Origin of the sequence: Salinivibrio sp. AR647, assembly GCF_001995415.1 — a bacterium.
GTDB lineage: Bacteria > Pseudomonadota > Gammaproteobacteria > Enterobacterales > Vibrionaceae > Salinivibrio > Salinivibrio costicola.
Map to the genome: position 1 here is coordinate 1 of NZ_MUFE01000006.1, position 57,671 is coordinate 57,671.

The following is a 57,671-nucleotide window of genomic DNA, read 5'->3' on the forward strand; positions in this document are numbered from 1 at the left end:
GAGCACCTATTTTGTTGGGCGGCGGCATCCCGCTTTTTGGTCAACTAAACGATCAAATAAAACTGGAAAACTCAGAGGCGATTGCTTTTGCAAACGACTTTGTTCAAGTAGTAAAGTACGAAGTAAATTACTTATAACAAGGTGCTGTTGCCGGATTGCATTTCCGCTAGCGCTACAACGCAACCGCAAAGCGCGGCGTTAAGCGTATAGGAGTCATTTTGAGTTACGGGTACAGATTAAATGTAGAACAGCTTCTACTCAAAAATGCAAATAAGAGTTGGTTAGAAGCTGCCAAAAATTTGGTTTCAGTCAGGCACTCTGATCCTGAGACTGCAAAAGACATTACGCTAATGAGTCCAGCGTTCGATGATGAGAAAACAATATCTTTATGTATCGAGTCTGTTTTAGGTTGGGCTATTGCAACTGAAGCATTTGTTAATCTAGCCTGGCAAAATATTCCTAGCACTTCAGGGTTAGATGAAAAGCAATTCAGAGGCACAGTAGATAAAATTAAGTATCTCTGTAAAACAAACGAGATAAATTATGGCTCTTTAAAATGGCGTGATGATCTTGTAGAGTTGTTTAAGTTGAGAGACTACCTAGTACATTACAAAGATCCCATTACATACATTGGTTTTTCTTTTGCTCCAAAATATCAACGAGACTTTTGTCGTAAAAATATGGAAAGATATCAATCATCTATAATGAGCCTAATGGAATTATTAGGCGGAAAGTTAGGTATGGATATCTCTTTTCTAGCTGGGGAGTTCGAGCTTTTCTATTACAGTGAATAACTTGAGAATACGCTTAACAAGCAAATCAACGCGGACTAATAAAGCTTGGCTTGGTTCGCTTCGCTCAAAATTATAGCCAAGCTTTATTAGCCTGTTATTTGGGCGTTAAGTTTCTAGAAAAGTGGTCGGGAAGAAAGGAGATGTAATGAAAAAGATGTTTTTAACTTCATCTTTCGTGGATGTGGCAGATTTATTCGTGGAGTTCGCCGATGAAAAATGTGCAGGAAAAACTGTTACATTCATACCTACGGCGAGTCTTGTCGAAGATGTTACATTTTATGTGGATGCTGGCAAAAAAGCTCTTGAAGAACGCGGGCTAATTGTTGACGAACTTGAAGTTTCAACGGCAACCAAAGAAAAAATAGATAGTACGCTCAAAAATAATGACTATATCTATGTTACTGGCGGTAATACCTTCTTTCTCCTTCAAGAGCTGCAAAGAACAGGCGCGGACACAGTTATATTTGAACAAGTAAATTCAGGGAAAATGTATATTGGTGAGTCTGCTGGTTCCATTGTGCTTTCACGCAATATTGAGTATGTAAAAGAAATGGATGATTTCACTGCCGCGCCGAACATTGGCACGTTTTCATCATTAGGAATGATTGATTTTTATCCGGTTCCTCACCATACAAACTTCCCATTCAAAGAGTCAGTCGAGAAAATCATTTCTAGTTATAAGGACGAAATAGATCTTTGCCCCATTAGCAACACACAAGCGATTGTCATACATGACAATAAATTTGAAGTCTGGGGTGAAAAAACTTAACAAGTTACTGCATTGGAAAAATAACTCGCTGACGCTCGTCATTTTCCGGTGAGTAAAGCGTTAAAAGTCATCGAGTATCGCATGAATAATTGGAAAGCATCATTTTTCGTCACTCTTACACTTCTGGTCGGTAGTAATCTGTTTTGGCTGTATTCCGCAATTGATGCTGGCATTACATATACATATCAGCAAGTAAGCCTAGATGATCTAAATGATGCCCATAGCTTTCTGGGTGATCTTGTTGTAAAAGGTGGCGATGCTGGCATTACATATACATATCAGCAAGTAAGCCTAGATGATCTAAATGATGCCCATAGCTTTCTGGGTGATCTTGTTGTAAAAGGTGGCAAGGATTATTCCCAAAAAGATATTCTGCATTTGGTGCGGCAGTCCTATCCAAATGCATTCATTGTCGAAGATGGCAACAAAATTATCGTAAACAATGTCACGTTCATCTTTGAAGGCGGCAAACTTAGCAAGGTGTACTAGCGTGGAAACTTTTAACAAGGCAAGTCAACCTGACAGCTTACACTCCGTTTGTTTTTATGCGGGAAAAGCATCGCATAGAAACAAACTCCATTACATCTGCAGTTGCTTGCGGCGTTAGATTTCTTGGGAGACGAAGTGGATTACGCAAACCGTGAATGGCGGTATTCATACCGTCGGCTCTTTGATATCTGCCCTGAGAAGAAACTTTCCAAGGTGGTAAGCCAAGTCCTGACACAATACTCGGGTTTGACGAAGGCGTGGGATGTCGAGGCAAACTCTACATGGGTTTGTCGTACATATCTTGCGACAAAGATGATTCTGAACGCTACCGTTCTAACCAATGCGCTCGAACACAGTGAGGAAACAGGCCTTAGGATTGCTAATCCTTACTACGAATACTATGCAGCGTTATCGTTGTTGCGAGCGGTTGTATACACATTGCCCACTGCTGAATGGTCTGATGGTGAACTTATTTCTATCTCTCATTCACGGGCTATCAATTTGGCTTTTGATTGGCTTGGAAAGTTTGATCAAGAGACGGCTAAGCGCCTAAAAGCACTTACACAGCAATTAAAAGCCCAGCGAGAGGTGATCTCATATCGTGCGCCAGCCAGTGGAGATTCGATTCTTGACGTCGAGTATGATCTTTATGAGCTGCTGATTATGCTTTCAGAGTTGGCGCAGTTCAATTCCGAGCTACTTGAACAATCAATTACCAAGAATGCCGACCCATCATCGTTTGTGGTCAAATCAGAGTACATTTCCCAGCTATCGGGATTTGAAATTAAAGGTTTCGCCTTTCACGATTCCGAAGATGCCTATCGACTTGGTTATCTAAAGCGGAAAATGCTACGACCCTTCAACTTGGCGGAAACGATGACCGAAGGCCAAACTGAGGACTTCATTGGCGCGTGGGACGCCGATGAGGAAGGGAAGTTCACGAATGGTAGTCCGTGTGATTGGCAGCAGATCTTTGATGTGCCGTAAGAAATCTAACCAGGCCAAGCACAGCGACAGCTTTTACGTTGCGGCTTCGCCTACACTTCAAAGCTGCGCGTGTTGGCGGCGTTAGGCATTCAGGAGATACCAATGGAATTCGATGTAGGGAAGTGGCTTGGTAAAATACTTTTTGAATCGGGAAACTTTGAAGTTCTATATGAATACTCTTCGAATGAAAAGCACTTGATGGAATATATTGGCAATAGAGAAATAATGGGCTCAAGAGGAACTGAAAAAATTTCAAACTTGCCAAGTTCGTATAAAGATTCGATTGTTGACTCACTCTCTTCATCTGTCAGAGGAGCGTTAGAGACAACGTCTAACAACATGAATGTAATTGCCGTGGCACTCCTAGAGGGAATGATGAAAGAGCTTGCTGTGAGTGTGTTTGTTAAACACCCAGTCAGAATGTATAAATATATTGGCGAGAATGAGGCTGGGTCGGTTTCCTTGAAGTTAATATTAAACGAAGAAACAAAAGAAGCACTGATATTGAATTTAGCTAACATGGCCGCTTCGACTCTTTTGAAAGGGCAGTTTTCTTCTAACATTAAAAACCTCGAAAAAATCACAAAGTCTACCGTACCAGAAAGTCTAAAAAAATGTCTTATAAAAGTAGTTCACCATCGAAATGAATTCGTTCATGAAAGCAAAGCTAAGACATTAACAGACTTAGATGTAAAAAAACCTTTGACGATGTATATGAGTTTTTAAAATGGATGGGAAAAGCAGCTTTAAGTCAGAATGTACCAGTTAATGACCCAGCTAATCTGGTTATTTCAGAACATGCCTAACAAGGTTGTCAACGCGGACAAAAATTGTTGGCTTTTACGCTTCGCTTAACATTTTAGTCAACAATTTTTGCCGGTTAAAACGGCATTATATTGGCATCAAAGTTAGGAGTCAAAATTGTTCGAAGAACTGTTAGAGCTTGTGGAAGAAAAACTCCGAGAAAATGGTAATGATCCTGATTACGAGTCAGTCATTGATTTGGCTGCGTCCGTATTAATTGAAGATACCAATGAGCAAGAAGAAACTAACGTTAAACGTGTTATGTCTGAACATGACGCTTTTATAAATAGAAATCGGGAAAGGTGGGCTTTAGGCTTCACGAAGCTGCATGCATTAAGAGAAACTTGCTTACAGGCTGGTATGAACTTTCAACAGCAATTCATAAAAATCCCTAAATATGAAACTGATGAATTGATTGGCGTTTTTATGCGTCAACATGCTCACGCATGTCGTATTGCTGGGGAAATAATCCACCTTTTAGAAGGTGGATATCCTGATGCTGCTCTGGCTCGTTGGCGTACTTTGTATGAAATGGTTGTTACGTGTCTAGTGATTAAGAAATGTGGACGTGAAGCAGCCATAGATTATATAAAACATGGAATGGTTCAAACTGCGGAAGGAATTGAAGAACACCGAAAAACGGCGGATGCAATGGGGCAAGAAACCTTTTCAGACGAAGAGGCAGAGCTTTACGCTGAGCTTAAACAAGCAATAACTAATGGTGATTCTGGGTGGCATTGGGCTAGAAAACACACTGGTTTTAAGCAAATTGGTAAATTACGTGAATTTGTAGAGCTCGATAAATGGTCTCATAATTATAAGCTAGCTAGCCGTAACGTTCATTCTGACTATTACGAAATGGCTTCCCTATACGCGATGCGAGAAGCGAAACAAGACATGTTGCTTTGTGGTCAATCTAATTCAGGGCTTACAGAACCTGCACACTTTACAGCAATTAGTCTTGCTCAAATTACTTCTGTCTTTTTGACTACCTATATTGAAGACGAAAATAGCGGGCTGGATTACAAGGACTCTGCTTTGTTCATGAAAGTGATAGACAATTATGTAAAAGAGGTTGGAGAGGCATTTTTAAACATCGAAAAACCAATATAACAAAGCAATTTAAGAGGGATTCACAACGCTTGGTATCTTTGCTTCTACTTCAAATTTAGTGTTTATGGCACAATGCTTTAGGTGTGGGTGGTAGCGTTGCTCACCCCTTAATTGGGCGTTATAAATCAAAAGGACATACAGTGGAAAAAAGAGATAGAGTTAGTGAGATTCTTCGGAAAAAAAGTGTTGCTGGTGACTATGGGAACAGCCTCGAAAAAATTTATTCTCGTTTAGATAATCTAAGTGACTTGGAGGTTATCTACTTGGTGCTCAAAGATGACGAGAGTGTAAATGATATCATTGAAAACCAAGGTATTCTAGAAGCTTATTCAGTTATGTTTGAAGGTGCTAAATATATACCTGTCGCCTTGGTTGCTTGTATAGAAAGCTATTTCAGAGTACAAGTGGCTAGGATTGTAGATTCCCATGAATTTTATAAAAACAGAGCTTCTCAACTACAAGTTAAACCAGACTTGAAGACTGCTATCGACCTAGAAGTAAATAAGCTGACGATTGGAGAGTTTATATCGCATTTAGTTAAACTCAATAATATCGACGACATAAATAAGACGATGACAACAATCATGGGTGATGATTTTCTCAAAAATGTTAGTGTTTGGAGAGAATGGTTCGATAATCAAGTTGATCTTTTTAACACATCACACAATGAAAAGTTTGGGTATATGCTTGCTAACTTAAAAAGGATTTTTGAACAACGTAACTTAATTTGTCATGAGTCATATTTTGCACCGGAAACAATAGAACAATTAATGCATACCAAAGATGTTGTTAATTTCATTGGAGCAGCCAATGGTTTTATTGATTCTCATATCAAAAACAAGAAGGCGAGTTGATTTATAACAATGCAAAGCAATTGACAAAATACATGTCACGAATTTTGGTTACAAAAACATAGCATAATGTATTTTGCAACTGTTCTTAGCGTTACATGTTATCGAAATAGTTCGGAATGGGTGCCAATTCGAGCCAGTTTGAGAGAGGTGTCATCGACTTTGTAAATCAAAACTAAATCCGGTTTTACGTGGCAATCTCGATAATTCTGCCAGTTTCCAGACAAAGAATGATCAACGTATTTTTCCGGTAGTGTTTCCCCGCGCTGTAATTGTTTAATGACATGACCGACTTCAACTACATCGGGAATCGAAAGTTTTGCTATTTTCTTGAAGTCCTTTTTAAATTGTCTTGAGTACTCGAGTTTAAGCATTGTCGGTCTTACCGATATTGAATTCTTCGAATAGCTCTTCAATATTGCTGGCGGTATTTGCCTTGCCGGACTCGAGCTCGGAGATGGCTGAGACTGTTGCTGCATTGGGTTGCTTGACTTTAAGCTCAAAGGGTATGCCGCCGTAATTAACGACCGCTTTGGCAAAAAGCTTTATTGCTTGAGAGGGGCTAAGTCCCATGTTCTCGCAAACGTGAGTAAACGCTAACTTGGTGTCGTGGTCAATTCGGGTGCTCAGCATTTCGTTTTTCATAACATCACCAAATGTGTGAATCTGTAATACAATGTGATACAAAGTATAGCAAAAGCATGTAACAATGCCAAGCAGGGCGACCCATTTTTCGTTGTGCCTGCGGCTTCACTACAAATGGGCACCTGTTGGCGGCGTTAAATTCTCAAGGAGCAAATATGAAATATTGGTCGGTTTTGTTGGCATTTCTTTTCTTCAGCGTCGCCGCGCAGGCCAGTATTGAGAAGGAAATCGCTAAATGTGCAGTTAAATCCGGTGATCTAGACCGTCTGTCTTGTTATGACAATTTGGCGAAACGGGAGGGATTGGCAGGTCCACAGGATGAGCCGACGAAAATATCAGGCAAGGGAAATTGGCAGGTATCGGTAAAGACTAACCCCGTTGATGACTCCAAGACAGTGGTTCTGGCGCTTAGAGCAGATAGTGGTAAGTCTAAATGGGGAAAGCCCGTTACTCTGATCGCCCGATGTAAGAGCAATACAACAGAGCTCTACATAAGTTGGAACGATTACCTCGGTAGAAATGCAGAAGTGCTCACTCGTGTTGGCTCCCAGGATGCGGTCACGAAAGATTGGAGCCTATCAACCAACAGCCAGGCGACGTTCCATCCTAGAGGCACAATTAGCTTCATCAAAAACATGATGGAGGCAGATAAACTGGTTGCGCAAATCACGCCCTACAATGAGAGCCCAGTTACCGCCATCTTTGACACGTCGGGACTCGAAAACGCAATCAAGCCGCTACGCGAAACCTGCAACTGGTGACTGGAAGAAATTTAACCAGTGCAGGCAAGGCGACGCCCACTACATTACGCTTTCGGCTCCATTTCGTGGGCGCGCATGCTGCAAGCGTTATGTGATCAATCTAGCATAGGAAAACTACTTTGCGGCAAGAGCTTAGAGATAAAATTGTAGAAGTATGCGATCACAAAATCGCTCAGAAAGGACCGGGGGTTGGCCTGTCGTTTTACGCTTTCTTCAAAAATAAGAATGACCAGCCGGAGGTGCTTATGGAGGCAGCGCGGTGGTGGATCGAAATCCATAAATTAGATCATTTTGAAAAGGCGACGAAAATAAGAGACATGGTGAATTCTGGTGTTTAGCCGTGTTTGCAAATCACATAACAAGTCGCATCAGTACGCGCCTTCGGCGCCGGACGCTCACTACGTTCGTGCCGCTGTGCTCGGGCGTTATGTGTGAGGGAAAAGAGGAATTTGATGCCAAGACCGTTTTTCAAAGACCTGAGCGATAGCGGTTTCCCTGAGAAATGGTTTTCGTTGGTGGGCAATACGTTAATCACTGCAGCCGCTATGGTTTTATGGCGGGAAGGCAGCATGATAGGAGGAATTATTGCAGCCATTAGCTATCTCTGTCTCGCTACACAGCTCACGCACGGTACGCGTACTCAAATTGAGTACTTAAAGAGGATTTATCTTTATCCAAATGCTGGCAAGTTTAGGGCTTGGCTTATAGAGAGCTTGTTCGTGCTTTTCAAGCTACAGGTTTTGTTCGCCCCTATAGGTCTTGTCTGGTGGGCCTATTCAGAGGGTAAAGTACCGCTCTAAGCCAACACCACATAACCAGGCCAATCACGGCGACGCCCACTACATTGCGGCTTCGCCTCCATTTCGTAGCCGCGCATGTTGGCGGGCGTTAAGCGTACAAAATTAGACGACTTGGAGGTAACGGTAGGTATTGAAGCGAGAGCAGTGATCTCGTTCGGATTGGAAGTGAATATTGAAATGAAAGCGAAAGCCATAATGGAGGTAGTCATGGAAAATCTGATCGTATTTACTACATGCGTTTGGTGTGGGGTGGCGTTTCTGTGGGCCTGGTGGGACACTTTCAATCCGAGCGAGAGATCAGTAATTGTGAATTGCCTTCCCGATCCAGGAGAAACGAGAGGAGGTTCGATTCCTTCTCCCCGCACCATAATTTACGTAGCGCGCTTTGTAGCAGTAGCGCTTAACAAGGCCAGTCACGGCGACGGATTTTTCTTTGCGGCTGCGCCTACATTACAATGCCGCGCGTGCTGGCGGCGTTATGTGTATTTCATCCACAGGCCATAGAAGGAGTTCTGATGACTGATCATTTCGGTTCTTGTCTGTGTGGTACCGTGAGCTTTGAGTTAACAGGTGATTTCGATAGCTTTTACCTGTGCCATTGTCAGCATTGCCAAAAAGATACAGGGTCGGCTCATGCGGCAAATCTATTCTCACAGTCAGCTAAATTGGCCTGGCGGTCGGGTGCAGATGCTGTGACGTCCTTTACGCTTCCAGGCACTCGTCATAAAAAAAGCTTTTGTAAGTTGTGTGGCTCAGCATTGCCAAGTACTCAGATCCCAGGATTGCTCGTCGTTCCGGCAGGATGCTTGGATACTGAAATCTCTATGGCGCCAACCGCGCATATCTTTTCATCCAGCAAAGCTGTTTGGGACGAGGGGTTAGGGGACGTGCCAAAGTTTGAGGGGCTGCCAGAGTGAGCTACCATCACATAACCAGTGGCTGTTGGCGGACGAACCTACGCTGCGCTCCGGCACGCCGCAAAGCCAAGCGTTATGTACCTAAGAGGTAACTGGAATTATGAGTGATTTTGTTCGTGAGGTTGGTGAAAACTGGAGTCAGATTGGTGATGGCGCTAGTATAAAACGTCAATCAGCTGGTGCGACGAACCATGTTTTTCGTATCCAATCCTCAGAGACTTATTATCTTAGAAAATACAGTGTTCGCAATGTTGCTAAGATCAAGTTAGAACATGAGCTGCTGAGAAAGTTATCGCAAAATTTGAATACTATAATTGCCCCTGTTTTAACGCGCGATCACCACTCCTTTTGTAAAATAGGTGATGAGTTTTATGCTCTATTTCCTGAAGCAAAAGGAACGTTAATCGAAAAAAGTGCGCTGTCTGCGTCTCATGCTTTTCAGTTGGGAAAAGCCCTTGCTGACCTGCATGTTCAACTCGCTTCTGTGGTTGGAAACGACTTTCCAACAATTGAGCTCTCTTGGGATAAAAGTGCTTGGGTCGATAGACTACAAAAAATAGTCGCCACTATTGAAGCCAATAGTGAGTTTGATACGAATAGCTCGGTGCTACGAAGAGTAAAGCAACAGCGTGATTATCTAGTTAGCTCGGAAGCTACGCACTCATATACCCCGTTAACAAGCAGGCAATTAATCCACGGCGACTATCATCATTTCAATGTCTTTTTTGATTCTAATTGCACAGTAAGCGATGTGATCGATTGGGATTTAGTGCAAAACATGCCTCCTGCTTATGAGTTGGCGAGAGCATGCATGTATATGTTCGATTTGGAGCTTCATAGGTCATTAGCTTTGTTAAAAGGCTATCTGTCTGTCAAGCCTTTATCACGATTAGAGCTTAACGATGGAGCAAAGGCGTGGGCTGTTTACGCTGACCACCATGTGTGGGCTTTGGAGGAAGTATTTTTAAAAAACAATACAGCAGCACAGAAGTTCATACCCAAAAGGGACTTTGTCCCTTTTATGGAGCAATGGTTCCAAATTGAAAGTGCCGTGTTTTGAGGCGGTACATAACAAACGAGTATGTCGTCAATCACTAAATTTTAGCGAGATTTTTATCCCACATCACGCCGTCTCTAAGCATCGAATTTAAGATCACTACCATCTTGCGCACACAGGCAATAATGGCGACTTTTTTCGGCTTTCCAGCGGCGACTAATCGGGTATACGTGGCTTTAAAAACAGGATTACATTGCATCGCAGACATCATCGCCATATACAACACGGTACGAACTTGAGCACGTCCATCTTGGATCACCCGTTTGCCTTTATATCGCCCACTTTCTTTTGTCACGGGTGCAACACCAATGAGAGATGCCGCTTGTTTGTTAGTTATATAGCCCAGCTCAGGGACGTTACTGATGATAGATGCTGCCGCAATGCTGCCAATGCCAGGCACGCTTTGTAAGAGCGTATTTTTAGTCTGATATTCAGGGCATGCTTTATCGCCCACTTTCTTTTGTCACGGGTGCAACACCAATGAGAGATGCCGCTTGTTTGTTAGTTATATAGCCCAGCTCAGGGACGTTACTGATGATAGATGCTGCCGCAATGCTGCCAATGCCAGGCACGCTTTGTAAGAGCGTATTTTTAGTCTGATATTCAGGGCATGCTTCAATCAACTTCACGAGTTTTTGCTCAATGTTGGTGATTTGATTTTTCATCGCAGTGAGCATGGGTTTGATGGTTGAATGCAAGGTTTTGGGCAGTATCTGCAAGCGGTTCTTTTCCATCGTTTGCATAGATAGGAGCTGGTTTCTCCTGATGACTAAATCACTCATTAGACGTATATTTTCCGCCTTGATAATGGTGATTTCAAGCTTAATGGCGTCGCCATAATGTGCGATTAACTCAGCATCTAAGCGGTCATTTTTCGCTCTGCGGCCAATGGCGCCGGCGAAGCGTTTAATGTGCACAGGGTTGGCGCGTACGATGGGTAAATTGGCTTCAATACACGCGAGCACAAAGGGCATTTCTAATCGGCCAGTGGCTTCAATGATGATGCGCTCAGGCTGATATGGCTTGATGATTTTCAATGCATCTTTAATGCCTTTATCAGTGTTTGGCACAGAGAAGAAGTGCGCAGTTGGTCTGACGTAGATGTCGAGTTGCGCTTTGCCGGTATCGACGCCGATGTAGATGTTTTGATTGGATGCAGTATTCATAATAAGCTAACTCTTGTTTGCGTAATACGGGTTCGAGACCCAGTCGAGTATTCGAGTTTGTTGCTTGGAGTTCTAAGGTGCGTTCATGTTTGTTATCGGTCTCTCGACAGAGGAGCCAGCGTTCAATCGAACTGCACATTAGAAAGCTTTAGTTGCAGCTAAAGCCTGGGTCTCACTTTACCCAAATACGAGTGAGATTATCCATACAAACTGTTTAAGAGTGATTCGCAACGCGTGGCATTTTCACTATGCGTTGGATTTAGTGTTTAAGGTGATATGCAGCAGCATCGGTATTGCGTTGCTCACACCTTAACAGGGCGTTAGGCTCATTAAACTCCATAGTAACAAGGAATATTCATGCTTGAAGAAATGATAAAGAAAGCTACTGGAGGAATCGATGGTTTAGTAGATGATCTTGTTAAATCGGCTTCAGACAAAGTAAAAGAAAAGATAAATGAAGCGTTCTCCATTCATAAACTTACCGCTCTAAAAGAAAACATTGGGAGAGTGGGAAGAGTAAAAACAATACTCGATCCAGACTCTATAGTGGATTTAGATAACATATTTTTCGAGGATGCGATTACATTTGAAGAATCAGGTAGAGTAAAAAATGTCAGCTTTTTCCCTTCAAAACAGATTTTAATAGAGGGTGGGCCCGGACAGGGTAAATCACTATATTTAAGATGGCTCTGCCTAAACGAAGGTGCGGGAAGCAACCACATACCTATATTTATTGAATTTCGAAATCTAACCTATCAAAAATCACTTAAGAAGGATCTCTTTCATTCAGTAAGAGATTTTGGGGTTGATTTAAGTGATGATCTATTTGACTTTCTTGCAAAATCGAAAAAAATCGTTTTTATTCTTGACGGGTTCGATGAAATACCAAACTCAGAAAGACTTAGGGTAGCACGCGAGCTAGAAACAATTGCAAGAACTTATCCAGATCTCCGAATTGTCATTTCTTCGAGGCCGGATTCCGGCATGGGAGCATCTGTATATTTTGAAAAGTACACCATAAAAAGACTTTCAAAAGAATATCAAAGAGATTTTGTTAACCACTTATATAAAAATGGCAGTCAGGCGGAGGCCATTAACACTATATTGGCATCTAACAACTTTCTCACTGAGGTAACGAACACTCCTCTTCTGTTGACGTTGTTTACGATAACTTACAACGCGAGGCAGTTTAAGCCGGACAGCTTGGCTGAATTTTACAGCCTGATATTTCCCACAATGCTTTATAGGCATGACAGGCTAAAAATAGGTTACGAGCGAGAAAGGAAGGCGGGTCTAACAGACTATCAAATGCAGAGAATATTTGAGGCATTGAGCTTTATTTCGCTAAAGAGCAATAGCACAAGATTTCCTTCTTCAAAATTTCGCCTCTTTCTTGATAACGCTGCGAAACTGGAACGAATAAACGAAAATCTAGAAGATTTGCTGATCGATGACATCTCCAGTATAACAGCGCTAATTATTAGGGATGGTTTCGATTACTATTCTTTTTCACATAAAAGTATACAAGAATATTTTTCAGCTGTTTTTCTATCTAGATTAAGCGACCAAAGAAAGGTAGCGTTTTACAAACTTGTCATTAATGATTTTGACGAGTATCGAAAGTGGCAAAACTCGTTGGCCTTCCTTAGTACAATAGACGAAAACGACTATAAAAAATACTTTCTTCTTCCCTTCAAGCGCAATGCCTTAAACCTTGATTCAAATAGAAAGGTAAAAATCGACTATAAATCTCTGCTGCGTATGATAGGAGTCGACACAAAAGCCGAGGTCAGTGAAGATGGCAAACTTGTCGAGGTATACTGGGGCGACACTTCGTATTCTGTTGTTTACGAAGAGTATTCTCGATTTACAAGAAGTATGATTTCGAAATACCTAAAGAGAAAGAGGGCGAATATCGCGAACTTTCTCAGCTTTTGTGAGACTGATGATTACGAAAATTATCTACATGAAAACGGCAACTTCATATTCTCTATAGATTCCTTTTTAAAAGGGGAAAAACTTACAAAGGAATCATGCAGCTATTTATCAGAGAAGTTTGAGTTCAGTCCCTTTAAAGCAGAGTTGGATGAGGCCGAAAAAGAACTTTTAGTATCGGAAGTAGCTGCAGATGACATTTTACAATTTTAGCCTAACAAACGCGTCAATTAGGACGCTCGCAAGTTCGCGCCTATTACGCGGGCGTTATGTGTTTTTTAGTTTTTAGTGAAAGGGGGCAGTGGTTGCATCTTGGAGTTATAATATTTGGGGTGGTGTTTATCTCATATATCCTTGTGACAGTGACGTATATTGGATATATAAATTATTTTGAGACATCTAGTAGTATGTTGTCGCACGCTTCATGGATTTGCGCAATTCTCGTTTTATTATGTCTATTGTGGAAAGCTAGCAGCAATCCAAGCCCGCTAGGGAGGGTGAAAAGCTTTTTAATCTTGTTTTCTGTCACTATCGCTATGGCGGCTATGTTTAGAGTCGGGCCAGTAGGAAATGTTGCCGTAGTATCTCATTTGCTTTCAGGTGAGAAAGTAGTTGTTGTGACTAACGTTACTCGTACGAATGATAGTTATTTCATTTATAAAGGATGTCGGGGAAAATTGGAGGCATTTAAAAACTCTATCCTGCGCGACGAAATTTTATGTGGAATTAAGTATGAGGACTGGGAAGAAATTAAGCCTCAAACGCCAATACTACTCGTTGGTAATAAGTCGTATTTTGGTATTAATTTCGAACAATACGCTATATTAACGAAAAACAGCCAGTTCAGGGAGTTAGAAAAAGAAATTGATTCTTTCGGTTTTGTAAATCTAGCTAGCTCAAAAGATAAGCTAAAGGTTAATATGAAAAGACTGACATATAGAAGTTTTGACTAAGTGCATAAAACACATAACAAATAAGAATAAGTGTCGCGCAGCCGACACTTTATTTGGGTGTTGAACAAGCCCGTTGCTTTTTAAGTAAATAGCTCGAATGCGCATAGGTGGGTGCTGCGTCTGGCACTTTTTTCAGCGCGAGCGCAGCCAAGAAGTGAGCAGATAAGACATCACATCAATACGTTACGTTAACGATGTGGTTTTTGTTGGTTTGCTCTCCTGTGTTTAAGTGAACGCCATTCTCCTTATTCTGTTCGCCTTTCGGCTACCTCGGTCGTGTCACGCCCACGCAGACCATGAGCCGCTCCCCGCATGTAGGACAACATCGTGTCGTATGCTGCTCAGGGGCCGCCTCAACGGGCAAGGTCTGGTGTGCCATGTGAAGCAACATACGTTGAATATGGTATCGCTTGTGTTTGGCGCTGCCATGCAATAAACCATAGTCACGCACGCGTTGTAGCCCTTTGGGTAAGACATGCTGAAGTATTAACATCAGAAACTGATTGGTAGGCAACGAGCGGGTCGCCGATTGATTTGTCTGGCTGTCGGTGTACCGGAAGGTCACTGATGGTCACTGATGTCGATGATATCTTTGTCGGGTGTGCGGATAAAGATACTGTTTATTGCCCTTGTGCCAGGGGGAGAATCGAAGAATGCGGCGATACGTCGAACGGCACGGGAATAAGCATCAATGGTAGCGGGGCGTTTGCTTTGAAGCGTTAAGTTGTCGAGGTGCTGTTGATAAAGGGCATCGAAGTGGCGTTGTTGTAGAGGGGGCATGGTGTTTCTCCTGTCTACTGCTGATTGGCAGAGTAGGAAGAAACATAGGCGTTATACGCCAAAGATTGGGTTCACATCTATACTCTTATGCAAGATTCTGATGATCTGGATGTTTTGGCTACCAATTTGTTGATAAAAAATAACATGGCTTCCTTGTGGAAATTTTCGGTAGCCATCTCTGATTTCATCACAAGTTTTACCAATATCAAGATTTTCAGCGAGTAGCCAAAATGATTCATCGAATTGTTTGAGGTAAATATTACGTTGCTCGCGGCCCCACCTGCGGGAGGTAAACAAGGCAATGTCTTTTAAATCAGACTTTGCCTTGTTGGTTAGTTGAAATGGTTTCATTTTCCCTCTTCGCTATCTAGTTCACTGATAAACGAATCGAGGTCATAATCAGCCATACCACTTTCTTCACCTTCAACGAGTAGTTGTCGTAAAGTGTTTATTTTCGTTTCTTGTGTTTCGAGTAAACGTAGACCGGAACGAATTACTTCACTTGCTGAGCCATAGCGTCCACTTTGGATTTGGTTACTGATGAAGCTATCAAAGTGTTCGCCGAGAGTGATGCTAGTATTTTTAGCCATTGCAATCTCCTAATACCAAATAATACCTAATTATGGTATTAATTTGAGGTAATCGCAAGTGGCGCACAACAAACGAGAATAGGTGTCGCGCAGCCAAGAAGTGGGCAGATAGGCTGTCACGCCCACGCAGACCATGAGCCGCTCCCCGCATGAAGGGATAACATCGTGTCGAATGCTGCTCAGAGGTCGCCTCAATGGGCCAGATCTGAACAACTATCCTGACATCGGGAGATTCAGTGCTGTCCATATTGTGGTGAGAAGTTAGAACGAGAACTTACCCAGCAAAAGCAACCTTACTATTACCATTTCGACGCCTGCTAATTAGGCTGTTGATCTATGTTTTTTTAGTACGTCGTCAATCACTCGTTTTTGGCGAGGTTTTTATCTCACATTACGCCGTCTCTGAGCATTGAACTTACGATCACCGTCATATTACCAACGGTGCAGGTTCATTCTTTTAATGCGATTTATTACGCAGTTTGGATCGCCTGCTATCGAAGAAGGACGATGAGGCTCAGTCAAGCCTGAAGTGATGACTTTGCCTTAAATGAACACAATTGATAGGGAATAGAGAGTAAACCTGATATGATCCATGTCTTCCAGTTTTCACGTTGATAGCACTGGATTTACCTAAGACTAGGAACTATTTTGACCAATAATGACATTTTACGCCGTGTACGCTATACATTTGATTTAAAAGATAATGTAACAACTGAGATCTTCGCTTTAGCCGATTATACAGTGACCAATGATCAAGTCAGTCGCTGGCTGAAAAAAGAAGACGATGAATATTTTGTTAAACTTAGCGATACAGAACTAGCGATATTTCTGAATGGCTTTATCAATCTTAAACGTGGTAAACGAGACGGTGAGCAGCCTAAGCCAGAGCAAAGGCTAAGTAATAATATCGTTTTTCAAAAATTACGCATTGCTTTGAACTTAAAAGCAGAAGATATTTTAGATATTCTGCAGCTTGCCGATTTTCGCTTAAGTAAGCATGAGCTCAGTGCCTTTTTCCGTAAACCGGATAATAAGCACTATAAAGAGTGCAAAGACCAAGTGCTGCGAAACTTCTTATCAGGCCTCCAGCGTCAGTTACGTCCAAGTAGTGACCAATTCGATGTGGAATAAGCGATAACACTGTCAAATAGCTTCCTCATCTGCGTGCCTAGCAGCATGAGGATGACTATTTACCAGAAACACGTATAAAAGGAATGTTTGTGTGAAAAGTAATTGTGTTCTATTTTTAACATTCACAGTAATGCTGCCATGTTTTAGTACTGTGGCTGCAGAGCTCCCCATTAAAAAGCAGAACCTAATGGGGCAGTGGACATGCTCGTTTACCATGCAAGGTGATAAAGTCTACAAAGAGCAATGGACATTAAAAGATAACAACGCGTTCTCACTACAAGGACGTGTTGAATATTTTCTTGGCGAAAAGAATGCGCACTTTTTATATGATGCGACAGGTGAATGGGAGTTAATCAACGAGACAATTAAGTTGGTTTACAATCCGTTTGAGTTTCAGAGCAAAGACAGCTTCAGTCAAGATTATATCTCCGATATTGAAACCGTATACATTACACCGGCATGGAATGGCACACGACGATTTCAGTACGACGTTGAGGCATTGTCAGCATCACGTATGCAAATCGGCGATGACTACGATAGCTGGCAATGTAAAAGAAACAAACGTGCGAATTAAACGGCTAAAACTACTTTGTTGATAACTCGCGCAACGTGCCAAACCGCGAATTAGGTAGAAAGATCAAGGATGCTAATGAATACAGAACAACAGGAATACTTAAACGCCTACCTTGCCACTTTAAGTGACGAAGAACGTCAGGCCGTGCCTGAAACCATTGCCGAGTACTTTTGCGCGGATGAATACAACGCCAATGAATGCGCTCGTTTGATTGACCAAGGCATTAAACGCGCATCGTGCAGCTTAAAAGCCTGCTATGAGATAGAAAACGAGCCCTACCCACAAGTGGGCCGTTTAACTGTGGTGCTTAACTGGGCGCAGCAGCCGGTTTGTATTATTAAAGTGACTGAAGTGAGCGAGTGCCCGTTTGATCAAGTGACTGCTGAATTTGCCGCTGCGGAAGGTGAAGGCGACAAGAGCTATGCGTGGTGGCGGCAGGCACATCTTACGTTTTTTGAGCAGGAAGGGCGAACACTCGGCGTGCCGTTTACAACCCAATCCCCTTTGGTGTTAGAGCGCTTTGAGAAAGTCTATCCGCTTGATAACCATGATACTGAGCAGGTAAGCGCATGATAAAACAAGTCGGTCAAACATCCATCCAACCCGAACACTTGGCCCGCTGTCACTGCGGGGCGGTTGTGTTAAGCGAATAACCACTAAACATGTTCTTTAAGTTGTACATGTCTGGTTTGTTGCTCTATACTTCTATGGTGTACGAATAGGAGTGATCCGATGAAAATTATTTCGTTTACTGAAGCGAGAAATGGCCTCAAAACGGTATTAGATGGAGTGGTTGATGACGCTGATACCGCTGTCATTACCCGACGTGATGCAGAGGATGCGGTGGTGATGTCGCTTGATTACTACAACAGCCTTATGGAAACCGTCCATCTGTTGCGCTCGCCCGCCAATGCTGAGCACCTAAATCGCTCCATTACTCAGTACAAGATGGGGAAAGCGATGGAGCACGCGTTAGTCGATGACGATGAGTAGTCGCTTACTTTGCTGGACGGATGATGCGTGGCGTGACTACGTTTACTGGCACAGTCAGGATAGAAAAACACTCAAGCGAATCAACAAGCTTATCCTCGATGTAAAACGAACGCCATTCGAGGGAATAGGTAAGCCCGAAGCACTAAAAGAAAATCTGACAGGCTTTTGGTCGCGGCGTATTGATGATACCAATCGGCTGGTTTACGCCGTGGATGATACGTCTATTACGATCCTATCTTGCCGGTATCACTATTAGTCACCTAGCGCCTGCGGTGCACAATGGCACAATGAAGGTACGAGGCGTCATGTTCACCATCCTCAATAAAAACTACTCCTTATAACGCCTCCGGATAGTGTGTTTTCAGTAATTCGTCGACCACCGCCAGGTTCTGACCGAGCTTTCTTAGTGCCAGCAGGCGTGTTTTGCTAAATTTAGCGTCTTTAGGTACCAAGCGCATGATGTAGGCCGCGCGTTTGCCGTGGTGCACGTCCTCTGATTTATGGAAAAAAGCATTACAAAACAGCAGCGCATCACCTGCATCTAACGCAGGGGTCACTTTGCCTTTCTCCATATAATCATACTCTTGCTGGGTGATTTGAAACGGTGGGTGCTCGGGAACCGACGGGTCGGCAATGCGCACCAGTGAGTGTAATTGGTTGGCTTCGCGAATCAGCGACAGACGCACTGCGCCTTCTTCCATCACAATAGATAACTGCCCTGAGCCGACTTCTTTCACAGGCGTCAGCGGGATCCATACCGTGAGCATATCCTCTGGCCGCTCCATAAAGCCAATCGAGTCAAAATCGGTATGAAAAGGAAAGCCTTGATCCTCAGGCGTTTTCTCCAAATATAAGTCAGCCAAAATACGATAGTCTGGCAGCAGCGCCTCAATGGTGTCGGCGATGTTGAGATCTGGGTCGCGGAATACCATGGGTCCATAGATCGCTTTTTTGTAGATGTCGGCATACCACGTTTGTCCATTGGGCATGGCGTCGAGTTTGGCAGCGAGAGCCGTTTGTGTCTCTTGGCTCAGTACGCCAGGGACTACTTTGCCGTGATGGGGAGAGAGGTTGTCGAGAAAGTCGGGGCGAGCTGGCATAGAAGCTCCTAGTGTAGATATGGGAATCGAATGCGTTGTGATCCCAAGTGTAGCAATTCAGTGAGTCAAACACATAAACTCCCTTCTATCTTAGAGCCTTGGTTCGTCAACACGGTCAATTTAGCGTAGGATGCCAGTAATCCAGTCACATGTAGCTGTTTATGACTATTGAAGTAACAAACGTGCCAACCTCCGATGTTACCTGCGCGACGTGTAAAGCGTGTTGCTGTCGCTTAGAGGTGATGCTGATTACCGATACCGGTGTACCGAGAGAGCATATTGAAATCGATGCTTGGGGCGGAGAGGTAATGAAACGGCTTGACGATGGTTGGTGCTCGGCGGTTGATCGAGACACGTTTATGTGCACGATTTATGAAAATCGGCCTTGGATTTGTCGAGAGTTTGAAATGGGCTCAGATGAATGCATCGATGAGCGTAAAAACATGTAACCACGATTCACCGTGAAAAAAGAGGGCCTGTTGAACAAACAGGCCCTCTTTTTTTATTTTTTGATCGCGCGAGGGCGGCCGTTCTCATCAATGGCAACATAGTTAAATGTTGCATGACTGACCTTATTACGATCACCAATTTCATCATGGCTGACGGGCTTAACCCATACCTCGAGTTCAATGGTTATCGACGTATTGCCGATACGTTGGCAGGTACCGTAGCAGCAGACCACATCGCCGACGCTCACCGGTGATTTAAAGGTAATGTCATTGACTGAGACAGTCACAACGCGACCGCCTGAGATTTCTTTCGCCAAAATGGCGCCGGCCAGATCGAGCTGAGACATAATCCAGCCACCAAAAATATCACCATTGGCGTTAGTGTCCGCAGGCATCGCTAATGTACGAAGCAGCAGTTGGCCGCGTGGGCAGTTGTTTTTATTGTCAGACATGGCTCTCTTCACATCTTATTGAAAAGGGGCAATGCGCCCCTTTTTTACAGTACAAGATAAGAATTGTGACCGCTAACACAGCATTCGGGCAAGTTTTTATTGGTCCGATAAGCGTTAAACCCAATCCCAGCCGAAGACCAACAGCATTAAAATGGGGCAAATAACACGCACATAGCCGGGCCAAATTTTCCAGAACCAGGTGTCGCCCAGTTCAGGACTGCCTTGCACCAACTCTTTTAATATTTCGTTGCGGTGCCATAGCCAACCGGCGACAAGCGCAAACAGTAGACCGAGAATTGGCTGTGCGTATTCGGTGGTCACGGTGACGACCAAGCCAAACAGCTCGCCAAAGTTGTAGACGATGATGGCCGAGGCGGCGGTGATCAGGCCTCCTATCCACCAGACCGCTTTTTCTCGTGATTGTTTCAGCTCTTCGGTCGCACAGGCGACAGGCACTTCAAGCATGGAAATCGCCGAGGTGAGTGCCGCAATCACCATGAGCAGGAAGAAGGCAAAACCGATGAATAAGCCAGCCGAGCCCATGGTGTCAAACATGGCCGGTAATACGCTAAATACCAGGGTGTCGCTGCTCAGCAATTCGCCCGCTTCACTGTATATCGCCACCCCATTGTGCTGTGCCACAAACATGGCGGGCATGATCAGTAGCCCCGCGGTAAAGGCAATGCCCGTATCGAGTAGCGCAACTTGCGCGGCCGTTTTAGGAATGCTGGCAGATTTGGATAAGTAAGAGCCGTAGACCATCATCACGCAGACACCGAGCGATAACGAGAAGAAGGCTTGCCCCATGGCACTCACAACCAGGCTAGGTGACAGGTGTGACATATCGGGGATCAGGTACATTTTTAAACCGTCGATCGCACCCGGTTGGAACAAAATGTACACCACCATGACCACGAACAACAAAAACAGGACGGGCATAAGGCGGGATGACCAACGTTCAATACCGTTAGCAATGCCATTGCGCACAACCAGGATGGTCGGCACCATAAAACACAGCATCAATACCAGATTTCGGGTATCGCTAAATGATTCTAACCAGGTTGCTGTTTCGGTAAAGCCCAATGCGGTGAGTAAAGGCGAGACCATAAACCCGACCAGCCAGCCAGCGACAATGGCATAGAAGCTCAGAATACCCGTCGCTCCCAGCATACCGACTAAGCCGAGCAGGCGGCCCAACCACTTGTGTCCGCCGGCAACCGACGACAAAGAGCGAACAGGGTTGGCATTACCGTAACGACCAATAGTGAGTTCTGCTATTAAAAGAGGGTACGCTAGGATAAAAACCATTAGCAGATAAATGAATAGAAAAACGGCGCCGCCGTTAGAGGCGGTTTGGGTAGGGAATCCCCAAATGTTGCCTAGCCCAATGGCTGAGCCTGCTGCCGCCAAAATAAACCCAATGCGGGATGAAAATTGTGCGCGTTGTGTGTTTGCCATACCTACTCGTTATCGTTTGCGATAATTAATTGATTTTTTTTAACGACACCTCAGGATGTCGTCGTTGATGAAACTGTCAAAGGTGTAAACTTTTTATTACGAACTTGGATGAGTGATTCCCAGCTCAAAGACTCGTAAGTAAAACAGTTTATGCGTAGAATTTGAAGATCTTGCCGTATGTAATGCCTAAAATAAGCATAATTTCCCCATATTCTTCCTGCTCGTGATGACTTCTTCGACAGTGATAAGCGCGATTCGCTACCTATAGTGAGTATCACAGTGACTTTCTCTGCTGCAATCACTGATTTAACAATCTAGTAACATTGCGATGAGTTGTCACAATAATATGAATGACTGCGCTAAGATAAGCGCCAATGATGTGCGTTAACTCACTGTCGAGTCTGATTGTGTCGTAACCTAAAGACAAGGCGTTGCTTGCACCCGCTCAAAACCTAGGCAGAATGGAAGAGCTAGCGGGTTAACCCTTTATTAATGACTATCAAGGTGTGCACTTGGGCATGGAAAAAGTCTACGAAATCCTTACCGTACTGTTGTTGTTACTGTACTGGCTAACAATTGCGGGTGTAACGATACGCGTGGTATTCAAGCGACGCGCACTGGGCGTGTCGATTGCTTGGCTGATGATTATCTATATTCTGCCGATTGTGGGGGTGATTGCGTACCTGCTTTTTGGAGAATTGAACTTGGGGAAAACCCGAGCCGTGCGGGCGAAAGCGATGTTTGAGCCTTATCGTCAGTGGCTGTTAAGTTTACAAGCGTGTCCCGCGCACCGTCCCCATCATATTAATGAGCAATCCCACCATGTGAACCGGCTCTGTCATGCTCGAATTGGTGTCCCTGAGCTCACGGGCAATCAATTGGCGTTGAAAACGGAACCGGCAGAGATCCTTAAATCTGTGGCACTCGACATTCGTCAGGCGCAAAAAAGTGTGGATATGGTGTTTTATATCTGGCACCCGGGCGGGCACGCTGATGAGGTGGCGCAGGCGGCGTGCGATAAAGCAAAACAGGGCATTCCAGTGCGGATCATGTTGGATTCTGCTGGGAGCAAAGCTTTTTTCCGTAGTAAATGGCCTCATGCGATGCGCGAGGCCGGGGTTGAGCTGATAGAAGCACTGGCGGTGAACCCGTTCAGGATGTTCTTTCGTCGCCTCGATATTCGCCAGCATCGTAAAGTGGTTATTATCGATAACCAACTGGCTTATACCGGCTCGATGAATATGGTCGATCCACGATTTTTCAAGCAAAATGCGGGTGTTGGTCAGTGGGTCGATGTGATGGTTCGCGTGTCGGGGCCGACGGTATCGGTGCTTAGCAGCGTATTTGCCTGGGACTGGGAAGTTGAAACCGGCATTCGTGACCTGCCCAGTGCGCCCGAATGCTTGATGATAGAAGATCATCAACATGCCAATCATGCCGTACAAGCGATTCCGTCAGGGCCTGGATTGCCTGAGGGAATGATCCAACAAGTGCTCACCTTGGCCATTCACCAAGCGGAAACCAGTATTACGATTACCACGCCTTATTTAGTCCCCAGTGAAGGCCTGATGGTCAGCCTGCAAACCGCGGCGCAACGCGGTGTGAAAGTGACGATCATTGTGCCGGAAAAAAATGATTCGCTGATGGTGGAGTGGGCGAGTCGCTCATTTTTTGAGGACTTGATGTCAGCGGGGATAAACATCTATCGCTTCAGCGGTGGCTTATTGCATACCAAGTCAGTGCTTGTCGATGAGCAGTACTGCTTAGTGGGAACGGTAAATCTTGATATGCGCAGCCTATGGTTAAACTTTGAATTGACTTTGACTGTCGATGACCCTGAATTTTGTGCTGCTATTAACCAATTACATCAGGATTATCTGGCTCAGTCTTCGCGCGTGAACCCTGAGAGCTGGCAACAAAGGCCGGTTTACCTCAAACCTATCGAGCAGTTTTTTTATATGTTTAGTCCGCTGTTGTAAAAAAAGCCCACCATGGCACGACTTGCCTGGTGGGCTTTTTGCTATCGGTACTGATGACGACAAGCGACTGAAAGCTACGAGGCGTGTGCTGTTGCCGCTTTCATGGCTCGGACAAACTCAGTAAGGGCGTTGAGCATAGTCGGCACGTCGTGCTGATGGGTTTCAATAATTTTCACCACCGCTGAGCCTGATATTGCACCGGCGGCTCCGGCCACAATGGCTGCCTTGACTTGCTCAGGGCTTGAAATACCAAACCCAAGTAGCGGGCGCGGTGCTTGATGATGAAGTAGGGTGCCTAGCAAGTGCTCGACCGGTGTGCCGGCTTTGGCTTCCGCACCTGTTACCCCGGCGCGCGATACCAAATAGGTATAGCCACGACCCAGCTCGGCCACTTTGGCGAGGGTTTTATCGTCCGCATTGGGTGGGGCAATAAAAATCGGATCGATACCGTGCGCTAGGGCGTGATCACGAAAGGGGGCAGATTCAGAAATCGGGGCATCGGCGATAAGCACCGAGTCGACGCCAACCTCAGCGCAGCGGGTGTAAAATGTTTCGATACCCCGAGCATAGACTAAGTTAGCGTACATTAATAACCCAATGGGAATCGTGGGGTGCTTGGCACGAATGGTCGCTAACATGTCAAAACAGGTATCGGGTGTAGTGCCGGCTGCCCGCGCTCGGATGGTGGCGTCTTGAATGGTCGGCCCATCAGCGAGCGGATCGGAAAATGGCATGCCGAGCTCTAGGGCATCCGCGCCACCTTCAATCAAGGCATCGACCACGGCGAGCGATTGCTCAGGATTCGGATCCCCCAAGGTCACAAAGGGAACAAAGGCGCCTTGCTGTTTGGCATCCAAGTTTGCAAACATTGATGAGTATCGCGTTGATGATGCCACCATTACAGCTCTCCTTTGCCTTCTAAAATCTCATAAACCGAAAAAATATCTTTGTCGCCTCGGCCCGATAAATTAACCACCAATATCTGCTCTTTATTGGGGTCGGCGGCGATCATTTTTTGCGCGTGTGCCAGGGCGTGGGCGGTTTCTAATGCGGGAATGATCCCCTCATTACGCGCCAGTGATTGAAAGGCTTCCAGCGCCTCGTCATCCGTGGCCGCCGGGTATTCAGCACGACCAATGGCGTTGAGGTGGGCATGTTGAGGTCCCACGGACGGGAAATCTAACCCCGCAGACACGGAATACGACTCTTCTACTTGGCCATATTCATCTTGCATTAATGGCGATTTCATCCCAAAGAAAATCCCGGGCTTGCCGTGTTTTAGGGGTGCGCCGTGCTGATCGGTATCGAGTCCTTTACCGGCCGGTTCCACGCCAATTAAGCGCACGTCTTTGTCTTCAATAAAATCAGCAAACATGCCAATGGCGTTTGAGCCGCCGCCGACACAGGCGATCACCGCATCGGGCAAGCGGCCTTCTGCGCGCAGGATTTGTTCGCGGGTTTCTTCACCAATAATGCGTTGAAACTCGCGCACAATGGTCGGGAAAGGATGAGGGCCGGCCGCGGTGCCGAGCAAGTAGTGCGCGGTATCATAGTTGGCAGACCAGTCGCGCATCGCCTCGTTACAGGCATCTTTGAGGGTCGAAGAGCCCGCGTGCACGGGGATCACCGTTGCGCCCATCAGCTTCATGCGAAACACATTGGGGCTTTGACGTTCAACATCCTTGGCACCCATATAAATGCGGCATTTTAGCCCCAACAGCGCACATGCGAGTGCGGTCGCTACGCCGTGTTGGCCGGCGCCGGTTTCGGCAATAATTTCTGATTTTCCCATGCGCTGAGCGAGCATCGCTTGGCCAAGCACTTGGTTGGTTTTGTGCGCGCCACCGTGGAGTAAATCTTCACGTTTGAGATAGAGTTTAGTCTTGGTGCCCTTGGTAAGATTACGGCATAACGTCAGTGCGGTGGGGCGTCCCGCGTATTCTTGCAATAGACGAATATAGTCGTCTTTAAAGGTGGGATCTTCTTGCGCATCAATAAACGCTTGCTCGAGTTGATCGAGCGCAGGCACCAAAATTTGTGGCACGTACTGGCCGCCAAATTCACCAAAGTAGGGGTTAAGCTTGCTCATAATAATCCTTTTACGTCTTTAATTTGGTGCCGAGGTGCGTCGTTCACCCCGGCGTAATCACTCATCTCTGGACAATTAATAACGGCGTAGGGCACGAAACGCCGCGTTAAGCTTGTGGGCGTCTTTCACACCGGGCGCATGTTCGACGCCGGAGTTAAAATCGAGCCCTAAGCAGCCTTGTGCAGCGGCCTTTGCGGCATTGTCGGGCGTCAAGCCACCCGCGATCATCACTTTGTCTTTGGCCGCTTTTGGGATCAGGTGCCAATCAAAGGTTCTGCCGGTGCCGCCAGATTGCTGACCGACTCGGCTGTCGATGAGGTGGCGGTCTGCGTCGACGCCGTCTAACGCTGGGGCGACATCAGACACACCGTGCGCTTTCCACATTTCACAGTGGGTCGGAAGCCTTTCGCGCAGGGCTTGTAAGTACGCAGCATCTTCATCGCCATGTAATTGCACCGCGTGTAGGTTGAGCTGATGGGCATGCGCTGCGACTGTCTCTATTGCGTGGTTTTGGAACACGCCCACATAGCGAAGCGGCGCGCCTTGCTGTACACGTTCGGCCACGGCTGGGGTTACCGCGCGCGGCGAGTGTTCAACAAAAATGAGCCCGCCATAAACCGCGCCCGCGTCATAGGCGGCGAGGGCATCATCGGCTGAGGTTAACCCGCACACTTTGTTATCGCCCAAGATCACTTTACGTAGCGCAAGCGTGAGATCGGGCTCTGCCATTAAGGCACTGCCAATCAAAAAGCCGTCGGCGTAATCGGCGAGGTCGCGCACATGGCGGTGGCTATGAATGCCACTTTCTGAAATCACGATCGCTTTTTCCCCCACTTGCGGCGCTAAGCGTTTGGTGCGATCGCGATCAATACTTAAATCGCGCAAATTACGGTTGTTAATGCCAATCACCACCGCCCCTAAGGCATTGGCCCGCGCCAGCTCGTCTTCGGTACTCACTTCGGTGAGCACCCCCAGCTTTAAAGACTCGGCTAAATCGGCTAGCTCACGGTATTCGGCGTCGTCGAGCACTGACAGCATCAACAAGATCGCATCGGCTTGATAATGACGCGCGAGGTAAATCTGATACGGGTCGATAATAAAGTCTTTACACAGCACCGGCGCATCAACTTGGTCACGCACGATGGGGAGAAAATCAAAACTGCCCTGAAAGTAGTCTTCATCGGTGAGTACCGAAATCGCCGTGGCGAATGGCTTGTATGCTTGCGCAATGGCTGCTGGATCAAAATCGTCTCGAATCACCCCTTTCGAGGGCGAGGCTTTTTTGCACTCCAAGATAAACTGCGAGCCCGGTGCGGCTAACGCAGCACGAAAATCACGATCGCTCGGCGTCAGTTGGTCGACAAAGCTTTCTAACGGCTGGGCTTTTTTGCGGGCGGCGATCCAGCGTTTTTTGTCATCGACAATGCGGCCTAAAATGGTGTCGTTGAGGGCTGACGTGGTCATACTGCGCTCCTTTGTGCTAACGCTTGCATGATGGTGTAAGGCTCGCCCGACGCCATCACGTCCAAAGCCTGTTGGGTATTTGCTTTCAAATCTTCTTGTCCGAATAAGCGTAGCAATAGGGCGACATTGACCGCTACCGCCGCTTGCTGGGCATCTGTGCCTTTACCTTGCAAAATCGCGCGGATCATCTCGCGGTTTTGCTCGGGCGTGCCCCCGGCAATGCTGTCCAGCGGGTATTGGGATACACCAAAGTCGCTGGGGGTCAGGGTATAATGCTCAATCTGCGTTGGCGTGATTTCTGCCACCGTCGTAGGGCCATGGATCGCCACTTCATCCAGGCCGTCACCGTGAACCACGGCCGCGCGCGTCATGTTGAGGTTTTGCATGGTTTGCGCAATTGGCGCCACCAGTGCTTGGTCGTACACGCCCATTAGCTCAATACTGGGCTTGGCTGGATTAATTAACGGTCCAAGCAGGTTAAAGATGGTGCGTGTTTTCATGGCTTGGCGCACGGGCATCGCATGGCGCACACCGGTATGGTATTGCGGGGCGAATAAAAAGCACACGCCAAGTGTATCCAGTGCCGCACGCGCTTGCTCGGCAGGCATGGCCAAATCAATCCCAAACGCGGCGAGTAGATCCGACGAGCCGGATTTGCTCGAGACCCCGCGATTGCCGTGCTTGGCGACTTTCACGCCACAGGCAGCGGCCACAAATGCGGCGGTGGTAGAAATATTAATGGTGTTCGCCCCATCGCCACCCGTGCCGACGATATCGGCAAACGGATAGCTGGGACGTGGAAAAGGCTCGGCGTTATCGGTGAGTGCCTTCGCGGCGCCGGCGATTTCTTCGGGGGTTTCCCCTTTAATCTTCAATGCGGTTAACGCGGCGGCTAATTGAGCAGGCTCGAGCTCGCCTTGAATAATGGCGCTAAATAGTTGTTCACTTTGCGTTTGGCTGAGCGACTGCTGTTGGTAGAGCGCTTCTAGTAGGTGATCCACGGTTGCTTGATCCATCACTGCATTTAACCTCGATGTGTCTGTCCTGACGTCCGTACTTATTGGTGCTGTACGTGTTGTATCTCTATTCGTTTCTTTATTTATTGGTTTGTTTAGCTATTAATCACGATTGCCTTGGTAAAATTCACTCGCCCAATCAATGGTGTGGGTGAGTAGCGCGGCCCCTTGCGCGGTTAAAATCGATTCGGGGTGGAATTGATAACCGACTACATAGTCGGTGTTGTTAACCACGGCCATCACTTTCTGATCTTTGCCATCAAAGGTTGTGGCGATGACATCCAAGTTGGCAGGGACATCAGTGGCAACCAGTGAGTGGTAACGGGCGACGGTTAATGGTGAGGCAAGTGGACCAAATACCGCATGTTGCTGGTGGTGCATGGCTGAGGCTTTGCCGTGCATAATGGTGCCGGCGCCTGCCACTGTGCCGCCGTAGGCTTCAACGATGGCTTGCTGGCCCAAACAAATCCCCAACATCGGCACGTGGCCGCGTAAGGCCTCAATCAATGCGGGCATGCAGCCGGCATCGGCGGGTGCACCCGGGCCGGGCGAGAGCACCAGTAGCGGCTGGGGCAGGGCACGAATGTGGCTGACAATGGCATCAGCATCTAAATGGTGCCGGAACACCGTGACCGGGTAACCCAATGCGCGAAATTGATCCACTAAGTTATAGGTAAAGGAGTCCATGTTATCGAGCAAGACAATGTCCATTTTCGGGGTGCTCATGGTTGGCCTCCTTGGTGAGCAGCTTGAATCGCATGGATCACGGCTTGCGCCTTGCCGCGGGTTTCGTCCGCTTCCGCTTGTGGGTCAGAATCAAACACCACGCCTGCGCCGGCTTGCACGGTAGCAAGGCCGTTTTCAACGTAGGCGGAGCGGATCACGATGCAGGTGTCCATGTCGCCTGAACCGGTAAAATATCCCACCGCACCGCCATAGCTACCGCGGCGGCAATGCTCGGTATCACGGATCAGTTGCATCGCTCTAAGTTTCGGTGCACCGGTGAGCGTGCCCATGTTCATACAGGCTTGGTAGGCATGCAGCGCGTCAAGATCGGGTTTAAGTTGACCCACCACCCGAGAGACTAAGTGCATGACGTGGCTGTAGCGGTCCACTTTGAGCAAATCGGCCACGTGACGGCTGCCGGGCGTGCTAATGCGTGCAACATCGTTACGGGCCAAATCGACCAGCATCATGTGCTCAGCATTTTCTTTTTCATCATTACGCAGCTCAAGTTCAATTCGGCTATCTAAGTCGTGATCAATGCTGCCTTGGGCCGTTTTTCCGCGTCGACGAGTACCGGCAATAGGGTAAATTTCGACTTGATTGGTCGTTTGGGTATATTTGAGTGCGCTTTCTGGTGAGGCACCAAATAAGCTGAATTCGCTATCGCGCAGATAAAACATATACGGGCTAGGATTGCCGTGTTTCAGCGCGCGATAGGCATTGAGCGGCGACGGGCACGCGAGTGTAAAACGGCGCGAGGGCACCACTTGAAACACATCTCCGGCGATCACGTGTTTTTTTAGCGCTTCAACTTGCTGACAAAAGTTTGAATCGGAGACTGAAACCGCGACCGAGTGTTCAGTCATCACGGGCGCGTCGGGAAGTGGCGCAGGCGATAAGCAGGCTTCTTTGATGCGTTGCAAGCGGCGCGATAAATCCACGTAGTGGGCACTTGCATTATCGCCACCAAACAAGGTGCCTTGTAAGCGTGCTTGTCGGTGTTGGTGATCAATCACCAGTAAGCTCTCGGCGACATAAAAGAGATAATCCGGACAGCTCTCGGTGCCGTCTACGCTGGACAGTGTTTCGGTACTGGCGACTAAGTCATAGGCAAATAAGCCGCCGATAAACAGCGCGTCGTCAGGCTGGTTCTCCAACGCGACGCTTTGTTTAACGACGCGCAGCGCATCAAACACCGACGCTTGGCGCAGACGGGCGTCTTCATCCAGCAGGGTACCATTGTCGTTAGGATGGCGGAATGTCAGTGTCAGTGCCGGCTGATTGTTACGCTCAGTGCTTTCTGCCTCACAAGGTAACGCTTGCAGCGCCGCACTTTGCCTGATGCTGTCGAGCAAATGGGCGCCATTATGGGTCAGCGCTTGCAAGGTTACGGTTTGCGCCCGGCATTCAATCCGTACCGCGGCGTCAACGAGCATCAGGCTTTTCACGTTGCGCTTTGAGTCAATTTCAGCTGACTCCAGCAACATGCTAAAGGGTTTATCTTGGCACACGGCGGCATACAGCTCGGTCGGATCGGCCACATAAGGCACCGACAGTTGGAGCGTATCGAGCTCGCCGTATTGGAGGTGATGGGTGTTCACAGCTTTCTCCCTGCCGCTTGAACAAAGGGGGTTAATTCTTGCATTAGCTGCGCGAACATATCGCCGGTCAATGCTTGGTGACCGTCTGACAACGCCTCGCTTGGATTCAGATGGCTTTCCACAATAATGCCATCTGCGCCGACGGCTGCAGCCGCGCGTGATAGCGGCGTGACGAGCTCTCGCACACCCGTTCCATGGCTTGGGTCGACCAGTACTGGCAGGTGGCTGCGTTGTTTCATAAAGGCCACCGCGTTTAAATCCAAGGTGTTTCTTGTGGCGGTTTCGTAAGTGCGAATGCCGCGCTCACACAAAATCACATTAGGGTTGCCCGCATCGACAATATATTCCGCTGCCAGCAAACATTCTTCGATAGTGGCGGAAAGGCCGCGTTTTAACAAGACCGGTTTGCCAGTTTCTCCCACTGCTTTGAGTAAGCCATAGTTTTGCATATTACGTGCGCCAATTTGCAAGCAATCAATGTATTCACACACGGCATCGACTTGGCTGATTTCCATCACTTCTGACACGGTTGGCATGCCGGTGAGCTCACTGGCTTTTTTTAGCAGCTTAAGCCCTTCTATTCCCATGCCTTGAAAATCATAAGGGCTGGTGCGCGGCTTAAAGGCACCGCCACGTAACACGCGAGCGCCGTGGGTTTTAACTCGCTCTGCCACGGAAAGCAATTGAGGTTCCGACTCCACCGAGCAGGGGCCAGCCATGACCACAAAGTCTTGTCCACCGACAGGCACATTGCCGATATTTACTACGCTATCGTGCGGCTGCACATCACGGCTGACGCGTTTGTACTTGGTTAAAATCGGTTTTACTTCTTCAACCAGCGGGTTGGCCTCAAAGTGGCATTGTTGCAAAACGCGTTCATCGCCCAACGCGCCGAGTACGATGCGCTCAACCCCTGGCATGTAAAGCGGTTTTAATCCGCACTGCTCGATTTGGTTGAGTAGCCCTTTGGCGTCCTGCTCAGTGGCTTGGGGTTTAAGTACAATAATCATCAAATATCCTTTTAAACTATGGTTGTGGGTTACCGTGGCTGAATGCTTAGTGGCCAAATGCTTAGTGGCTAAATGCTTAGTGGCCAAATGCTTAGTGGCACGATAACGCTTAATGGCAAAGCTCAGAGACAAAAACGCCCGCGTCAGTGGCGGGCGTTGTGAATAAGGTAGCTGTTGATACAGCCCGTCACACCGCCCGTAAGGAGCCGTGCCACCCAATAAGCGCAACAGAGGTCATAGATGTCGCTAGCGCGCTGACGGCCAGTACTGCAGTGGGTGCCGTGTAAATGCCCTTTGTACGAGGCGAGGTATTGAAATACATGCTGCGAGACTCCGTTGTGACTGTTACCCTTAGCGCCATCTTGCTCCCCGAGACCGAGAAACGGTGTGCGTTAACTTGTGTACTAGTAAACTGATATTTTGTCTCTGTGTCAACGGGGAAAACCAAAAGAATGCAGAAAAAGTGCGGAAAAAGCGCACCATAAAAAATAACAAATGAATCAATAGTGTTCGCGTACGTGCATTAACTTGCTTGCGTTAGCATCACCAGAGTGCGTGGACATATTAAGGAAACCCGATACACCATGATCATTGATTTACATAGTCACACGACGGCCTCAGATGGCCGTTTATCGCCCCAAGATTTAGTGCAGCGTGCGGTTGAGCGCCGTGTGGGGGTGTTGGCGATTACCGATCACGACACCACTGCCGGGCTGGTGGATGCGCAAGCAGAAATTGACCGCCAAGCGCTGCCTCTTACCTTGGTCAGCGGTATTGAGATTTCTACTCTGTGGCAAAACTTTGATATTCATATTGTGGGCTTAAATATCGATCCGCACCATCCGGCATTAATCGCGCTGATTGCCGAGCAAGCTGAGCGACGCCAACAACGGGCGGAGTTGATTGCTGCGCGGCTAGAGCGCTCGCATTATATAGGCGCGTTAGCGGGTGCACGTGAGCTGGCCGGTGATGCACCGCTAACTCGTGCGCATTTTGCCCGCTGGCTGGTAGAGCAGGGCCACGCGAAAACCATGCAGGCTTGTTTTAAGCGCTTTTTAACCCGAGGCAATACGGGGTATGCGCCGCCGAATTGGTGTTCGATTGCAGAGGCCGTTGAGGTGATTCACCAAGCCGGTGGACAGGCAGTACTCGCTCACCCGGGCCGATACAAACTCAAGGCTAAGTGGCTGAAGCGACTGCTAACGGCGTTTTCTGAGGCGAAAGGCGATGCCATCGAAGTTGCACTCCCTCAGCAGTCGCAACAAGAACGTCGTTTGCTCGCTGACTACGCGCGGGACTATGGCTTATTGGCCTCATTGGGCTCAGATTTTCATTACCCTTCGCCATGGACAGAGCTAGGCCGAAATCTATGGCTGCCTAAAGACTGCCAGCCGCTTTGGTGGAATTGGGCATGGTTAGAGGCTGCCGAGCAGAAACAGCAATCAATAAATCAACTAGATAGCAACCAGTCAGACGCGTTACAATAGAAGGATAATAAGGATTATCCGGCGCGTCGGCCACTATCGCTGGGTTGCGGTGCGCATCCAAAACGTGGTCAAGCTACAGCAGGAGGAACCATGAGTCAGTTTTTTTATGTCCACCCAGAGAATCCGCAAGCGCGGCTGATCAAGCAAGCGGTGGAAATTGTGCGAAACGGTGGGGTGATTATTTATCCGACTGATTCGGGCTATGCGCTTGGCTGTCAGCTTGAGAATAAACAAGCGCTAGAGCGTATTTGCCGTATTCGTGATCTCGATAAAGATCATAATTTTACGTTGCTATGTCGCGATCTTTCTGAGCTTTCACTGTATGCACGGGTGGATAATGTTGCGTTTCGGCTAATCCGGAACAATACCCCAGGGTCGTATACCTTTATTTTTAAAGCGACCAAAGAAGTGCCAAAACGTTTGATGAATCCAAAACGTAAGACCATTGGCATTCGTGTTCCCGATAATCAAATCGCCCTAGATTTGCTCGAAGCCTTGGGTGAGCCATTAATGTCGACCTCGCTGATTCTGCCCGGTAATGATTTCACCGAATCCGATCCCGAAGCGATACGCGATCATTTAGAACACAGTGTGGATTTGATCATGCACGGTGGGGTGTTGGGTGAGCATCCAACGACGGTGGTCGATTTTAGCGACGGTACGCCTGAAATTCGACGCCAGGGTCGTGGTGATTCGACGCCGTTTGATTAATCCTTTATTGCCAGTGAACCAACAAACATTGCACTGCGTAATTATCAGTGCAATGTTCTTGTTCTGATGTTGCGTCAGCCAGTGGTTGACCTTCCATTCCCGCCCAGCCACCTTGCTGGGCGTTTTTTTATGATCCGATATGTCTCAATTTATGCGGTAGGCGATGCACTATTGACCCAGTTGATGCGCCGTTAAAATTGCGGAATAAACATTATCTGCCGTTACAGGAAATGGCATGTTATGGATAGTCTCTCCTTCAGCAGTTGATGCTTCTGCCACCGCACGCAACGTCGTATGATTCAACGTTTTTACGCCCATATCAAAAAGATTGGTCGGTAGGCCAACGGAACGGCAGAAAGCGAGGACGGTATTTATCTCTTCCATTGCCGCGTTTTCGAGTACGAGTTGAACAAGTGTACCAAATGCCACCTTCTCGCCATGGTAAAGGTGGTGGCACTCCTCAAGCTTGGTGAGACCGTTATGGATGGCATGTGCGCCAGCTAGGCCACTGCTCTCAAAACCGATACCGCTTAGGTAGGTGTTGGCTTCAATAATGTTTTCTACCGCCTTGGTACTCACACCATTTTCTACTGCGATTTTCGCTTTTAAGCCATCTTCAAGTAATGTTTCATAACACAGTTTTGCTAGCGCTTGCGCGGACCGGGTCGCAAGCCCACCGGCCATGGTTGCTTTACCTGACGTCATATTTGCACGAGCTTCAAAGTAAGTTGATAGCGCGTCACCCATCCCGGAAACCAGTAAGCGAACCGGTGCTTTAGCGATGATCGACGTATCCATGATCACCATGTCCGGATTTTTAGGAATCATCAAGTATTCAGAAAATTCACCTTCTGGGGTATAGATAACGGCGAGAGCCGACGTTGGCGCATCTGTAGACGCGATGGTCGGCACAACAACAACGGGAATTTTGGTATAGAAAGCAACGGATTTTGCCGTATCTAATGTTTTCCCGCCGCCAATACCGACGATGACATCATGTTGCTGTGTCGCACAAATATCGGTGATGCGCTCAATCTCAGCACGCGAACACTCGCCATTAAAAATATTGGTTGCGAGTGATATCTCTTCATCAGCAAAACTCTGTTTTACCTCTGCACCCACCAAGTCGGTCACGAACGCATCAGCGATGGCTAATGGTTTCTCACCAAGACTTTTTACATAGTGTGCAATCGAGCTCAGTACTTGCTCACCTTGGACGTATTTACTGGGGCTAATAATTATTTTGTCCATAATTCAGACCTTTATTCTTTATTCTGTGTGTTTTCTGCAATGAAAAACCATTGTAGGGAAGGCGCTATATTAGGACTGACAGCTCAAACGAGAAAGGATATCGCGGATTTGAATTGAGCTTTTATGACCGCAGTGTCAAATCCGTCGCGAAAGAAAAAACGACAAACCCTGCTTTATGGCATTGATCACTATTCAGACTGTTTGCGTTATTCATGTTCCATATTGAAACGAAATAAAAAGATAAATTGTTCCACTATGGAACAAAATAATTTTTGTTGAGCCCCTGTTTTCTCTGCTTAAGATGAGTTCATACCCTACGTGAAAATAAATGGAATGAGATAGAACGATGAAAAAACTAATCAATCAAGTCGATGATGTTGTCTTGCAACAAATGGAAGGCCTTGCGTTGTCCCGTCCTGAGTTAAAGGCCAATTACGAACCTCGTTATATGTGGCATGAGGAAACACCAGGACAAGTCGCGTTAGTGTCTGGTGGCGGTTGTGGTCATGAGCCATTGCATGCGGGTTTTATTGGTAAAGGTATGTTGACCGGAGCGTGCCCGGGAGAAGTCTTTACATCGCCCACACCGGATCAAATGTATGAGTGTGGTAACCAAGTAAACACCGGTGAGGGCGTGCTTTTTATCATTAAAAACTACACGGGCGATGTGTTGAATTTTGAAACGGCCGTGGAGCTACTTCATACCGATGGTATCAGTGTTGGATCAGTCTTGGTAGATGATGATGTGGCCGTAAAAGATAGCCTTTACACCGCTGGCCGTCGTGGCGTGGCAGGTACTGTGTTAGTGGAGAAATTAGTCGGCGCTGCGGCAAGTAAAGGTTATACGTTGGCACAGTGTGAAGCGCTTGCTCGACGCGTCAATAACCAGTGCCGATCCTTTGGTGTCGCGCTTAATGCTTGTGTCGTGCCAGCCGCAGGTAAGCCGTCGTTTATCTTAGAAGATAATGAAGTGGAGTTTGGTGTTGGTATCCATGGTGAGCCAGGTATTAAACGCATGCAATACACAGACGTCGATACTTTGGTGGATGACATGTTTGCTGAACTCGCTGAAAACACACCTTATCAGCGCACGTTACGGATTTGGAATCGTGAAGAAGGCGAATGGGATGAGGTCGTGTCTAGTATTGAGCCTTTTTCTGCCGATCATGACTACATCGTGATGGTCAATGGTATGGGAGGCACGCCAATTTCTGAGCTTTACGGCGTGTATCGCCGTCTAGCGCATAACTGCGAGCAAGCGGGATTCCGCATCGTACGAAATAGGGTAGGTAACTTCTGTACGTCGCTTGATATGGAAGGGGTGTCAATCACCTTACTCAAAGCGGATAAAGAGATGTTAGAACTTTTTGATGCACCCGTTGATACTGCCGCAATCAACTGGTAACAGGGGAAATAACATGCAAATTGAAAAAACACATATTATTCACTGGTTAGAGTTGTGTGCGACGACCTATCAAGACAACCAAGATTTTCTCACGGATCTTGATCGTGATATCGGCGATGCCGACCATGGTCTCAACATGAATCGTGGTTTTAAGAAAGTCGCGGAAAAACTGCCACAAATTGTCGAGCAAAACATTGGTAGCATTCTAAAAAATACGGGAATGACATTATTGTCTAGTGTCGGAGGCGCAAGCGGCCCTTTATATGGCACGTTATTTATTCGCACAGCGGCGGCTGTCGGGACTCGAGAACAATTAACCTTTGAAGAGCTGATCGACGCGCTAAAAAGTGGGGTCGATGGTGTGGTTTCTCGTGGTAAAGCTGAATTAGGCGACAAAACCATGTGTGATGTTTGGCTACCGGTTTTGACGAGTATAAAGGCATCGTTAGATAAGGGCACAAGTGCTGATCACTTACATAATGAGATGGTTGAGCTCGCAGAAGCGAATGTATTAGCCACCATTGAAATGCAAGCGAAAAAAGGACGAGCGAGCTATTTAGGTGAGCGCAGTATCGGCCATCAAGATCCCGGTGCAACGTCCTCTCTATTAATGATTAAAGCACTAAAGCAAGCAATAGCAGGTAATTAAGATGGTGGGAATTGTTGTTGTCTCTCATAGTCGTCGCCTTGCTGAGGGGGTCGCTGAATTAGCGACCCAAATGACCCAAGGCAAAGCGAATATCGCCATTGCTGCAGGTGTTGATGATCCTGAAAACCCGATAGGTACCGATACCATTGCTGTCATGGAAGCGATAGAGCGGGTGAATGATGAAAAAGGCGTTATTGTCTTGATGGATCTCGGAAGCGCATTGCTGAGTGCAGAAATGGCGCTAGATCTCCTTGATGATCAAATAAAGGAAAGTGTGACGTTAATATCAGCGCCCATCGTCGAAGGGACGATGGCGGCATCGGTGGCAGCAGCGGCAGGGTTACCGATGGCAACCGTGGTTGAGGAAGCGCAGAATGCCTTGGGTGTAAAACAAGCGCATCTAGGTGATCAGCCATCAACAAATGCGGAACCCGCGCAAACGGCGACGCAGGACAAAGAAGCGCTGACATACGACTGGATCGTGCAAAATCCGCATGGATTACATGCTCGGCCAGCCGCCGCCATTGTTGGCGCACTGGCGCGCTTTGACTGTCAACTCTGGCTACAAAAGGGCGACCGACAGGTCAATGCAAAAAGTCTCAATAGTATTGCGAAGCTTGGTGTCCGTTGCAATGAGACCATAACCATACATGCCCTTGGTTCCCAAGCCGTGGATGCGATAGCAGCATTTAAAGCTCTCGCACATGATCACTTTGGCGAAAAACAGGCCGTTGATGATGGTGCTCTCGAACATCAAAGCGATGAAATTGATACATTACACCATGAGGTGAATGCGCAAACCATTGAAGGCGCGATCACAGGGATTAGCGTGAATGAAGGTATTGTAACGGCGCCCGTTGTTCTTTTTACCAGTGATATGCCCTCCGTACCCGATCGTCCCTTTGGTCATGAAACCGATGAAATTGCGCATGTTAAGCAAGCCATAGAGTGCGTTGTTCAGCGTTTACAACGTCAAGCAAAGCAAGCGAAAGGAGACATATTTTCGGCGCATAGCATGATGTTAAGTGACCCTGAATTGTGGCAATCGGTCGAATCGTATATTCAGTCAGGCATGATTGCCGAGCAAGCTTGGCTAGAAACCCTTCACGCGCTGGCGGAAGAATATCGTCATGCTGAGACGCTATACATGCGCGAACGTGAAGCTGATGTACATGATATTGCCCGCCAAGTGATGATTGAAATGACAGGTGCCAAGCCTCAGGCCATTGAGATTCAGGAGCCAAGTATTTTATTGGCCCATGACCTTATGCCCTCGGATGTGGCTGGATTCGATAAAGAAAAAGTGCTCGGTATTTGTTTAAGTGAAGGCGGTAAAACGTCCCATAGTGCGATACTTGCTCGCGCGATGGGGATCCCCGCGATGGTAAAAGCGCAAGGGTGTCTCGATGCCGTTCGGTCAGGTCAAATGGTGACGCTTGATGGCTTCAAAGGGCACTTATGGTTTGCGCCGTCAGATGAGATACAGCAGGCGCTAGACGCACAGAAAATTGAATGGCAAAACGCGCGAAAAAGTGCGCTAGCGAGCGCACAGCAAGTGGCGATGACTCGCGATGGTATCGCTATTCCCGTTTTAGCGAATATTGGTGGACCGAATGATTTGGAAAATGCGTTAACATCGGGGGCAGAAGGTGTTGGTCTATTTCGTACCGAGTTTCTATTCCAAGACAGTGAAGCCTTACCGACTGAAGATGAACAATACCAAGTTTATCGAGACATTGCCGCTGCGCTCGGCGATAAACCACTCACCATTCGTAGTCTCGATGTGGGAGGGGATAAACCTCTAGCGGCTTATCCTATGCCTGAGGAAGATAATCCTTTTTTAGGCTTGAGAGGGGTACGTTTGTGCCTCAAGCATGAAGCTTTATTTAACACGCAACTGCGCGCGATTTTAAAGGCGTTTCAGGTACAGCCGAATATTCAACTGATGATACCTATGGTCGCGCAGGTTGAAGAAGTAAAAAAAGTGAAAGCATTGTTGGCGCATCAAGCTCAGCAATTAGGGGTGGATGCAAGTAAGCTTCCTGTCGGTATTATGATAGAAGTACCCGCTGCTGTCCTAAATGCGGATGCGTTGGCGCAAGAAGTTGACTTTTTTTCTATTGGTACCAATGATCTGACGCAATATGTTATGGCGGCAGATCGCGGCAATACGGCAGTCGCAGAGCTTGTGAATTACTTTGAACCGTCGGTGTTAAAAGCCATTGAATTGACGTGTGCTGCCGGTGAGCGTGCTGGTATTCCCGTGAGCATGTGTGGCGAAATGGCGGGTGATCCGAACGCAACACAGATGTTACTTGGTATTGGTCTTCGTAAGTTCAGCGCCAGCGCTAGCCTGCTGCCTGGACTCAAAGCTCAGATTCGCCAACTGTCTTTGCAGGCATAGCGTTCCTCTACGTATAAACCGGCGTTCAACGCCGGTTTTTTTATATGACTTTTTTAATATGACTCGTTAGTACCACTCCATCTGTTCATGTAAGCCAAATTTTTTGATTTTTCGCCATAGTGTCGTGCGTCCAATTTGCAGTGCTTTGGCCATCTCGTTCATTTTCCCATTACATTGATTCCAAGCCTGAACAATGGCTCTTTTCTCGGCTTCTTCTAGGGTTATGATCGGCGTATTATCTGTACGATGATGGGCGTTCAATTTTATGTCCTCAGGAATATCACTCAGTTTGATCAAGTTTGAACCTCGATTAAGCAAGATGCGCTCAATTCGGTTTCTTAACTCGGAGTTATTTCCTGGCCAACGAAAATTCATTAACGCTTCCAATGCCACTTGTTCTATCGAGAGGGTTACATTGTGGCGACGCTCGTAATGGCTAACAAGCTGCTGGACAAGATGTTCGATGTCTTCTCTGCGTTTTCTTAGTGGCGAAATAGGGAGTTCGTTTGAGGATAACTCATAGTAGAGTTGGCGACCAAATGAGCGCTGTGTAACATATTCGCTGATTTCTGCGGTCGTACTGGTAATGAGTTGAAAGTCTACTGGGATCAATCGCAAGCTGTCGCTACGGCTTACCAAGCCTGTCTTTAATAACTTTAGTAACACGGCTTGTAAGTCTGGCGATAGGTATTCCACTTTTTCTAAAAACAGAGTTCCGCCGTGAGCTAACTCAAACTTAGAAGGCATGCCCTGTCCTTCATCATAGCCCAAGGTCTCTTTCACCAGTTGTTCCGTATTGATCGAGCGGCAGTTGAGCGTAATGAATGGCCCATCTTTATAGCTACTCTCATTATGAATCGCCATGGCTAACGTCGCTTTTCCCACACCTTCCTCTCCAGTAATGAAGATCGGTGAATTCGATTTTATCGCCCGCTTGGCCATGGTAATCACGTGTTTCATCTTGCGTGAAATAACAGGCAACGTATTGAATGTATATCGTGCACTGCCTCCGATTTGCTGTTGAGCTAGTTCGCGAATTTTATCGATGGGGTGCAAGAACAGTAAATGGGTGCCGTCATTGAGCGCACGCAGCGTGATAATAGCTTCGACGAACTCGCCGTTGACTTCTATTGTGGTCAGCTTACGCTTAATCGTTGTGCCAGACTCAATACTGTTGAGTACATTAGGTGGAAAACGAAAAACACAGAACACATCTTTCTCTAAGATATCGCTCGCCTCAATATTCAGTAATCGCTCAGATTGATGGTTAACCATTGTGATGTGGTTGTCTTCATCCCATGCCAGGAGACCATCATCCATGGACTCTAGTGTGGCGTTGTGCGCGCAGGAAAGACGGTTAATATTCTCTTGTTCAGAATGAATATGTATCTGCAAACTGATTTCTCTCGCACTTGACGCGATGATGACTAAGCTCTCTTTCTGGTAGTGTTCTGCGTTTTTAATCAAACACGTTGTCCCACGTAGCTTGCCAAATTGATCGAAAACAGGTGCTGCCACGGAGGCATAAGGATGTAAGTGACGATTAAAGTGTTCTGCGGCAAATACTTCACAAGGCATATGGGTGTTGATACAGAGATTGACTGCATTGGTACCAATCTTCCCTTCAGAAAGAAAGCAACCGTGTTTTATACCAAGCTCGTTCATCTCCTGCTTTATTACGTCATGCCCGACGAGAGAAAGAATGCAGCCATTGTTGTCAGTCACAATCAATAGCAAATTTTCTTCGCCTAACATATCGTAAGTATCTTCAAGCACTGTGGTGGCACATTCGATAAGATGCTCGTTGCGCTTCATCAAAGACGACAAGGTAAAACCAGAGGCAATGTGTGGTTTTGACCAAGTGTAGGGATTACATTGCTTTATACACCGCTCCCACGACTTAAGTACGGGGGTACGTGAGAATTCATGAGACACCCAGTGGTGTTTTTGGAAAAAGTCCCATTTGGTTTTATTGTCTTCGATCGAAAGCATGCTATACCGCTCTAGCACAAGTTATGGACTGTCGGCATGTTACAGGTACTTTAGCCCAGCAGCTGTGAGAACTTTCACGCCTCAGCACAGAGAGACGAAATGAGCGAGATAAAAGACGTATAAAAACTGACCGTTTTATCCAGTGGTCAGGGTGTATTTTTCTATGCGTGCGTGATGCGGTCGTGTATCATTAGGCACCTGTTATAGCGCCGCGCTTTATCTTGTTGGAGATGTTTCAACAAGTTTTACTAGGGGCGTATTATAACCAGCCATAACGTAGAGTTATTCCGTTTTTGACGCCTGTGAAGGCGACAGTAAGGTAAGACAAACATGAGCGAAAAATTACAGAAGGTGCTAGCGCGTGCTGGCACGGGGTCACGCCGCGAAATGGAAAGCTATATCCAAGCCGGCCGAGTGAGTGTCAATGGTGTGGTGGCCAAGCTGGGCGACCGTCTTGACGATCCGAGTGCGCTGGTGCGTGTCGATGGCCATGCAGTGCCGCTCAATGCGCCTTCTGAGTCAGTATGTCGCGTGCTGGCTTACAACAAGCCAGAGGGCGAACTATGTACGCGTAGCGACCCAGAAGGTCGTCGTACCGTGTTCGACCGGTTGCCAAAGCTCAAAGATGCCCGCTGGGTCGCTGTTGGCCGCTTGGACGCCAACACGTCCGGTCTCATGCTGTTTACCACTGACGGTGAACTGGCAAACCGCTTGATGCATCCAAGCCGCCAAGTGCAGCGTGAATATATGGTGCGCGTTTTTGGTGATGTGAACGAAGACATGGTGCGCAACGTGGTGGCCGGTGTCGAGCTTGAAGACGGTGTTGCCCGCTTTGAGGACGTGGTTTACGCGGGTGGCGAAGGGATGAACCACACCTTTTATGTTGTGATCACCGAAGGGCGTAACCGCGAAGTGCGTCGCCTTTGGGAAACTCAAGGTGTGACTGTGAGCCGCTTGAAGCGAGTGCGTTACGGTGACATTTATCTTGAGAAAGACCTGCCACGTGGTGGTTGGCGCGAGATGGAACTTAAAGAAGTTAACTATTTGCGCGAGATGGTGGAAATGAAGCCTGAATCGCAAACAGTGATCACGCCAGAAGACCAAAAGCGTAAAAAGTCGCGTCAGAAAATTCGTCGAGCAGTGCGCCGCTATGAAGAGCGTATCGACTCGAACGATAAGCCAAAGAAAGCCCGTCAAGCTCGCCGTGGTAATGCCCCGGCAGCAGGACCAAAAGGGTCGGGACCCAAAAAAGGTAGCCCACGCCCTGGCGCGCCAAGAGGGAAAGGAAAGCCTCGGACGCGTAAATAAAACGCTTTCAGCATTAATGAATGAAAACCCGGCCTTGTGTCGGGTTTTTTTATTCAAGAGAGAAGAGAAGGGTATACATGATAACGATTATTATTTGTGTTATTGTCAGCTCAATTTATAGAACTATCGATATACGGAAATAATGACGATCGCTGCTGAGCCTTATCAAGCTGCCACCCGTTTGAATCGGATTGAGCGTGTATTAGCCTACATCCATACCCATTTAGATCAGCCACTATTGGTTAGTGAACTTGCAGCAAAAAGTTGCTGGTCTCGTTGGCAACTGCAGCGCGTGTTCTCTGAGCAAACGGGGATGAGTGTTGCGCACTACGTGCGGGAGCTTAAATTGAGTGATGCCGCTAAGCAGTTACTGACTGGCCAACGTCGTATCATTGATATTGCCTTATCCTGTGGGTTTACCTCTGAGGCTAATTTTTCCCGCGCATTTCGACAGCAATATAATATGACGCCTCGAGAATATCGTCGACGAGGCATTATGGATGGTATTCGTACACCGTTACAAATTACCACTTTAACCACACCACAACCTCTGTGGTTATCTGTGCAGATTAAAACGCGACCTCAAGCCACAATCGCGGGAGACGTTGCACCGATATTGGGATTATTTGCGCCAGAGCCTGATTTTAATGATGTTGTGCCAGCGCTTTGGCAGCGAGCCTATGCGCGCGGCGTGATTGATCTAAACCAGCCAAGTATCGGTGCCATTGATGTAGCTAGCGCGGATACACTGCAATCACCGTTGCCATACCTTGCGGGACAACAGGCATTAGCAGGCTTTCAACATGACACCACAAGCTGGATCATTCCGGAAACGACCTATGCCGTTATCACGCACTCCGGGCCGGTGAGCGGGCTCCCTGATACATTGCAGGCGTTTATTTACGCTTGGCTACCAGACTCTGGCTATCAATGCACCGATGGTATAGAGCTTGAAATCTACCCCAGTGGTTACCAGCCCCACTCGAATAGCGCAGTAATGACATATTGGGTGCCACTCAATCCCGTGCATCGTGCTATCGATCCCGTGCATCGTGCACCAAAATGAACAGTATTTCCTCTATGTATCCATAAAATACGAATGATTCCGTTTTAGATTTATTGGTTCGTCATTAGAGGAAATCATGATGCATACAGGTTTTTCGTGCCCACGGCAGGCTATTGGGCGATTGTCGCCGTTGACCTTAGCTGTGATTAGCAGCGTGGTAACTGTGTCGGCTTACTCTGCTCCCCAAGAAGCCAACATGGAAACCATACAAGTCCTAGGTGACACGTACCGCAATACCGCCACCAAAACGGTATTGGCACCCGAAGAGACACCACAAGCGGTCACAGTGATTAACCGCGACACTTTGGAGCAGCGCCAAGCAAGTTCATTAAGCGAAGCCGTCCGCTACACCCCGGGCGTAAATACCGAACTTCGCGGTGGGGCCGTGACCCGTCTCGACCTTTTCAATATTCGTGGTTTTATCAACTATCAAAATTTTTACGACGGGTTAGCGATCCCTTACAACACCTGGAATTTACAGCCACAAATTGATCCGATCGCGATTGAGCAAGTCGAGGTTTTTAAAGGACCTACATCCGTGTTGTACGGAAATATTCCACCGGGTGGTATGGTGAATATGATCGCGAAAACGCCTCAGCGTGAAGCCGCGCATCGGGTTGGCGTCAGTACTGATACAGAGGCGCTGCGAGAAATATCAGTCGACAGCACCGGAGCGATTCAAGATACCTCGTTGGCCTATCGGATGGTGGCGCTGGCACGGAAAAAAGACGGGCAAGCCGGGCATTCAGAAGAAGAGCGTTATGTCGTGGCTCCGTCGCTAGATTGGCGTATTTCGCAAGATACCTTAGTGAATTTTAATCTATATTATCAAGCGGATCCGGCTGCGGGCATTTATACGTCGCTACCAGCAAAAGGCTCAGTGCTGCACAGTGACCAAGGCAGCCTTTCGAGTGACAGTTTTTCCGGTGACAACAACTGGAATACCTACGACCGAGAGTTTTTAATGCTGGGCTATAAGGTGCAACACCAACTCGCTTCTGATTGGTCACTACTGCACACCGCACGATACACCGATGCCGATTTACTGCAAAAGAACATGTACCACCAAAAAAGCAGTGATGACAGACACTATCCGCGTAATGCGTACCTGACAGATGAAACCATGGAATCGTGGGTGGTTGATACTCAGCTTTCTGGCGATTTGCGCTGGGGGGCAGCGCAACATTACACCTTGTTTGGCTTGGATTATCAAAACATGTCGTCCAATGTTGGCTATGACGATACCCTTGCAGGTGTGGTGCCGGCTATTGATATCTTTGAGCCCAATAATAACCAGGTTGACCCAAGTTCACTTAGCTTCGTTTATCAGGATCAGCATGACATTGAGGTCACGCAGACCGGACTCTACGCCCAAGATCAGATCCTTTGGAATCAATGGGTCTTCCTCGCTGGCGCGCGATACGATGAATATGAGTTAAAAGATGATCAGCAAACATTGTTTGCTGGGTCACCGAGTACCTCTGATAAAAACATTCGCCACTACAATTTGGCGTTTCGCGCCGGAGCCATGTACCAATTTGATAACGGTATTTCCCCTTATCTCAGTTACTCCGAGAGCTTTGAGCCGACAGACATGGATAATCGAGGTAATGTCTTTGATCCATCGAAGGGCGAGCAGTGGGAAGCAGGCCTGAAGTATTTATCATTGGATGGGACGACAGGGCTCAACTTGGCGTTATTTGAGCTGACTAAGCAAGATGCCTTGGTCAACGATCCCAATGATTCTTACGCCAAAATTCAAACGGGTGAAATCCGTTCGCGAGGCGTCGAAATTGAACTGAGTCATGCGCTGAGCCTAGATACCAATGTGGCCTTAACCTATAGCTATATTGATATGGAGATCACCGACGATCCTAATCTTGATGGCAAGACACCGGTTTGGGTGCCCGAGCAAACGGCCAGTGCTTGGGTGAACCATCAGTTAACCTCCGGATTAGAAGTGAGCGTGGGGGCGCGTTATGTGGGCGAGTCACAGGGTAACGCGAACAATACCTTTAAAGTGCCTGATTATACCCTGTTTGATACCGCTCTAAACTATGATCTTGCTCAGCTAGATACGTCGCTATCAGGAGCAAAATTGTCACTATCTGCAACGAACCTGCTGGATAAAACGACCTATAGCTGCTTCGACGAGCTGAACTGTTGGTATGGTGATGAGCGGAATGTAAAAGCAAAAATTACCTTTGATTTTTAAACCGCGTTTGTGAAAAACAACGCCCCCGTCAATGGGGGCGTTTTTGTTTATCGTTTGGGTTGCGCATCAATGCACTGGCCATGCACTTCAACACCTTCCGGGGCCATGAGGTAGACGTAGAGCGGAATAATATCGAGTGGCGTTTTTAATGTGTCGGGATCCTCGCCTGGGAAGGCGCTGGCGCGCATGCTAGTTCGCGTGCCACCTGGATTAATCGCGTTCACTCGTACCTTGGTGTCTGACATTTCATCGGCCAGTACTTGCATCATTCCTTCCGTGGCGAACTTAGAAATCGCGTAGCTGCCCCAGTAAGCACGGCCTTGATGACCCACGGTAGACGTGGTAAACACCACGCGCGCATCATCAGACTTTTTCAGCAGTGGCAGCAAGGCTTGTGTCATCAACATGGTGGCTTTGACGTTCACTTGCATCACATCGTCATGCGATTTTTCATCGATTTGATCGAAAGGGCTTAGCACGCCAAGTAGGCCAGCATTATGGAGTACACCGTCTAAACGACCAAATTGTTGGTCAATGGTATCCGCCATGTCGAGATAATGCTGCCGGGTTGCCCCCAGCATGTCTAAGGGAATAATGGCAGGTTGTGGTGCGCCCGTGGCAGTAATTTCATCGTACACAGCTTCAAGTTTTTTCACGGTGCGGCCGAGCAAAATCACCGTCGCGCCTTTTTCGGCATAGCTCAGTGCCGCTTGACGACCAATACCAGCGCCGGCGCCGGTGACCAAAATTACACGCCCTTGAAGCGCGTCGGAGGTTACTTGATAGTCCACAGTACAAATCCTTATTTATTGTTAAACGTAGATTATTGTAAGGTTGCGGGTAATGTGTGACAACCAAGTGCGTGATGCACTGGGCTGAGGCATTGCAAACTCAGAGATAAAAAGAGGATACAACATTGGAATTCATTGCGGATTATGGGCTTTTTTTAGCGAAAGTCGTCACCTTTTTAATGGCAGCGGTGGTGTTAGTGGCACTGCTACGCGCGGCGAATGATAAAGGCGGACAGAAAGGCAGCCTGAAGCTTACCGATTTAACCGATAGCTTTAAGACCTACCGGCAGTCGCTCGAACATCATCTTTACAATGAGTCATCGTTAAAAGCGCGCGATAAAGACGAGAAAAAGGCGAAAAAGAAAGAAGAAAAGGCACAAAAGGCCGCAGCGAAGAAGCAAACGGCGCAGCCAACACAGCGCGATCCGCAACTTTTTGTTCTGACTTTTAAAGGCAGTATTGATGCCCGCGAAGTCGAGGCATTGCGTGAGGAAGTGACCGCCATTTTGTCGGTAGCGACCGAACAAGATGAAGTCTTGGTTAAACTGGAAAGTGGCGGCGGCATGGTGCATGGCTATGGGTTAGCCGCCTCGCAACTGGCACGCGTTCGTAAAGCCGGCGTACCGCTGACTGTCGCGGTTGACAAAGTCGCGGCTAGCGGTGGCTATATGATGGCATGTGTGGCCGATAAGCTGATCGCTGCGCCTTTCGCAATCATTGGTTCGATTGGTGTGATTGCTCAGCTCCCTAACTTTAATAAGTTGCTCAAGAAAAACGATATTGAGTTTGAGCAGCTGACCGCAGGGGAGTTTAAACGTACCTTGACCATGTTTGGTGAAAATACCGATAAAGCGCGTGAAAAATTCAAAACCGAGTTGGAAGAAACGCATGGTCTATTCAAAGCGTTTATCACCGAGCACCGCCCTTCGTTAAATGTTGATGAGGTCGCAACCGGCGAGCACTGGTTTGGCAACCAAGCATTAGAACTTGGCTTGATTGATCAAGTCTGCACCAGCGACGAGTATCTTTTTGAGGCGGCCAACAAGGATCGTAAAGTGCTATCGGTCTCTTATCAGCAGCGCAAAAATATCGCTGAGAAATTAGCAGGAACCTCCGCTGAGGTGGCCGATCGTGTGTTACTTAAATGGATTAGCCGAGGCCAGCGTCCGCTGGTGTAAGCAAGCGCGCGTGCATGATACCGGTATATTGCACATAAAATAGGGCATCGTCGCATTGACTGCTGGCATGCCTTTGGCTTGGCGAAATCACACTATGATGGGATAAATATCAAGAATAATGTGAGCCAAGCCAAAAATTACCGTATCCACTTAGCTATTTTACAGGCGGCAATGGTAATGATTAGCGCGCTTTTTGCCGAAAAGTGGCATAGCGAATAACCGATACACTACTATCACAACTGGTTAACAATTGTGGAAGGTACGAGCAATCAGCGTGTTTTACTGCGAATTTAGTTGATATTCGGCTAGACTCGCTCAATATTGTAAAACAGATAGCGGCATTCCAATATCGGAGTGCAACGCAACGAATTTTCGACAGTTTTAGCGCAAAGGGCGTCAATTAGGTCATTATGGGCAAATCTCTCGTTATCGTGGAGTCCCCTGCAAAGGCGAAAACGATCAACAAATATCTCGGCAAAGATTTCATTGTGAAGTCGAGTGTCGGGCATGTGCGTGATCTGCCTACTGGAGCGACCCAGGGCGGTAAAAAAGCTGCACCTGTGTCTACGAAAGGGCTCAGCGCCGAAGAAAAAGCGCGAATTAAGAAACAAAAAGAAAAGAAGGCGCTCATCAATAAGATGGGCGTCGATCCTTACAACGGTTGGCAGGCGAAATATCAAGTGCTGCCGGGCAAGGAAAAAGTCGTTGCCGAACTCAAATCACTGGCCGAGCAAGCTGACCATGTTTATCTCGCAACGGATTTGGACCGCGAAGGGGAAGCCATAGCTTGGCACCTGCGGGAACTGATCGGTGGCGATGAAGATCGTTTTAAGCGTGTTGTGTTTAACGAAATCACCAAAAATGCCATCACCCAGGCGTTTGAAGCGCCGGGAGACGTTAACATTGATGGCGTCAATGCACAGCAAGCCAGGCGTTTTCTCGACCGTGTGGTGGGCTTTATGGTGTCACCGCTGCTTTGGAAAAAAGTGGCGCGCGGTTTGTCGGCAGGGCGTGTGCAATCGGTCGCGGTGAAATTGTTGGTCGAACGCGAGCATCAAATTAAAGCGTTTATTCCTGAAGAGTTTTGGGATGTGCATGCGGACACGCTCACCCCTAACGAGCAGGCGCTTCGATTGCTCGTTGCACAGCAAAACGGAAAAGCCTTTAAGCCGAAAAACAGCGATGAGGCGATGGCCGCGGTGTCCGCGTTGGAAAACGCGAGCTATGTGGTACGTGATCGTGAAGATCGCCCCTCAACCAGTAAGCCATCTGCGCCCTATATCACCTCAACACTTCAGCAAGCCGCCAGTACGCGGTTAGGCTTTGGGGTGAAGAAAACCATGATGTTAGCGCAGCGTCTTTATGAGGCGGGTTACATCACCTATATGCGTACCGATTCGACCAACCTCAGCAAAGAGGCGGTGGACGCAGCGCGGGGACATATTGCCAGCGAATACGGTGAACAATATTTACCTGAGTCGGCGAACGTCTACGGGGCAAAAGCCAATGCGCAAGAAGCCCACGAAGCGATCCGTCCATCGGATGTTGGCGTGACGGCGAGCGATTTGCAAGGTATGGATCCTGATGCGCATCGACTGTACGACCTGATATGGCGTCAGTTCGTGGCGTGTCAAATGGTACCGGCTAAGTACGACTCCACCACATTGACCGTAGAAGCCGGTGAGTTCTCTTTGAAAGCAAAAGGGCGGATTTTACGTTTCGATGGTTGGACGCGCGTACAGCGCCCGACGGGTAAAAACGAAGATCAAATCTTGCCTACGGTGGAAGTGGGACAATCACTGACGTTGAGTCAGCTTGATCCGAAACAGCACTTCACTAAGCCACCGGCGCGATTCACGGAAGCGGCTTTGGTTAAAGAGCTGGAAAAAGCGGGTATTGGCCGTCCGTCCACGTATGCGTCGATCATTTCGACCATTCAAGATCGTGGTTATGTGCGCGTCGAAAATCGTCGTTTCTACGCAGAGAAAATGGGAGAGATCGTCACCGATCGTCTGACCCAGAGCTTTGCAGACTTGATGGATTATGACTTTACCGCCCGGATGGAAGCGTCGCTGGATAAAATCGCTGAAGGTCAAGCCGATTGGAAAGGCGTGCTTGACGACTTCTTTGCCGACTTCACCGCAGAGCTAGAGCAAGCGGAACAAGACGAAGAAGAAGGCGGGATGAAACCGAACAATATGGTCATGACGGATATCGATTGTCCAACATGTGGCCGTAAAATGGGTATTCGTACTGCATCAACTGGCGTCTTTTTGGGCTGCTCAGGGTATGCATTACCGCCGAAAGAGCGTTGCAAAACCACCATCAATCTGATGGATGAAGACGGCATTGTTAACGTCCTAGAAGAGGATGTTGAAACCGCGGATCTTCGTGCCATGAAACGTTGTCCGATTTGCGAAACGGCGATGGATTCATACCTGATTGACCAACATCGTAAGCTTCATGTCTGTGGTAATAACCCAAGCTGTGAAGGTTATGTGGTCGAAAAGGGTGAGTTTAAACCGAAAGGCTATGACGGTCCGGTCGTTGAGTGTGACAAATGTGGTAACGATATGGTGCTGAAAAATGGCCGCTTCGGGAAGTACATGGGTTGCACCAATGATGAATGTAAGAATACGCGCAAGATCTTGAAAAACGGTGATGTTGCACCACCGAAAGAAGATCCTGTGCATTTCCCTGAACTGCCTTGCGAAAATTCGGACGCCTATTTTGTGCTGCGAGACGGCGCCTCGGGGCTGTTTATGGCGGCAAGTAACTTCCCTAAATCGCGTGAAACTCGCGCGCCGCTGGTGGAAGAGCTCGATCGCTTTAGAGATCGTATCTCGGAGAAATTCCAATACCTTGCGGATGCACCACAACAGGATCCTGATGGACGACCGACGGTAGTTCGTTTTGCACGTAAAACCAAAGAAAACTACGTGCGAAGTGAAGAAGACGGTAAGCCATCCGGCTGGTCAGCTTTCTTTGTCGATGGTCAGTGGGAAGTCACTGACAAGCGCAAGAAGAAGGCCAAAGCCTAATGAGATTCAACCCGCCATCACGGCGGGTTTTTTTTCGTCGTTTTTAGCGGCCGTGATACCGACGTTTGATCTCTACCAAAGTGCCTCTGGTTTGTGCTGCTAAGATGCGACTTTGTATTGAGCCACGAGGCACCATGGAGCTGCACCAGTTAGTTAATACACTTGGCCAAGATCTCAAGCACCGCTATGGCGAACGGGTGCATAAACTGACGTTGCACGGTGGTTTTAGCTGCCCAAACCGCGATGGTACGTTGGGACGGGGCGGTTGCACGTTTTGTAATGTGGCCTCGTTTGCGGATGAAAAAGCGCAACATGCATCGGTCAGTCAACAACTCAGTCAACGCGCCAAAGAAGTGGATCGTGCCCGCCGTTATTTAGCGTATTTTCAGGCTTATACCAGCACCTATGATGAAGTCGCCCGTTTAAAAGTGTTGTACGAGCAAGCACTGGCCCAAGAGCACATGGTGGGATTATGTGTGGGAACACGTCCTGATTGCGTGCCGCATGCCGTGCTCGATTTGCTTGCAGATTATTATCAACAAGGCTTTGAGGTGTGGTTAGAGCTTGGCTTACAAACCGGCCATGATAAAACGCTCAAACGCATTAATCGTGGGCATAACGTCGCGGTATACCAACAGGTCGCAACAAAGGCCCGTGCCTTAGGGATCAAAGTATGCACCCATTTAATTGTCGGCCTGCCAGGTGAGGAGATAACGGCCCATCAACAGACGATTSATACTGTGGTAAATACGGGCACCGATGGGATCAAATTGCATCCGCTGCACATCGTTGAAGGAAGCACCATGGCAAAGGCGTGGCGAGCTGGGCGACAAAGGGAAATTTCGTTCGACGATTACATCGCTAGCGCCTCGATGATGATTCAGCGAACGCCACCAGAGGTGGTTTACCATCGGGTGTCGGCAAGTGCACGTCCACCCACATTGTTAGCACCTGCCTGGTGTGAAAATCGCTGGCTTGCGATGACAGCGATCGCCGAGACACTCACACAAACAGGCGCACAAGGGGCCGCGCTGGGCCACCCCTTTGTAGGGCGCTAGCCGATTGAATCTTTTGATCTAGCGGAGTTGATCCTCTGATGCCGTTGGCAAGACGCGTTGCATCAGTCTTTGCAACACTCTGCCAATATCTTGCAATATCAGGTACAAGCAAGGCACAAGAATCAGTGTGAGCAAGGTTGCGAACATCACGGCAAAGCCTAACGCCACTGCCATGGGGATCACAAACCGTGCTTGTAAGCTAGTTTCAAACATGATCGGCAGTACCCCGGCAAAGGTGGTGATGGAGGTGAGAGTGATGGCACGAAAACGCGCGCAGCCGGCGTCAATCACCGCTTGTTTGACTGCAACGCCCGCTTGCCGAGCCCGGTTGATGTAATCGGTCATTACCAGTGAATCGTTGACCACCACACCTGCCGCGGCAATTAAGCCAAAGGTCGACATCAAGCTCAAATCGATATCAAACCAATAATGTCCCCAAATGGCGCCGGTGAGACTAAATGGGATCACCGACATAATAATCAATGGCTGGGTGTAACTTTTTAATGGTACGGCAAGCAATGCATAGACCACGATCATGCCAGCGATAAAAAACAGCAGTTGCTCACTTTGCTGAGCTTGTTGCTCCTCAATCGAGCCACTGAGCTCACTGGTGACTTCAGGATAATCGGCCAACACATCAGGTATTACCGATTGTCGAATCGTTTCAACCACTTGGTTGGGTTCTACTTGCTCTTCATCAATGGCGCCATAGACGTAGACAGTGCGAAATCCTGCTTCACGGCGAAGGCTACTGATCCCAGGCTGTAGCTCAAAGTTGACCACATCACCCAGCATCACTTGTTGCCCCGTTGGCGTCGTGATCACGGCATAGCGTAGCGATGAGAAGGTTTCTCGCGTGCGCTTTGGATACCGCACCATGACTTTGATTTCTTCACCGTCTCGGATCAATCGCTGTGCTTCACCGCCATAAAAGCTGCCCCCAACTTGCTGGGCAATGGTCTTCAGATCCAGCCCCAGATCATGGGCGACGGGAGTGAGCGAGATCAGAATTTCCTGGCTGCCAGAATCCATCGAAGAGGATATATCGAAAAGCCCTGGTTGCTGATTAAGGCGTGACATCAGCGCCCGCCCAGCGGCATTGAGGGTCTCAATATCGGGGCCGAATAACAGGTAACCAAATTCATCACCTTGTTCTCCGCCGTTGACATCGTCTTGAATGGTGAGCTTTTTCACCCCCGGAATATCAGGCATGGCATCGCGCCAGCGCCGAGAGAGTTCAAAAGTGGTAAATGGACGAACGGCATCATCCACCAAGGGGATTACCAGCTGCCCAGCGGTTCGGCCCTCATTAAATACCAGGGTTTCTTTGATCATGGCTTGGCCGGTCTCCGCTTGAGTGTTGTTATCAACGTCGTAGACCATTCGCTCGATAGCTTTTAGGGCAGCGATGGTTTGTTCGCTCGATGCGTTGTTATTCATCTCTAAACGAATATTGGGGAAGTCATGTGGTACTTTCGGCGTCGGCACCATACGAACGTGGCTGGCCACCACCAAAGCAATACTGATTGCCAATAGGGCAATGAATACGGTAAGTACAGACCAACGCCAGTGTGTGGCCCGGGTGACTGTACGGCGATAAGGGCCGTGAATGAATTGCTGAAAACGGCGGTTAAAGCGTTGGCGTAAGCTATTTGGTTTAGGGGTAGAAAAGTGGGTATGAGCAAGGTGTGCTGGAAGGATGAGTTTGGATTCAATCAAACTAAATACCAGACACAAGATGACAATGGCGGCGATACCAAAGAAGAAGGCACGCTCTGGTCCACTAGACATCAAAAAAGGGGCAAACACTGCAATGGTCGTTAATACCCCAAAGGTAGCGGGCGTTGCAACCCGTTGAGCACCGGCAACCACGTTATTCACACCACCGCCCTTATGCTCGACTTCGGTATAAACGCTTTCGCCTATCACAATGGCATCATCAACGACGATCCCCAAAACCATAATAAAGGCAAATAACGACACAATATTAATACTGACCCCTATCACTGGCATCAGCATAACCGCGCCAAGAAAACAAACGGGCAGTCCCACGAGCACCCACATTGCTAGCTTGAAGCGTAAAAAGAGGGTCAGTAACAACGCGACGAGCACCGCCCCTTGCAGCAAGTTTTTGAGCATCATGTCCAAGCGCGCGTTTAAGTAGTGGGTCATATCAACCACGGACTTTAGCGCCAAGCCGGCTGGAAGCGTGTTGTTTTTCGTCTCGATGTAATCTTTGACTGCGGAGGCGACGGTAACCATGTTTTGCGACGCTGTCGCGTTCACCGAGAGAAAGATGGCATTTTGCCCAGAGTATTTAAAATAGCGCTCACCTTCGGTAAAGCCATCTTTAATGGTCGCGATATCTTGCAGTCGTAGCCGGCTACCATTTGGACCAATTTTAATCGGGATCTGTCGAAATTCGTCGCCGCGATAGCGTTGGTTTTCCACGCGAATGGCGATCATACCGCTATCGGTGCGCACTTCACCGGCTGAGAAGTTGGCTGAATAGCGGGCTATGGCATCACTGACTTGACCCAGAGTGAGGTCGTATTTTCTTAATTGTTGCGGTGCAACTTCAATGGCGATTTCGTAGTTAGGGGCACTGAGCTCGACTAATGTCACATCGTTAAGTTGAAGTAACTCGTCTTCGATGTTTTGTGCGACGGGTTTTAGCTCGGTCAGTGGCTTGTCGCCCACCACCGCCATGCGTATCACTGTCTGTCGAAACTCAACTTGCGACACATTGAGCGGCTCCATAGACGCGGGCAGATTAGAAATGGCATCGACTTTCTGATTCACCCGATCCAACACCACATTGAGGTCTTCGCCAACATCCACTTCGATTTCGACACGGCCAAAGCCTCGGCGTGCTGTCGATACCACAGACTCAATGCCGGTGACATCTTTAATGGCTTCTTCCACCTTTACGAGGATGCTCTCTTCAACCTCTTGTGGCGAGGCGCCTGGGTAGTCAGCAGTGATATGGATATAATTAATTTCGATGTTGGGGAACATCTGACGTTGAATAAAGAAGTAGCTCGCGATCCCCATGATCAATACAAAAATCATGATCAGATTCGCCGCGACAGGGTTATGTGCAAAATACGCAATGAGACCACGAGGTGGCGTAGGGGCTTCATTCATCGTCGTCGTTCTCCTGCGCAACCTGCGATGGCACGCGTACCGTCATTCCCGCTTCAGGAAACTCGGGGGGCGTTGTCACAATCTGGTCATTGGCACTTAGCCCTTGGTCCGCATAAAGGTATTGCCCTTCGGCACGGACAATATTCAAGGCGCGAGATGAAAGTTGGCCCTTGCCATCGACCACCCAAACTTGTCGATTATTTGCCAAGGCTTGGGGAAGTTTAAATACTGCGTCTAACGTGGTGCCGTTAAAGGCCACCTCAACATAACTGCCGAAGGGCAGAGTTGGTTTAGGCGAGCTGATACCGTAGGGGTCATCAAGACGCACAACCACACGCATCATCCGTGTACTTTGTTCCACAATCCCTAAATCACGCACCACGGTGCCTTCGCGATGAATCGGCGATGTGCCATTTCGTGTCAGCGAGGCCTGAATCCCTTCGAGTTGTTCGGGCAGAAATGCACTGTCAAACCCAGCCACAGGTACGTGGACTTCCGCCACTTCAACATTGTTGATCGTACCCACAGTCGTGCCTGCGCTAATATATTGACCCACACCGATATCGCGTGAGACCACTAGGGCATCATAGGGTGCAGTGACTTGACAGTTATCAAGATCGCGTTGAGCGCGTTTTAATGCCGCTTGGGCCGACTTCACCCGCGCCTTGGCCGTTAATAGTTGTGGTTTGCGTAAATAGAGATCGGTGACCTGTGTCGGAGGCAAGCTTTTTGCTTGGCGCTTTGCCACTGCGGCTTGCGCTTGTTCTTCAATGAGAGCGGCTTGCGCGCTGGCGAGATCGGCCTCTGCACTGAGCACCGCCGCCTGATAATTATCCGCCTCAATAGAGAAGAGCACGTCGCCACGTTTTACGATGCCACCGGCGACAAAATTCGGGTGCCAATCCATGACTTCTCCCGATACTTGCGCGGAGATTTGCGTGGTTTCCAGCGGCATTAATTCACCATGCCCCGTGATGACTACTTGATGTTGCGTAGGCGTGATGAACTGCGTATCGACGATCGGCGGAGGAGGAGCGGGATTATCGACCTGTGTCTCTGATTCCGTTGCCGCAATAGCAGTATAGCCAAGGTAGCCGAGCCCTAATACCACTAAGGGCAGAATCCAACGTAGTCCTTTCATTAATGATGAGTCCTTTCTGTGCGTCGCCATGTGTAGTGTGACAGCCGATTCGGGTTATATGTCTATTAACTAATTTATCATGTAACGTCAGTACTGTGATGACACGCTAACTGATCTTTTGAATTTCATCATTTTTTGTTGCACTCAACACGTTACGACTGAGTGTGTCCTCCCGATCGCCTCGTTTCGGTCATCCGGCATGTGTCTTTTGCTAAAACGCAAACCTGTTCTTTTTTTCCAATAGATAATTACATAGTTAGTTTTTATCTCACTTATTTTTACGTTTTTTACGTGATTTTTCTGATTTTGTTGGTAAAAAACAAGCGTTGAACATGTATGCAATCTTGTTAATTTCCACAATAAAAAAAGAAAGGGGTTTTTTTACGATTTTAACGTAGCGTTATAGGGGTTTATTGAATAAGAGAGGCTGTTTTATATGCCTATGGGAATAACGATGGGTACGCTTGTTTTAAGGTATCCTTGTGAGATATAAAATAAAAAAATATAATATTCAAATACTTATGTTTTTAGTGTTGCATTTTTATGTCAGATCTATGTCATAAAAATGCCTAAAATATGCTCGCCGTCATATTATTTGTATTAAAAATTAAGTCGTGATTGATATTTTTCTCTGCGTATTTAGTCTGGAGATGTGGTTACACGAAATGTGTAAACAGCGGGGTGAAAACATGACATGAATGTTTATGTTTTCGAATCGGTTTTGCACTCGATAAAACTTAATAACCCAACGGGGCAAGACCTCATCTTGCAGGCAGCAGGAGTATTTCATGGAAAAGATGTTTAGTGTATCGACATTGGCTGCAGCGGTCTTGAGTGCAGTCGTGGCGGCACCAGCAATGTCACAAGATACAACGTCCGACTATGCAGAAAATGTATCGCCTTTTTTTGCTGATTCAACAATTAACGGCAATCTCAATATCTGGACAAGAGCCAGAGATCGAGGAAATTATGATAAGAATGGAGAAAAGGAAACCAATCTAGATCACGGTTCTATATTTACCAATCTCGCCTTTAATTCTGGCTATGCCGCGGATGTTGTAGGTCTAGATCTGATGGCATTTGCCACCTTTGATATGTGGCAAAACGGCAGCCCTGATCATGAAATGAACTTCTGGGGCGTGAATAACCCATACGACAAAGTGCCAGATGACAGTCAATGCAGTGGGGCGTGGGAGGAAGACTGCACAGATAACGGTGTTTCTTTGGCGACGGCTGCAGCAAAATTTAAGTTTGGAGACACAGCCACCGCGAAGCTTGGTTACTTTCAGCCTTCCGTCCCAAGTACCATAGGTATTAACTGGTCGTTTGCGCCAGGCACGCATCTTGGGGGTGAATTAGGTCTTAATTTTGACA

Annotated in this window: 51 protein-coding genes and 5 pseudogenes (1 of these 56 running past the window's edge); 33 read left to right on the forward strand and 23 right to left on the reverse strand. The window is 47.6% G+C overall.

What is annotated here, in order from left to right; all coding sequences use genetic code 11:
* Positions 1-218 precede the first annotated feature (218 nt).
* The 7 genes from BZG76_RS08685 to BZG76_RS08715 all read left to right on the forward strand — a co-directional run bounded on the left by BZG76_RS08685 (position 219) and on the right by BZG76_RS08715 (position 5,810).
* Positions 219-794, forward strand: coding sequence for a hypothetical protein (locus tag BZG76_RS08685; RefSeq protein ID WP_077460989.1), 576 nt, complete (start codon positions 219-221; stop codon positions 792-794).
* 145 nt (positions 795-939) lie between these two features.
* Positions 940-1,563: a peptidase E gene (locus BZG76_RS08690; protein ID WP_077460990.1), complete on the forward strand. Its 624-nt coding sequence runs from the start codon at positions 940-942 to the stop codon at positions 1,561-1,563.
* Positions 1,564-1,644: 81 nt separating this feature from the next.
* Entirely contained in the window at positions 1,645-2,052 is a 408-nt protein-coding gene (locus BZG76_RS08695) for a hypothetical protein (RefSeq protein WP_077460992.1), read from the forward strand.
* A gap of 135 nt (positions 2,053-2,187) precedes the next feature.
* Complete coding sequence (locus BZG76_RS08700; RefSeq protein WP_131825319.1) at positions 2,188-3,039, forward strand: hypothetical protein; 852 nt, start codon at positions 2,188-2,190, stop codon at positions 3,037-3,039.
* A 102-nt stretch (positions 3,040-3,141) separates the two neighbouring features.
* Positions 3,142-3,765, forward strand: coding sequence for a hypothetical protein (locus BZG76_RS08705; protein ID WP_077460994.1), 624 nt, complete (start codon positions 3,142-3,144; stop codon positions 3,763-3,765).
* A gap of 195 nt (positions 3,766-3,960) precedes the next feature.
* A complete protein-coding gene (locus BZG76_RS08710) occupies positions 3,961-4,956 on the forward strand; it encodes a DUF5677 domain-containing protein (RefSeq protein WP_077460996.1) in 996 nt (331 codons plus the stop codon).
* Positions 4,957-5,039: 83 nt separating this feature from the next.
* A complete protein-coding gene (locus BZG76_RS08715) occupies positions 5,040-5,810 on the forward strand; it encodes a hypothetical protein (protein WP_131825320.1) in 771 nt (256 codons plus the stop codon).
* Between the two features lie 98 nt (positions 5,811-5,908).
* Here the strand turns inward: BZG76_RS08715 and BZG76_RS08720 are convergent, their stop codons facing one another.
* Together BZG76_RS08720 and BZG76_RS08725 are read right to left on the reverse strand one after the other, a co-directional pair.
* A complete protein-coding gene (locus BZG76_RS08720; protein ID WP_077461000.1) occupies positions 5,909-6,181 on the reverse strand; it encodes a type II toxin-antitoxin system RelE/ParE family toxin in 273 nt (90 codons plus the stop codon).
* Positions 6,174-6,452: a type II toxin-antitoxin system RelB/DinJ family antitoxin gene (locus tag BZG76_RS08725; RefSeq protein WP_077461001.1), complete on the reverse strand. Its 279-nt coding sequence runs from the start codon at positions 6,450-6,452 to the stop codon at positions 6,174-6,176. The genes BZG76_RS08720 and BZG76_RS08725 overlap by 8 nt, the downstream gene beginning before the upstream one ends.
* A 155-nt stretch (positions 6,453-6,607) precedes the next feature.
* On the opposite strand from BZG76_RS08725, the gene BZG76_RS08730 reads away from it, so the two are divergent.
* The 5 genes from BZG76_RS08730 (at position 6,608) to BZG76_RS08755 (ending at position 9,990) form a co-directional block, all read left to right on the forward strand.
* Positions 6,608-7,213, forward strand: coding sequence for a type VI secretion system-associated protein TagO (locus tag BZG76_RS08730; RefSeq protein WP_077461003.1), 606 nt, complete (start codon positions 6,608-6,610; stop codon positions 7,211-7,213).
* 119 nt (positions 7,214-7,332) lie between these two features.
* Positions 7,333-7,551 carry a DUF6500 family protein gene (locus BZG76_RS15545; RefSeq protein WP_069362640.1) on the forward strand — a complete coding sequence of 73 codons (219 nt, stop codon included), beginning with the start codon at positions 7,333-7,335 and terminating at the stop codon, positions 7,549-7,551.
* Positions 7,552-7,665: 114 nt separating this feature from the next.
* On the forward strand, positions 7,666-8,013 hold the full coding sequence (locus BZG76_RS08740; RefSeq protein ID WP_077461004.1) for a hypothetical protein: 348 nt from the start codon (positions 7,666-7,668) through the stop codon (positions 8,011-8,013).
* 515 nt (positions 8,014-8,528) lie between these two features.
* A complete protein-coding gene (locus BZG76_RS08750; RefSeq protein ID WP_077461008.1) occupies positions 8,529-8,930 on the forward strand; it encodes a GFA family protein in 402 nt (133 codons plus the stop codon).
* A gap of 100 nt (positions 8,931-9,030) precedes the next feature.
* Positions 9,031-9,990, forward strand: a complete 960-nt coding sequence (locus BZG76_RS08755) for a phosphotransferase (RefSeq protein ID WP_077461009.1) — start codon at positions 9,031-9,033, stop codon at positions 9,988-9,990.
* Between the two features lie 34 nt (positions 9,991-10,024).
* On the opposite strand, the pseudogene BZG76_RS15435 reads toward BZG76_RS08755, so the two are convergent.
* Both BZG76_RS15435 and BZG76_RS08760 read right to left on the reverse strand, forming a co-directional pair.
* A pseudogene (locus BZG76_RS15435) lies at positions 10,025-10,432 on the reverse strand (transposase); the annotation flags it as partial.
* 1 nt (position 10,433) lies between these two features.
* Positions 10,434-11,153 (reverse strand): annotated as a pseudogene (locus BZG76_RS08760) (IS110 family transposase); the annotation flags it as partial.
* Positions 11,154-11,510: 357 nt separating this feature from the next.
* Between BZG76_RS08760 and BZG76_RS08770 the strand changes: the two are divergent.
* Entirely contained in the window at positions 11,511-13,301 is a 1,791-nt protein-coding gene (locus tag BZG76_RS08770; protein WP_077461013.1) for an NACHT domain-containing protein, read from the forward strand.
* A gap of 56 nt (positions 13,302-13,357) precedes the next feature.
* A complete protein-coding gene (locus tag BZG76_RS08775) occupies positions 13,358-14,041 on the forward strand; it encodes a hypothetical protein (RefSeq protein WP_241824070.1) in 684 nt (227 codons plus the stop codon).
* Positions 14,042-14,306: 265 nt separating this feature from the next.
* On the opposite strand, the pseudogene BZG76_RS08780 reads toward BZG76_RS08775, so the two are convergent.
* The 4 genes and pseudogenes from BZG76_RS08780 to BZG76_RS08795 all read right to left on the reverse strand — a co-directional run.
* Positions 14,307-14,641 (reverse strand): annotated as a pseudogene (locus BZG76_RS08780) (transposase); the annotation flags it as partial.
* A 30-nt stretch (positions 14,642-14,671) separates the two neighbouring features.
* A pseudogene (locus tag BZG76_RS08785) lies at positions 14,672-14,821 on the reverse strand (integrase); the annotation flags it as partial.
* Between the two features lie 51 nt (positions 14,822-14,872).
* Entirely contained in the window at positions 14,873-15,172 is a 300-nt protein-coding gene (locus BZG76_RS08790; protein WP_077461015.1) for a type II toxin-antitoxin system RelE/ParE family toxin, read from the reverse strand.
* Positions 15,169-15,411: a type II toxin-antitoxin system ParD family antitoxin gene (locus tag BZG76_RS08795; RefSeq protein ID WP_077461017.1), complete on the reverse strand. Its 243-nt coding sequence runs from the start codon at positions 15,409-15,411 to the stop codon at positions 15,169-15,171. Before BZG76_RS08795 ends, BZG76_RS08790 begins: the two co-directional genes overlap by 4 nt.
* Before the next feature lie 648 nt (positions 15,412-16,059).
* Here BZG76_RS08795 and BZG76_RS08800 point away from each other — a divergent pair.
* From BZG76_RS08800 to BZG76_RS08820, 5 genes are all read left to right on the forward strand, one after another.
* Positions 16,060-16,542, forward strand: coding sequence for a DUF1456 family protein (locus BZG76_RS08800; RefSeq protein ID WP_077461019.1), 483 nt, complete (start codon positions 16,060-16,062; stop codon positions 16,540-16,542).
* A 187-nt stretch (positions 16,543-16,729) separates the two neighbouring features.
* Positions 16,730-17,116, forward strand: a complete 387-nt coding sequence (locus BZG76_RS08805) for a hypothetical protein (protein ID WP_077461021.1) — start codon at positions 16,730-16,732, stop codon at positions 17,114-17,116.
* Between the two features lie 75 nt (positions 17,117-17,191).
* The gene (locus BZG76_RS08810; protein ID WP_077461023.1) at positions 17,192-17,689 is read left to right on the forward strand and encodes an ASCH domain-containing protein; all 498 of its coding nucleotides are present in this window, start codon (positions 17,192-17,194) and stop codon (positions 17,687-17,689) included.
* Positions 17,690-17,848: 159 nt separating this feature from the next.
* Positions 17,849-18,109 carry a type II toxin-antitoxin system Phd/YefM family antitoxin gene (locus BZG76_RS08815; RefSeq protein WP_021024591.1) on the forward strand — a complete coding sequence of 87 codons (261 nt, stop codon included), beginning with the start codon at positions 17,849-17,851 and terminating at the stop codon, positions 18,107-18,109.
* On the forward strand, positions 18,096-18,365 hold the full coding sequence (locus BZG76_RS08820; protein WP_198532325.1) for a Txe/YoeB family addiction module toxin: 270 nt from the start codon (positions 18,096-18,098) through the stop codon (positions 18,363-18,365). Before BZG76_RS08815 ends, BZG76_RS08820 begins: the two co-directional genes overlap by 14 nt.
* 79 nt (positions 18,366-18,444) lie before the next feature.
* On the opposite strand, the gene BZG76_RS08825 is transcribed toward BZG76_RS08820, so the two are convergent.
* A complete protein-coding gene (locus tag BZG76_RS08825) occupies positions 18,445-19,209 on the reverse strand; it encodes a hypothetical protein (protein WP_077461025.1) in 765 nt (254 codons plus the stop codon).
* A 161-nt stretch (positions 19,210-19,370) separates the two neighbouring features.
* Here BZG76_RS08825 and BZG76_RS08830 point away from each other — a divergent pair, with 161 nt between their 5' ends.
* The gene (locus BZG76_RS08830; RefSeq protein ID WP_021024594.1) at positions 19,371-19,658 is read left to right on the forward strand and encodes a YkgJ family cysteine cluster protein; all 288 of its coding nucleotides are present in this window, start codon (positions 19,371-19,373) and stop codon (positions 19,656-19,658) included.
* Between the two features lie 53 nt (positions 19,659-19,711).
* On the opposite strand, the gene yciA is transcribed toward BZG76_RS08830, so the two are convergent.
* Together yciA and BZG76_RS08840 are read right to left on the reverse strand one after the other, a co-directional pair.
* Entirely contained in the window at positions 19,712-20,110 is a 399-nt protein-coding gene (gene yciA, locus BZG76_RS08835) for an acyl-CoA thioester hydrolase YciA (protein WP_021024595.1), read from the reverse strand.
* A gap of 114 nt (positions 20,111-20,224) precedes the next feature.
* Positions 20,225-21,568, reverse strand: a complete 1,344-nt coding sequence (locus tag BZG76_RS08840; RefSeq protein WP_021024596.1) for a sodium-dependent transporter — start codon at positions 21,566-21,568, stop codon at positions 20,225-20,227.
* Between the two features lie 518 nt (positions 21,569-22,086).
* Between BZG76_RS08840 and cls the strand changes: the two genes are divergently transcribed.
* Entirely contained in the window at positions 22,087-23,547 is a 1,461-nt protein-coding gene (gene cls, locus BZG76_RS08845; RefSeq protein WP_077461026.1) for a cardiolipin synthase, read from the forward strand.
* A 74-nt stretch (positions 23,548-23,621) separates the two neighbouring features.
* Here cls and trpA read toward each other — a convergent pair whose 3' ends face one another.
* The 7 genes from trpA to aroF form a co-directional block, all read right to left on the reverse strand.
* On the reverse strand, positions 23,622-24,446 hold the full coding sequence (trpA, locus tag BZG76_RS08850) for a tryptophan synthase subunit alpha (protein ID WP_077461028.1): 825 nt from the start codon (positions 24,444-24,446) through the stop codon (positions 23,622-23,624).
* Entirely contained in the window at positions 24,446-25,636 is a 1,191-nt protein-coding gene (trpB, locus tag BZG76_RS08855; protein WP_077461030.1) for a tryptophan synthase subunit beta, read from the reverse strand. The genes trpA and trpB overlap by 1 nt, the downstream gene beginning before the upstream one ends.
* A 75-nt stretch (positions 25,637-25,711) precedes the next feature.
* A complete protein-coding gene (trpCF, locus tag BZG76_RS08860; protein ID WP_077461031.1) occupies positions 25,712-27,100 on the reverse strand; it encodes a bifunctional indole-3-glycerol-phosphate synthase TrpC/phosphoribosylanthranilate isomerase TrpF in 1,389 nt (462 codons plus the stop codon).
* A complete protein-coding gene (gene trpD, locus BZG76_RS08865) occupies positions 27,097-28,116 on the reverse strand; it encodes an anthranilate phosphoribosyltransferase (RefSeq protein WP_443216260.1) in 1,020 nt (339 codons plus the stop codon). Before trpD ends, trpCF begins: the two co-directional genes overlap by 4 nt.
* A 102-nt stretch (positions 28,117-28,218) precedes the next feature.
* The gene (locus BZG76_RS08870; protein ID WP_021024307.1) at positions 28,219-28,842 is read right to left on the reverse strand and encodes an aminodeoxychorismate/anthranilate synthase component II; all 624 of its coding nucleotides are present in this window, start codon (positions 28,840-28,842) and stop codon (positions 28,219-28,221) included.
* The gene (locus tag BZG76_RS08875) at positions 28,839-30,443 is read right to left on the reverse strand and encodes an anthranilate synthase component 1 (RefSeq protein WP_077461033.1); all 1,605 of its coding nucleotides are present in this window, start codon (positions 30,441-30,443) and stop codon (positions 28,839-28,841) included. Before BZG76_RS08875 ends, BZG76_RS08870 begins: the two co-directional genes overlap by 4 nt.
* Positions 30,440-31,453: a 3-deoxy-7-phosphoheptulonate synthase gene (aroF, locus tag BZG76_RS08880; protein ID WP_077461176.1), complete on the reverse strand. Its 1,014-nt coding sequence runs from the start codon at positions 31,451-31,453 to the stop codon at positions 30,440-30,442. The genes BZG76_RS08875 and aroF overlap by 4 nt, the downstream gene beginning before the upstream one ends.
* Positions 31,454-32,037: 584 nt before the next feature.
* Between aroF and rnm the strand changes: the two genes are divergently transcribed.
* Both rnm and BZG76_RS08890 read left to right on the forward strand, forming a co-directional pair.
* Entirely contained in the window at positions 32,038-32,940 is a 903-nt protein-coding gene (rnm, locus tag BZG76_RS08885) for an RNase RNM (protein ID WP_021024310.1), read from the forward strand.
* A 90-nt stretch (positions 32,941-33,030) separates the two neighbouring features.
* A complete protein-coding gene (locus BZG76_RS08890; RefSeq protein WP_077461035.1) occupies positions 33,031-33,651 on the forward strand; it encodes an L-threonylcarbamoyladenylate synthase in 621 nt (206 codons plus the stop codon).
* A 168-nt stretch (positions 33,652-33,819) separates the two neighbouring features.
* Here BZG76_RS08890 and BZG76_RS08895 read toward each other — a convergent pair whose 3' ends face one another.
* Positions 33,820-34,902 (reverse strand): glycerol dehydrogenase, encoded by a 1,083-nt coding sequence (locus tag BZG76_RS08895; RefSeq protein ID WP_077461037.1) that lies wholly within the window; start codon positions 34,900-34,902, stop codon positions 33,820-33,822.
* Between the two features lie 346 nt (positions 34,903-35,248).
* On the opposite strand from BZG76_RS08895, the gene dhaK reads away from it, so the two are divergent.
* From dhaK to ptsP, 3 genes are read left to right on the forward strand one after another with little or no spacing between them, the layout of a single operon-like run.
* Positions 35,249-36,307 carry a dihydroxyacetone kinase subunit DhaK gene (gene dhaK / locus BZG76_RS08900; RefSeq protein WP_077461039.1) on the forward strand — a complete coding sequence of 353 codons (1,059 nt, stop codon included), beginning with the start codon at positions 35,249-35,251 and terminating at the stop codon, positions 36,305-36,307.
* 13 nt (positions 36,308-36,320) lie between these two features.
* On the forward strand, positions 36,321-36,956 hold the full coding sequence (gene dhaL / locus BZG76_RS08905; protein WP_025673984.1) for a dihydroxyacetone kinase subunit DhaL: 636 nt from the start codon (positions 36,321-36,323) through the stop codon (positions 36,954-36,956).
* Between the two features lies 1 nt (position 36,957).
* On the forward strand, positions 36,958-39,360 hold the full coding sequence (gene ptsP, locus BZG76_RS08910) for a phosphoenolpyruvate--protein phosphotransferase (protein WP_077461041.1): 2,403 nt from the start codon (positions 36,958-36,960) through the stop codon (positions 39,358-39,360).
* Positions 39,361-39,426: 66 nt separating this feature from the next.
* Here ptsP and dhaR read toward each other — a convergent pair whose 3' ends face one another.
* Positions 39,427-41,352, reverse strand: coding sequence for a dihydroxyacetone kinase operon transcriptional regulator DhaR (dhaR, locus tag BZG76_RS08915; RefSeq protein ID WP_077461043.1), 1,926 nt, complete (start codon positions 41,350-41,352; stop codon positions 39,427-39,429).
* 330 nt (positions 41,353-41,682) lie between these two features.
* Between dhaR and rluB the strand changes: the two genes are divergently transcribed.
* The 3 genes from rluB to BZG76_RS08930 all read left to right on the forward strand — a co-directional run bounded on the left by rluB (position 41,683) and on the right by BZG76_RS08930 (position 45,941).
* The gene (gene rluB, locus BZG76_RS08920) at positions 41,683-42,660 is read left to right on the forward strand and encodes a 23S rRNA pseudouridine(2605) synthase RluB (RefSeq protein WP_021023931.1); all 978 of its coding nucleotides are present in this window, start codon (positions 41,683-41,685) and stop codon (positions 42,658-42,660) included.
* A 142-nt stretch (positions 42,661-42,802) separates the two neighbouring features.
* Positions 42,803-43,726, forward strand: a complete 924-nt coding sequence (locus tag BZG76_RS08925; RefSeq protein ID WP_077461044.1) for an AraC family transcriptional regulator — start codon at positions 42,803-42,805, stop codon at positions 43,724-43,726.
* 196 nt (positions 43,727-43,922) lie between these two features.
* Complete coding sequence (locus BZG76_RS08930; protein WP_241824071.1) at positions 43,923-45,941, forward strand: TonB-dependent siderophore receptor; 2,019 nt, start codon at positions 43,923-43,925, stop codon at positions 45,939-45,941.
* A 47-nt stretch (positions 45,942-45,988) separates the two neighbouring features.
* Here the strand turns inward: BZG76_RS08930 and BZG76_RS08935 are convergent, their stop codons facing one another.
* Entirely contained in the window at positions 45,989-46,732 is a 744-nt protein-coding gene (locus BZG76_RS08935; protein WP_021023934.1) for a YciK family oxidoreductase, read from the reverse strand.
* Between the two features lie 125 nt (positions 46,733-46,857).
* Here BZG76_RS08935 and sohB point away from each other — a divergent pair, with 125 nt between their 5' ends.
* From sohB to BZG76_RS08950, 3 genes are all read left to right on the forward strand, one after another.
* Entirely contained in the window at positions 46,858-47,910 is a 1,053-nt protein-coding gene (gene sohB / locus BZG76_RS08940) for a protease SohB (protein WP_021023935.1), read from the forward strand.
* A 410-nt stretch (positions 47,911-48,320) separates the two neighbouring features.
* Positions 48,321-50,951, forward strand: coding sequence for a type I DNA topoisomerase (gene topA / locus BZG76_RS08945; protein ID WP_077461047.1), 2,631 nt, complete (start codon positions 48,321-48,323; stop codon positions 50,949-50,951).
* 134 nt (positions 50,952-51,085) lie between these two features.
* Positions 51,086-52,009: a TIGR01212 family radical SAM protein gene (locus BZG76_RS08950; RefSeq protein ID WP_077461049.1), complete on the forward strand. Its 924-nt coding sequence runs from the start codon at positions 51,086-51,088 to the stop codon at positions 52,007-52,009.
* 18 nt (positions 52,010-52,027) lie between these two features.
* Here the strand turns inward: BZG76_RS08950 and BZG76_RS08955 are convergent, their stop codons facing one another.
* Both BZG76_RS08955 and BZG76_RS08960 read right to left on the reverse strand, forming a co-directional pair.
* Complete coding sequence (locus BZG76_RS08955) at positions 52,028-55,156, reverse strand: efflux RND transporter permease subunit (protein WP_077461050.1); 3,129 nt, start codon at positions 55,154-55,156, stop codon at positions 52,028-52,030.
* Complete coding sequence (locus BZG76_RS08960; protein WP_077461052.1) at positions 55,149-56,297, reverse strand: efflux RND transporter periplasmic adaptor subunit; 1,149 nt, start codon at positions 56,295-56,297, stop codon at positions 55,149-55,151. Before BZG76_RS08960 ends, BZG76_RS08955 begins: the two co-directional genes overlap by 8 nt.
* Before the next feature lie 788 nt (positions 56,298-57,085).
* Here BZG76_RS08960 and BZG76_RS08965 point away from each other — a divergent pair.
* Positions 57,086-57,671, forward strand: a pseudogene (locus tag BZG76_RS08965) (multidrug transporter); it runs 791 nt beyond the window's last position.

Excerpts from the sequence above, each read along its gene's own strand:
- BZG76_RS08740 (WP_077461004.1), top strand. The coding sequence starts at position 7,666 with ATGCCAAGACCGTTTTTCAAAGACCTGAGCGATAGCGGTTTCCCTGAG.
- trpB (WP_077461030.1), bottom strand. The coding sequence starts at position 25,636 with ATGAGCAAGCTTAACCCCTACTTTGGTGAATTTGGCGGCCAGTACGTG.
- BZG76_RS08825 (WP_077461025.1), bottom strand. The coding sequence starts at position 19,209 with ATGCCAGCTCGCCCCGACTTTCTCGACAACCTCTCTCCCCATCACGGC.
- rluB (WP_021023931.1), top strand. The coding sequence starts at position 41,683 with ATGAGCGAAAAATTACAGAAGGTGCTAGCGCGTGCTGGCACGGGGTCA.
- BZG76_RS08705 (WP_077460994.1), top strand. The coding sequence starts at position 3,142 with ATGGAATTCGATGTAGGGAAGTGGCTTGGTAAAATACTTTTTGAATCG.
- topA (WP_077461047.1), top strand. The coding sequence starts at position 48,321 with ATGGGCAAATCTCTCGTTATCGTGGAGTCCCCTGCAAAGGCGAAAACG.
- trpA (WP_077461028.1), bottom strand. The coding sequence starts at position 24,446 with ATGGTGGCATCATCAACGCGATACTCATCAATGTTTGCAAACTTGGAT.
- BZG76_RS08890 (WP_077461035.1), top strand. The coding sequence starts at position 33,031 with ATGAGTCAGTTTTTTTATGTCCACCCAGAGAATCCGCAAGCGCGGCTG.
- BZG76_RS08810 (WP_077461023.1), top strand. The coding sequence starts at position 17,192 with ATGAATACAGAACAACAGGAATACTTAAACGCCTACCTTGCCACTTTA.
- BZG76_RS08690 (WP_077460990.1), top strand. The coding sequence starts at position 940 with ATGAAAAAGATGTTTTTAACTTCATCTTTCGTGGATGTGGCAGATTTA.
- BZG76_RS08790 (WP_077461015.1), bottom strand. The coding sequence starts at position 15,172 with ATGAAACCATTTCAACTAACCAACAAGGCAAAGTCTGATTTAAAAGAC.
- BZG76_RS08815 (WP_021024591.1), top strand. The coding sequence starts at position 17,849 with ATGAAAATTATTTCGTTTACTGAAGCGAGAAATGGCCTCAAAACGGTA.
- BZG76_RS08830 (WP_021024594.1), top strand. The coding sequence starts at position 19,371 with ATGACTATTGAAGTAACAAACGTGCCAACCTCCGATGTTACCTGCGCG.
- dhaR (WP_077461043.1), bottom strand. The coding sequence starts at position 41,352 with ATGCTTTCGATCGAAGACAATAAAACCAAATGGGACTTTTTCCAAAAA.
- BZG76_RS08960 (WP_077461052.1), bottom strand. The coding sequence starts at position 56,297 with ATGAAAGGACTACGTTGGATTCTGCCCTTAGTGGTATTAGGGCTCGGC.
- BZG76_RS08925 (WP_077461044.1), top strand. The coding sequence starts at position 42,803 with ATGACGATCGCTGCTGAGCCTTATCAAGCTGCCACCCGTTTGAATCGG.
- BZG76_RS08805 (WP_077461021.1), top strand. The coding sequence starts at position 16,730 with ATGGGGCAGTGGACATGCTCGTTTACCATGCAAGGTGATAAAGTCTAC.
- BZG76_RS08870 (WP_021024307.1), bottom strand. The coding sequence starts at position 28,842 with ATGAGCACCCCGAAAATGGACATTGTCTTGCTCGATAACATGGACTCC.
- BZG76_RS08730 (WP_077461003.1), top strand. The coding sequence starts at position 6,608 with ATGAAATATTGGTCGGTTTTGTTGGCATTTCTTTTCTTCAGCGTCGCC.
- rnm (WP_021024310.1), top strand. The coding sequence starts at position 32,038 with ATGATCATTGATTTACATAGTCACACGACGGCCTCAGATGGCCGTTTA.
- aroF (WP_077461176.1), bottom strand. The coding sequence starts at position 31,453 with ATGATTATTGTACTTAAACCCCAAGCCACTGAGCAGGACGCCAAAGGG.
- BZG76_RS08725 (WP_077461001.1), bottom strand. The coding sequence starts at position 6,452 with ATGAAAAACGAAATGCTGAGCACCCGAATTGACCACGACACCAAGTTA.
- BZG76_RS08775 (WP_241824070.1), top strand. The coding sequence starts at position 13,358 with ATGTGTTTTTTAGTTTTTAGTGAAAGGGGGCAGTGGTTGCATCTTGGA.
- BZG76_RS08930 (WP_241824071.1), top strand. The coding sequence starts at position 43,923 with ATGGAAACCATACAAGTCCTAGGTGACACGTACCGCAATACCGCCACC.
- BZG76_RS08820 (WP_198532325.1), top strand. The coding sequence starts at position 18,096 with ATGACGATGAGTAGTCGCTTACTTTGCTGGACGGATGATGCGTGGCGT.
- BZG76_RS08895 (WP_077461037.1), bottom strand. The coding sequence starts at position 34,902 with ATGGACAAAATAATTATTAGCCCCAGTAAATACGTCCAAGGTGAGCAA.
- BZG76_RS08795 (WP_077461017.1), bottom strand. The coding sequence starts at position 15,411 with ATGGCTAAAAATACTAGCATCACTCTCGGCGAACACTTTGATAGCTTC.
- dhaL (WP_025673984.1), top strand. The coding sequence starts at position 36,321 with ATGCAAATTGAAAAAACACATATTATTCACTGGTTAGAGTTGTGTGCG.
- trpCF (WP_077461031.1), bottom strand. The coding sequence starts at position 27,100 with ATGACCACGTCAGCCCTCAACGACACCATTTTAGGCCGCATTGTCGAT.
- BZG76_RS08755 (WP_077461009.1), top strand. The coding sequence starts at position 9,031 with ATGAGTGATTTTGTTCGTGAGGTTGGTGAAAACTGGAGTCAGATTGGT.
- BZG76_RS08840 (WP_021024596.1), bottom strand. The coding sequence starts at position 21,568 with ATGGCAAACACACAACGCGCACAATTTTCATCCCGCATTGGGTTTATT.
- BZG76_RS08770 (WP_077461013.1), top strand. The coding sequence starts at position 11,511 with ATGCTTGAAGAAATGATAAAGAAAGCTACTGGAGGAATCGATGGTTTA.
- trpD (WP_443216260.1), bottom strand. The coding sequence starts at position 28,116 with ATGGATCAAGCAACCGTGGATCACCTACTAGAAGCGCTCTACCAACAG.
- BZG76_RS08750 (WP_077461008.1), top strand. The coding sequence starts at position 8,529 with ATGACTGATCATTTCGGTTCTTGTCTGTGTGGTACCGTGAGCTTTGAG.
- BZG76_RS08955 (WP_077461050.1), bottom strand. The coding sequence starts at position 55,156 with ATGAATGAAGCCCCTACGCCACCTCGTGGTCTCATTGCGTATTTTGCA.
- dhaK (WP_077461039.1), top strand. The coding sequence starts at position 35,249 with ATGAAAAAACTAATCAATCAAGTCGATGATGTTGTCTTGCAACAAATG.
- BZG76_RS08720 (WP_077461000.1), bottom strand. The coding sequence starts at position 6,181 with ATGCTTAAACTCGAGTACTCAAGACAATTTAAAAAGGACTTCAAGAAA.
- cls (WP_077461026.1), top strand. The coding sequence starts at position 22,087 with ATGGAAAAAGTCTACGAAATCCTTACCGTACTGTTGTTGTTACTGTAC.
- yciA (WP_021024595.1), bottom strand. The coding sequence starts at position 20,110 with ATGTCTGACAATAAAAACAACTGCCCACGCGGCCAACTGCTGCTTCGT.
- ptsP (WP_077461041.1), top strand. The coding sequence starts at position 36,958 with ATGGTGGGAATTGTTGTTGTCTCTCATAGTCGTCGCCTTGCTGAGGGG.
- BZG76_RS08695 (WP_077460992.1), top strand. The coding sequence starts at position 1,645 with ATGAATAATTGGAAAGCATCATTTTTCGTCACTCTTACACTTCTGGTC.